Below are 57671 nucleotides of genomic sequence, written 5' to 3' on the forward strand. Positions count from 1 at the left end.
GCCGACGCTGGCTGCGCTCGCAGCCTCCCTGAGCAGTGCGCGAAGCAACCTGGTGGTGCCGGCGAACCGCATCGGCGTCGATTGCCAGCGCATTACCCCCGACCTGGTGCCGCTGGTGGCGCTCGACCAACCCACCCTTGACCGCATCGTCGAGCAGGTACCGGGTGGCGTGGCCAATGTGCAAGATATTTACCCGCTGGCCCCCTTGCAGGCGGGCATCCTGTTCCATCACTTGCAGTCTGCCGAGGGCGATCCGTACGTGCTGCAGGCCATGATTGGCCTGAGCAGCCGCGAACGCCTGGATGCCTTCAGCCAGGGCTTGCAACGGGTGATCGACCGCCACGATGCCTTGCGCACCGCCGTGCTTTGGGACGGTTTCGCCGAGCCGCTGCAAGTGGTACTGCGCGAAGCCCGATTGGTGGTGCAAACCTTGACGCTGGATCCGGCGCAGGGGGCCATCGAGGAGCAGTTGCGGGCGCGTTTCGACACCCGTCATCACCGCCTGGACCTCAGTGAAGCGCCGCTGATCCGCATCGCTTGCGCTGCCGACCCGCAGAATGATCGCTGGCTGGCGGTGCTGATGTTCCACCATATGATCATGGACCATACGGCACTGGAACTGCTGCGCCAGGAAGTGCAAGGGTACCTGCAAGGGCAGGCCGCGCCGCAGGCCGCTGCACAGCCTTATCGCAACTACGTGGCGCAGGCCCGCCTGGGTGTCAGCGAGGCGGAGCATGAGGCATTCTTCCGCGACTTGTTGGGCGATATCGTCGAGCCGACGCTGCCGTTCGGCGTTCGCGACGTGCAGGGTAATGGCAGCCAGCTGCGCGAGTCGGTCTTGGCGCTCGAGGCCGAACTGAGCCAGCGTCTGCGCAGCCAAGCCCGCCAACTGGGGGTGAGTGCGGCCAGCCTGTTCCACCTGGCGTGGGCACGGGTACTGGGCGCGGTGTGCAGCAGCGACACCGCCGTGTTCGGCACGGTACTGCTCGGTCGCCTGCAAGGTGGCGAGGGGGCTGAACAGGCCCTGGGCTTGTTCATCAATACCTTGCCTCTGCGCGTCGACGTCGGCGCCGAGGGCGTGCGCGCCGCGGCGCAGGCGACCCATGGCCGTCTCACCGCGCTGTTGAGCCATGAACATGCGCCACTGGCACTGGCCCAGCGGTGCAGCGGGGTGGCGGCGCCACAGCCGCTGTTCAACGCACTGCTCAACTACCGGCACAGCGCCGTTGCCGCGGTGCAACAGGATCAGCGGGCGTGGCAGGGCATCGAGTTCTTCGCCGCCCAGGAGCGTACCAACTACCCGCTGACCCTCAGCGTGGACGACCTGGGTGATGACTTCAGGCTGGTCGCCCTGGCCGTGGACGAGATCGGTGCCGAGCGTATTTGCGACTTTATGCACACGGCCCTGGCGAACCTGGTGACGGCGCTGGAACACACGCCCCAGCTCGCGGTGAATCAGCTGCCGATCCTCTCGGCCCGCGAGCGCCAGCGGGTGCTGCTGGAGCTGAACGCCAGCGCCAGGCAATACCCGGTTGGCCAGACCATTCACGCGCGGTTTGAAGCCTGCGCCGCGCAGCAGCCCGAGGCCATTGCCGTACGCCAGGGCGATGCCCAACTGACGTACCGCCAGCTCGACAGACGTGCCAACCAGTTGGCGCACAGCCTGCTCGAACACGGCGTGAGCCCGGACGACCGGGTCGCCATCTGCGCCCGTCGCAGCCTGGAAACCCTGGTGGGCCTGCTGGCGATCCTCAAGGCCGGCGCGGCTTACGTGCCTATCGACCCGGCCCACCCGCGGGAACGCATCGGTTACCTGTTGCAGGACAGTGCCCCGCAGGTGGTTCTGGCCCAGTCGGGCACCCGCGACTTGCTGGGCGACAGCGACAGGCCGGTGATCGCGCTGGACGGCGATCAGTGGCACCACCAGCCGAGCGGCAACCCGAGCGTGGCCGGTTTGACCCCGACCAACCTGGCTTATGTGATCTACACCTCCGGCTCCACCGGTTTGCCCAAGGGCGTGATGGTCGAACATCGCACCCTGGAAAACCTGGTGAACTGGCACTGCGATGCCTTCGACCTGCACGCCGGCAGCCATACCTCCAGTGTCGCCGGTTTCGGCTTTGACGCCATGGCCTGGGAAATCTGGCCGGCCCTGTGCGTGGGCGCCACCCTGCACTTGCCACCGGCACAGCAGGCCCACGAGGACATCGATGCATTGCTCTCATGGTGGGCCGCGCAGCCGCTGGACGTCAGCTTCCTGCCGACGCCGGTGGCTGAATACGCGTTCAGCCAGCACCTTGGACACCCGACCCTGAAAACCCTGCTGATCGGCGGTGATCGCCTGCGTCAGTTCAGCACGCCGCAGCGTTTTACCCTGGTCAACAACTATGGCCCGACCGAAGCCACGGTCGTGGCGACTTCCGGGCGGATAGACGCGGGCCGGACCCTGCATATCGGCCGGCCGATCGCCAACACTCAGGTGTATGTGCTGGATGAGCACCTGCAACCGGTTGCGCGGGGCCTCACGGGCGAGTTGTACGTCGGCGGTGCCGGCGTGGCGCGCGGTTACCTCAACCGACCCCAGATGACCGCCGAGCGCTTTATCCAGGACCCGTTCAGCGCCGACCCACAGGCGCGCCTGTACCGCACCGGTGACTTGGCCCGTTGGCTGGAAGACGGCACGCTCGACTACCTGGGCCGCAACGATGACCAGGTGAAAATCCGCGGCGTGCGCATCGAGCTGGGCGAGATCGAAACCTGCCTGGGCGAGCACCCGGACGTGCGCGAAGGCGTGGTGCTGGCCCGGGATGGCCGCCTCGTGGCGTACTTCACCGAGTACCAGGCGCTCGACCTCGACAGCCTGCGCGACTGGCTGCAAGCCCGGCTGCCGGACGCCATGGTCCCGGCCGCCTATGTGCGGCTCGACCACCTGCCTTTGACGGCCAACGGCAAGCTCGACCGCAAGGCCTTGCCGGAGCCGGATCAATCGGCCGTGCTCAGCCAGGCTTATCAGGCCCCCGAAGGCGAGGTGGAAGTCGCCCTGGCTGCGCTGTGGGCCGAGGTGCTCAAGGTCGAGCGCGTCGGTCGCCATGACAACTTCTTCGAGCTGGGCGGGCACTCCTTGCTGGCCGTCAACCTGATCGGGCGCATGCGCCAGGCCGGGTTGCAAGCCGACGTGCGCAGCCTGTTCAGCCAACCGACCCTGGCGGGCCTGGCGAGGGAGCTGGGCAACGCCGATGAAGTAGAGATACCGGCCAACCTGATCAGTGCCGACTGCACCCGGATCACCCCCGCCCACTTACCGTTGGCGAACCTTGACCAGGCGAGCATCGACCGGATTGTCGCCACCGTGCCGGGCGGCGTGGCCAATGTGCAGGATATCTACGCGCTGGCGCCGTTGCAGGAAGGCATCCTGTATCACCACCTGAGTGCCGGGCAAGGCGACCCTTACCTGTTGCAGGCGCGTTTCAGCTTTGCCGATAAAGGCCGTCTGGACGCGTTTGCCCAAGCGTTGCAGGCGGTGGTGGACCGTCACGACATCCTGCGTACCAGCATCGTCTGGGAGGGCCTGGACACGCCGATGCAAGTGGTCTGGCGCAGCGCCCGGCTGGCGGTGCGGGCCATTGCCCTGAATGGGGCCGACGGGGATGTGCTGAGCCAGTTGCACGAGCGCTTTGATGCCCGGCGCACGCGCCTGGATGTGAGCCAGGCGCCCCTGATGCAACTGGTTTACGCCCAAGACCCGGCGAACCAGCGGATCGCGGCGATCTTGCTGTTCCATCACCTGGCCCTGGACCACACGGCCATGGACGTGGTGCGCCACGAGGTGCAGGCCAGCCTGTCGGGCAGCCAGCAAACCCTCGGCGAGCCGGTGCCCTATCGCAACTATGTGGCGCAGGCGCGCCTGGGCGTCAGCGAGCAGGCCCATGAAGCGTTCTTCCGCGAACAACTGGCCGATATCGACGCACCGACCTTGCCCTTCGGCCTGCACGACGTACAGAGCGACGCCGGCGGCATCGAAGAACGCTCGCTGGCGGTAGACGCCGCATTGGCCCTGCGCCTGCGGGCGCAATCACGGCAACTGGGGGTCAGCGCCGCAAGCCTGTTCCATCTGGCGTGGGCGCACGTGCTGGCGACCGTCTCGGGCCAGGACACGGTGGTCTTCGGCACCGTGCTGATGGGCCGCATGCAAGGCGGCGCGGGCAGCGAGCGTGCCCTGGGCATGTTCATCAACACCTTGCCGCTGCGTATCGACCTGGCCGGGCAAGGTGCGCGCGCCAGTGTGCGAGCCACTCACTCACGCCTGAGCGCGTTGCTGGGGCATGAGCATGCCTCACTGGCGCTGGCCCAGCGTTGCAGCGGGGTGGCGGCGCCCGCGCCGTTGTTCAGTGCGCTGCTCAACTACCGGCACAGCCAGCCGGCCGATACACAAAACCTGGAAGGCTGGCACGGTATCGAGGTGCTCGGCGGCGAGGAGCGCACCAACTATCCGCTGGCCTTGAACGTCGATGAGTTGGGCGATGCGTTCAGCCTCAACGTGCTGACGCCGGCGTCCGTGGGCGCGCAGCGTGTTTGCCGGTTCATGCACAATGCGCTGGAGCAACTGGTGCTGACGCTGGAGCAGGCTCCGGATGCGCCGATCGACGGTTTGAGCATCCTGCCGACGGCAGAGCGTGATCAGGTGTTGCTGGCATTCAATGCCACCGCGACGGACTTCCCATCGACGCAGACCGTGCATGGCGTGTTTGAAGCTCAAGTGGTTGCGCGGGCGCACGCCGTGGCGGCGGTGCAGGGCGCGGTTTCACTGAGCTACACGCAACTTAACGCGCGGGCCAACCGCCTGGCCCACCACTTGCTGGGCCTCGGCGCCGCGCCGGGTGAGCGGGTGGCGATCCTGCTGGAGCGTTCCCTGGATTTGCTGGTGGCCCAGTTGGCGATCAGCAAGTGCGCGGCAGTGTATGTGCCGTTGGACGTGAATGCCCCGACGGATCGCCAAGCCTTCATGATCGAAGACAGCGGCGCCCGCTGGGTGCTGACCACCCGCGCGATCGAGATCACTGGCCACCGTCTGGACCTGGACAGCCTCGACCTGAGCGCGGAACCCGAGCACAACCCGAGCCTGGAACAGTCAGCGGAAACCGCGGCCTACATCATGTACACCTCCGGTTCCACCGGCACGCCGAAGGGCGTGCTGGTGCCGCACCGAGCGATCACACGGCTGGTGATCAACAACGGTTATGCCGAGTTCAATCCGCAGGACCGCGTGGCGTTCGCTTCCAACCCGGCGTTCGATGCCAGCACTCTGGACGTGTGGGCACCGTTGCTCAACGGCGGCGCAGTGGTGGTGGTCGATCAGGACACGCTGTTGTCCCGCGAGGCCTTTGCGACCTTGCTGCAAGAGCAGTCGATCAGCGTGTTGTGGATGACCGCCGGCCTGTTCCATCAGTACGCCGAAGGTTTGCTGCCAGTCTTCCCGCAACTGCGCTACCTGATTGTTGGCGGTGATGTGCTGGACCCAAGCGTGATCGCCCGCGTACTCAAGGACGGCGCACCGCAGCACCTGTTGAACGGCTACGGCCCCACCGAAGCCACCACCTTCTCCACCACCCATGAAATTCTACGTGCGGACGAGGGCAGCATCCCCATCGGCAAACCGGTCGGCAATAGCCGCGCCTACGTGCTCGATGCCCGTCAGCAACCGGTGCCGGTGGGGGTCGCCGGCGAGTTGTACATCGGCGGGCAGGGCGTGGCCCTGGGTTATCTGAACCGTGCCGACCTGACGGCCCACGCGTTCCTGGTCGACCCGTTCAACGACGGCGGTTTGATGTACCGCACCGGCGACCTGGTGGCCTGGCGTGGCGACGGTACCTTGCAGTACCTGGGGCGTAACGACCAGCAGGTGAAGATTCGCGGCTTCCGTATCGAACTGGGCGAGATCGAAACGCGCCTGGGCGAACACCCGCAGGTCAAGGACGTGGTGGTATTGGCGCGTCAGGATGAACCGGGGCACAAGCGTTTGGTGGCCTACTTCACTGAACGCAGCCGAGTGGACATCGAAGCGCTGCGCGACTATCTGCATGACCAGTTGCCGGACTACATGGTTCCGGCCGCCTACGTGCGCCTGGACAGCCTGCCGCTGACCAACAACGGCAAAGTCGACCGCAAGGCCTTGCCGGTGCCGGATCAGGACGCGCTGCTCAGCCGTGGCTACGAAGCGCCCCAGGGCCAGATCGAAACCCTGCTGGCACAGATCTGGGCCGACGTGCTCAAGGTCGAGCAAGTGGGGCGCCACGACAACTTCTTCGAACTGGGCGGCCACTCGTTGCTGGCGGTGAGCCTGATCGAACGCATGCGCCAGGTCGAGCTCAGCGCCGATGTACGGGTCTTGTTCAGCCAGCCGACACTCGCCGCGCTGGCGGCTGCGGTTGGCAGCGGACGCGAGGTGGCCGTGCCGGCCAACCTGATTACCCCGGATTGCACCCGCATCACCCCGCAGTTGTTGCCGTTGATCGACCTTGATCAGCCGAGCATCGACCGCATCGTCGCCACGGTGCCGGGCGGCGTGGCCAACGTGCAGGATATCTACGCGCTGGCGCCGTTGCAGGAGGGCATTCTCTACCACCACATCACCGCCGGGCAGGGCGACCCATACCTGCTGCAATCGCAAATGGCATTTGACAGCGTCGAACGTCTGCAGCGTTTTGCCCAGGCCTTGCAGGGCGTGATCGACCGGCACGACATTCTGCGCACCGCGATTGCCTGGGAAGACCTCGGCACTCCGGCGCAAGTGGTGTGGCGCCAGGCCCGGTTGCCGCTGCAAGAGGTGATCCTCGACCCGGCCGAGGGTGACGTGCTGAGCCAACTGCATGCGCGTTTCGATGCCCGCCATTACCGCGTTGATGTCAGCCAGGCGCCGTTGCTGCGCCTGGCCTACGCCCGGGATGAGCACAACGGGCGCACGGTGGCGGTGCTGTTGTTCCACCACATGGCGCTGGATCACACGGCGCTGGAGGTGGTCAGCCGCGAAATCGCCGCCAGCCTGGCCGGCTCGACCGCCGCACCAGCACCGGCCATGCCGTATCGCAACTATGTGGCCCAGGTGCGCCTGGGCATGGATGAGCAGGAGCATGAGGCGTTCTTCCGCGAGATGCTCGGCGATATCGATGAGCCGACCCTGCCGTTCGGCCTGCGGGACGTACAAGGCGACGGCCATGCCGTCAGGGAAACCGGGCAAGACCTGCCCGCCGCCCTGAACCTGCGCCTGCGCGCCGCCGCACGGACGCTGGGCGTCAGCGTCGCCAGCCTGTTCCACCTGGCTTATGCACGGGTCTTGAGTGCGGCATCGGGCAAACCGGATGTGGTATTCGGCACCGTGCTGATGGGGCGCATGCAGGGTGGCCACGGCGCCGACCGTGCGTTGGGCATGTTCATCAACACCTTGCCGTTGCGGGTGAGCCTCGATCACCAGGACGTGCGTGCCGGGGTGCGCTCCACTCACGCCCGCTTGTCGGCGCTGCTGGGGCACGAGCACGCCTCGCTGGCCCTGGCCCAGCGTTGCAGCGGCGTAGTGGCGCCTTCACCGTTGTTCAGTGCGATGCTCAACTACCGCCACAGCGCCAGCGATGGCGTCATGCACGAAACCCGTGACGCCTGGGTGGGGATCGAAACCCTGGCCGGGGAAGAGCGCACCAACTATCCGTTGGCCTTGAGCGTGGACGACAGGGGTGATGGCTTTCGGCTGACGGCGCAGGTGTGTGGCGCGGACCCGGAGCGGGTCGTGGCTTACATGCAGGCGGCGTTGTGCAGCCTGGTGGATGCGTTGGAAACGGCGCCGGGCACGACCTTGCCGCAACTGTCGGTATTGCCCGCCGCCGAACGCGAGACCCTGCTCGGGTTCAACGCCACCGACGCCGATTACCCACGCGCTACCACCGTGGTGCAGATGATCGAAGCCCAGGCCGCTCGGGACCCGGCGGCGATTGCGGTGGTGCTGGACGACCAACAGTTGAGCTACCGCGACCTGAACGAACGGGCCAACCGCGTCGCCCATTATTTGCGCAGCCTCGGCGCGGGCGCCGATCGCTGCGTGGCGATCTGCATGCCACGCAGCCTGGAGCTGATTGTTGGCTTGCTGGGCATCCTCAAGTCCGGCGCTGCCTATGTGCCGCTGGACCCCGAATACCCGGCGCAACGCCTGGCATTCGCCCTGCAAGACAGCCAGCCGCTGGCAGTGCTGGTGCAGGACGCCAGCCGTGGCGTGCTGGGCGATACGGCAATGCCGCTGGTTGACCTGGCGGAGGCCGCTTTGGCCGAGCAGCCGCTCGACAACCCGCCCGCCCTGGCCACAGCCCACGACCTGGCCTATGTGATCTTCACCTCAGGCTCCACCGGCCGCCCTAAAGGCGTGATGGTGGAACACGGCTCGCTGGTCAACCACATCGGCTGGCAAACCCAGGCCTTTGGTTTTAATACCACAGACCGCTTCCTGCAGCGGACCTCGGTGGCGTTCGACGCGTCGGTCTGGGAAATCTGGACGCCGTTGGCCATCGGTGCGCGCCTGGTGTTGCTGCCGGCCGAGGCTTCGCGGGATGTCGAGCACATGGCACGTACCCTGGTGGAGCAGGGCGTGACTATTGCCCAGTTCGTGCCGAGCCTGTTGCGCCTGCTGGTGCAATTGCCCGAGACGGGGGTGCGCTGCCGCTACCTGTTCAGCGGCGGTGAAGCCCTTGACCCGCAATTGGCCATGCAGGCCCGTGCGCTGACCAGCCACGGCATCGTCAATCTGTACGGGCCGACGGAAGCGACCATCGACAGCACCTCCTGGACCTTCAACGACCCAGGCCCACTCGATGTCGTGCCGATCGGCAAACCCATCGCCAACGCCCGCGCCTATGTGCTCGACGCGCACCTGCAGCTGCTGCCGCTGGGTGTCGCCGGTGAGCTGTACATCGGTGGTGCCGGGGTGGCTCGCGGCTACCTGGGGCGCGATGACCTGACCGCCGAACGCTTCCTGGCCGACCCGTTCAACCCGGGCGGACGCTTGTACAAAACCGGCGACCTGGTGCGTTACCTGGCGGACGGCAACATCGAATACCTGGGCCGTAACGACGACCAGGTCAAGCTGCGCGGCTTGCGCATCGAACTGGGTGAAATCGAATCCTGCCTGGTCGCCCATGCCGAGGTGCAGGAGGCCGTGGTGCTGGTGCGCAATGAGCGCCTGATCGCTTATTGCCGCGCGCCATCGAGCCTGGACATCCAGGCCTTGCGAGCGCAGGTGCAAGCGCAATTGCCGAGCTACATGGTGCCCCAGGCGTATGTGCTGCTGGACGCGCTCCCCCTGAGCCCCAACGGCAAGGTGGATCGCCAGGCGCTGCCGGACCCGGACAGCACGTTGGTACGGGTGCGCGAGTACGAGGCCCCGGTGGGCGAGACGGAAATCGCCCTGGCGCGGCTCTGGTGCGAATTGCTCGAGGTGGAGCAAGTCGGGCGTCACGACAACTTCTTTGAATTGGGCGGCCACTCACTGCTGGCTGTCAGCCTGATCGGGCGGTTACGCCAGGATGGCATCGATGCGAACGTCAAGGCGCTGTTCGAGCAACCCACGCTCTGGGAGTACGCCGAAATTACCGAAAGAATGGAGATGGTCCTGTGAGTGTTCTCGAACTGTTGGCGACATTAAAAGAAAAAGACGTTCAGCTCTCCGTCAAGGGTGACCAGCTCGTCGTACAGGGCAACAAGCAGGCATTGAAGGAGCCGAGTGTGCTCGCTTCACTGCGTGAGCATAAGGCGGCGCTGATCGCCTTGATCAATGCCGGGCAGTACAGGGCACAGCGCGCCGGGCAGGTGGACATTCCGGCCAACCGCATCGTCGCCGGTTGCTCGCGGATCACGCCGGACATGCTGACGCTGACCACACTCGACCAGGCGGCCATCGACCGTATCGTCGCGCACCTGCCCGGCGGCGCCGCCAATATCCAGGACATCTACCCGCTGGCGCCGCTGCAATCGGGGATCCTGTTCCACCACCTGTCGGCGCAGCAGGGCGATCCCTATATGCTGCAATGCGTCATCGGCATGGATAACCGCCAGTGCCTGGACGATTTCAACCAGGCCCTGCAAGGCGTGATTGACCGGCATGACAGCTTTCGCACCGCCGTCATCTGGGACGGGCTCGACGAGCCCCACCAAGTCGTGCTGCGCCAGGCACGTTTGCCGCTCGAAGAGCTCGTGCTGGACCCGGCTGATGGGGATATTCGCCAGCAACTGGAGCAGCGTTTCGACACCCGGCACTTTCGCCTCGACCTCAGCCAGGCGCCGCTGATCCGCATCGCCTATGCCCATGACCCACACAATGGGCGCTGGCTGGCCTTGCTGATGTTGCATCACATCATCTCCGACCATGCCGCGCTGGCCGTGGTGCAGCATGAAATCCAGCAATACCTGCTGGGCCACGCCGCGCAACTGGGCAAGCCGGTGCCGTACCGCAATTACGTGGCGCAGGCGCGCCTGGGCGTGACTGAACAACAGCACGAAGCGTTCTTTCGCGACATGCTCGGCGAGGTGGACGAGCCGACACTGCCGTTCGGCCTGGCGGATGTGCAGGGCGATGGCAATGCCCTGGAGGAGGCCGTGTTGGCCGTCGCGCCGACGTTGGGCCTGCGCTTGCGTGCCCAGGCCCGCCAGCAGGGCGTGAGTACCGCGAGCCTGTGCCACCTGGCCTGGGCGCAAGTGCTGGCGGCCGTCACCGGCAAGCAGCGCGTGGTGTTCGGCACGGTGTTCCTGGGGCGGATGGAGGCAGGCGAGGGCGCCGAGCACGCGCTGGGCATGCTCATCAATACCTTGCCACTGCGGGTGGATATCGCTGAACAAGGCGCCCAGGCGGCGCTCAAGGCCACCCATGCCCGGCTGAGCGCATTGCTCGGTCATGAGCATGCACCGTTGGTGCTGGCGCAACGCTGCAGTGGCGTCGCCGCACCGCAACCCTTGTTCAGTGCCTTGCTCAACTATCGTCACAGCACGCTGGCCCACGCCAGTGACGAGGCCGAAAAGGCCTGGCGCGGCATCGAATTCTTCCATACCGAAGAACGCACCAACTACCCGCTGACCCTGAGCGTCGATGAGTACAGCGACGGTTTTTCCTTTACCGTTCAGGCCTTGCCGGTGCTGGGCGCGCAACGCTTCTGCGACTACATGCATACCGCCCTGGACCATCTGATCCAGGCGCTGGAGCAAAACCCGCAGGCTCCCGTCAACCAGCTGCCGGTGTTGCCGGATGCCGAGCGCCACCAGGTGCTGGCAGGTTTCAACCAGACCCATGCCGACTACCCACGCGGGTTGACCATCCACCAGCGTATCGAACAGCAGGTAGAGCGCAGCCCCGAGGCGCTCGCAGTGGTGTACGAGGGCCAGACGCTGACCTATGCCGAACTGAACCGGCAAGCCAACCACCTGGCTTATCGCCTGATCGAACTGGGCGTGCAGCCGGACGATCGCGTGGCCATCTGTGCGCGGCGCAGCCTGGAAACCCTGGTGGGCCTGGTCGCCATCCTCAAGGCCGGCGCGGCCTACGTACCCGTCGACCCGGCCCATCCACCGGACCGCATCGGCTACTTGCTCGAAGACAGCGCTCCGGTGGTGGCGCTGGTGCAACCGGGGCTGACCGAGCGCTTGCCGGCGATGAGCGTACCGGTACTCGAACTTGACCGTCTGTTGCTGGCCGGCCCCGCGCGCGCCAATCCACGGATTGCCGGCCTGACCCCGGCACACCTGGCGTATGTGATCTACACCTCCGGTTCCACGGGTTTGCCCAAGGGCGTGATGGTCGAGCACCAGACCCTCGACAACCTGGTGAACTGGCATTGCGAGGCCTTCAACCTCAACGCCGGCAGCCACACCTCCAGCGTCGCCGGGTTCGGCTTTGACGCCATGGCCTGGGAAGTCTGGCCGGCGCTGTGCGTGGGCGCCACCTTGCACCTGCCACCGGCAGCGCAGGGCAACGAAGACATCGATGCGCTGCTCACCTGGTGGCAGGCCCAACCGCTGGACGTCAGTTTCCTGCCCACGCCGGTGGCTGAATACGCCTTCAGCCAGAACCTGCAACACCCGACCCTCAAGACCCTGCTGATCGGCGGCGACCGCCTGCGCCAGTTCACCCAGGCGCAGCGCTTCACCCTGGTCAACAACTACGGCCCGACCGAAGCGACGATTGTCGCGACCTCCGGCGTGATCGAAGCCGGGCAGCCCCTGCACATCGGCAAACCGGTGGCCAATGCCCAGGTGTACGTGCTCGACGCACAACTCAAGCCGGTGCCGCTGGGCGTCGCCGGTGAACTCTATGTGGGCGGTGCCGGGGTGGCCCGCGGTTACTTGAACCGTGCGCAAATGACCGCCGAACGCTTTCTGCAAGACCCCTTCAGCGCCGACCCGCAGGCACGCATGTACCGCACCGGCGACCTGGTGCGCTGGTTGGCTGACGGCCGCCTTGAGTACCTGGGCCGCAACGACGACCAGGTGAAAATCCGCGGTGTGCGCATCGAACTCGGCGAAATCGAGAGCTGCCTGGGCGCACATCCCGATGTGCGCGAAGCCGTGGTGATTGCCCGCGACGGACGCCTGATCGCCTACTTCACCGCGCGTGAGGCGCTGGATATCGAGCAGCTGCGCCGCTACCTGCAAGCCCAATTGCCGGACGCGCTGGTCCCGGCGGCCTACATGCACCTGGACAACCTGCCGCTGACGGCCAACGGCAAGCTGGACCGCAAGGCGCTGCCGGAACCGGATCAAAGCGCACAACCGAGCCGTGACTACGTGGCGCCGGTGGGTGAGGTGGAAGTCGCGCTCGCGCAGATTTGGGCCGAAGTGCTCAAGGTCGAGCGCGTGGGTCGCCATGACCATTTCTTCGAACTGGGCGGGCATTCGTTGCTCGCGGTCGGCCTGATCAGCCGCATGCGCCAGGCGGGCTTGCAGGCCGACGTGCGCGTGCTGTTCAACCAGCCGACCCTGGCGGCATTGGCCGCTGCCGTTGGCCACAGCCGTGAAGTGACGGTCGAGCCCAACCGCATTCAACCCGGGTGCACGCGCATTACCCCGGACCTGCTGACACTGGTCAGCCTCGACCAGGCCAGCCTTGACCGGATTGTCGACAGCGTGCCGGGTGGCGCCTCCAACGTGCAGGACATCTACCCGCTGGCGCCGCTGCAGGAAGGCATTCTGTACCATCACCTCAGCGCCGAGCAGGGTGATCCGTACCTGCTGCAGGCGCGCTTCAGCTTTGCCGACATGCAGCGTTTGCAGGCATTTACCCAGGCGCTGCAGCGCGTGATCGATCGACACGACATCCTGCGTACCGCGATTGTGCTCGAAGGCCTGCCGGCCCCGGTACAAGTGGTGTGGCGCAAGGCTGAGTTGGCTGTGCAAGAGGTGTCGCTGGAAGAGACCGGCGATGATGTGATGGCCCAGCTTGAGCAACGGTTCGGCGCCCGCCAACATCGCCTCGACCTGGCCCGCGCGCCGCTCATGCAACTGGTGTATGCCCAGGACCCGGCCCGGCAGCGTGTGGCGGCGATTCTGCTGTTCCACCACATCGCCCTGGACCATACCGCGCTGGAAGTGGTCAGCCAGGAAATGCAGGCCTACCTGGTGGACCCGGCTGTGCAACTGGCCGAACCGGTGCCTTATCGCCATTACGTGGCCCAGGCGCGCCTGGGGGTCAGCGAGCAGGAACATGAGGCGTTCTTTCGCGAGTGGCTCGGGGATATCGACACCCCGACCTTGCCTTTCGGCCTGCACGATGTACAAGGCGATGCCCAACAGATCGAAGAAGCCCACCTGGTGGTCGATGCCGAACTCGATCGGCGCCTGCGTGGCCAGTTGCGTCAGCTTGGCGTCAGTGCCGCCAGCCTGTTTCACCTGGCCTGGGCACAGGTGCTCGCGACCGCGACCGGCCAGCAGAGCGTGGTGTTCGGCACCGTGCTGATGGGCCGCATGCTCGGCGGTGAAGGCGCCGAACGGGCCTTGGGCATGTTTATCAATACCTTGCCGCTGCGCCTTGATATCGACCAGCGCGATGCCCGTGCCGGCGTGCGCCAGGCCCATGTGCGCCTCAGCGCGTTGCTGGGGCATGAACACGCGTCGCTGGCCCTGGCGCAACGCTGCAGCCAGGTGACCGCGCCCTTGCCGTTGTTCAGTGCATTGCTGAACTACCGGCACAGCACCGTGGCCGAAGCCTCCGAGCAAGTCCAGCAAGCCTGGCAGGGTATGGAAGGGCTCGGCGGTGAGGAGCGCACCAACTACCCGCTGACCTTGAACGTGGACGAGTGGGGTGACGGTTTCAGCTTGACCGTATTGACGCTGGCTCAGGTCGGCGCGCAACGGGTGTGCGGCTTTGTACACCAGGCGCTGGAGCAGTTGGTGCAGGCGCTGGAGCAGTCATCGACCACGGCGCTGCAGGCCCTGGCGATACTGCCGGCGGCCGAACGCCAACAGGTGCTGCAGACCTTTAACGCCACCACACGGGCGTACCCTTCAACGCTGACGGTGCACGGGGTTTTCGAAGCGCTCGTGGCTACGCAGCCCCAGGCACTGGCTGCCGTACAGGATGGGCAGCGACTGACCTATGGCGAACTGAACAGCCGCGCCAACCGCCTGGCCCACCACCTGCTGGGCCTCGGCGCCGCGCCGGGTGAGCGGGTGGCGATCCTGCTGGAGCGTTCCCTGGATTTGCTGGTGGCCCAGTTGGCGATCAGCAAGTGCGCGGCAGTGTATGTGCCGTTGGACGTGAATGCCCCGACGGATCGCCAAGCCTTCATGATCGAAGACAGCGGCGCCCGCTGGGTGCTGACCACCCGCGCGATCGAGATCACTGGCCACCGTCTGGACCTGGACAGCCTCGACCTGAGCGCGGAACCCGAGCACAACCCGAGCCTGGAACAGTCAGCGGAAACCGCGGCCTACATCATGTACACCTCCGGTTCCACCGGCACGCCGAAGGGCGTGCTGGTGCCGCACCGAGCGATCACACGGCTGGTGATCAACAACGGTTATGCCGAGTTCAATCCGCAGGACCGCGTGGCGTTCGCTTCCAACCCGGCGTTCGATGCCAGCACTCTGGACGTGTGGGCACCGTTGCTCAACGGCGGCGCAGTGGTGGTGGTCGATCAGGACACGCTGTTGTCCCGCGAGGCCTTTGCGACCTTGCTGCAAGAGCAGTCGATCAGCGTGTTGTGGATGACCGCCGGCCTGTTCCATCAGTACGCCGAAGGTTTGCTGCCAGTCTTCCCGCAACTGCGCTACCTGATTGTTGGCGGTGATGTGCTGGACCCAAGCGTGATCGCCCGCGTACTCAAGGACGGCGCGCCGCAGCACCTGTTGAACGGCTATGGCCCCACCGAAGCCACCACCTTCTCGACCACCTATGAGATTCAGCGGGCGGACGAGGGCAGCATTCCGATTGGCAAGCCGGTCGGCAATAGCCGCGCCTACGTGCTCGATGCCCGTCAGCAACCGGTGCCGGTGGGGGTCGCCGGCGAGTTGTACATCGGCGGGCAGGGCGTGGCCCTGGGTTATCTGAACCGTGCCGACCTGACGGCCCACGCGTTCCTGGTCGACCCGTTCAACGACGGCGGTTTGATGTACCGCACCGGCGACCTGGTGGCCTGGCGTGCTGACGGCACCTTGCAGTACCTGGGCCGTAACGACCAGCAGGTGAAGATCCGTGGTTTCCGTATCGAACTGGGCGAGATCGAAGCGCGCCTGGGTGAACACCCGCAGGTCAAGGACGTGGCGGTACTGGCGCGTGAGGATGAGCCGGGGCACAAGCGTCTGGTGGCTTATTTCACCGAACGCGAAAACATCAACATCGAAACCCTGCGCGACTATCTGCATGCCCAGCTGCCGGACTACATGGTTCCGGCCGCCTATGTGCGTCTGGACAGCCTGCCGCTGACCAACAACGGCAAAGTCGACCGCAAGGCCTTGCCGGTGCCGGATCAGGACGCGCTGCTCAGCCGTGGCTACGAAGCGCCCCAGGGCCAGATCGAAACCCTGCTGGCACAGATCTGGGCCGACGTGCTCAAGGTCGAGCAAGTGGGGCGCCACGACAACTTCTTCGAACTGGGCGGCCACTCGTTGCTGGCGGTGAGCCTGATCGAACGCATGCGCCAGGTCGAGCTCAGCGCCGATGTACGGGTCTTGTTCAGCCAGCCGACACTCGCCGCGCTGGCGGCTGCGGTTGGCAGCGGACGCGAGGTGGCCGTGCCGGCCAACCTGATTACCCCCGACTGCGAGCGCATCACCCCGGCACTGTTACCGCTGGCCCAACTGAGCCAGGCCGGCATCGACCGCATTGTCGCCTCGGTACCGGGCGGCGTGGCCAATGTGCAGGATATTTATCCCTTGGCGCCGTTGCAGGAAGGGGTGCTTTACCACCATATCCGTACCGACGAAGGTGACCCTTACCTGCTGCAATCCAGCTACGGCTTCGACAACCTTGAGCGTTTCCAGGTGTTCGCCGATGTGCTGCAAGCGGTCATCGACCGGCATGACATTCTGCGTACCGGCCTGGTCTGGGAAGGTCTGGAAAGCCCGATGCAAGTGGTCTGGCGCAAGGCCCGACTGGTGGTGCAGGAGGTCGTCTGCGACCCGGCGGCAGGTGACGTGCTGGCGCAACTGCGCGAGCGTTTCGACGCCCGTCACTATCGCCTCGACCTGACTCAGGCGCCCTTGATGCGCATGGTCTACGCCCAGGACCTGGGCAACCGGCGCATCGTCGCGGTGCTGATGTTCCATCACCTGGTCATGGACCACACCGCGCTCGATACCGTGCAGCAGGAAATGCGCAAGATCCTGCTGGGTAATGGCCAGGCGCTAGGGCATGCCGTGCCTTATCGCAATTATGTGGCGCAGGCCCGGCTGGGCAGCAGCGAAGCGGAGCACGAGGCGTTTTTCCGCGAGATGCTCGGCGATATCGACGAGCCGACCCTGCCGTTCGGCCTGCAGGATGTGCAGGGCGAAGGTCACGGTGTGGGCGAGGCCACGCACTTGCTGGACCTCGATCTCAGCCTGCGGCTGCGTGAGCAGGCGCGCCAGGCCGGGGTGAGTGCCGCCAGTTTGTTCCACCTGGCCTGGGCCCGTGTACTGGGCACCTTGTCGGGTCGTCAGAACGTGGTGTTCGGCACCGTGCTGCTGGGGCGCATGCAAGGCGGCGAGGGCGCGGACCGGGCGCTGGGGATGTTCATCAATACCTTGCCGCTGCGCGTGGATGTGGCGCAGGCCAGTGTGCGGGCGGCGGTCAAGTCCACCCATGCGCGGCTCACGGCATTGCTGGGGCATGAACATGCTTCACTGGCCCTGGCCCAGCGTTGCAGCGGAGTCGCGGCGACCACGCCGTTGTTCAGTGCCTTGCTCAACTATCGCCACAGTGCCGGGGTCGAAGACGCGGTGGAGATGGACCAGGCGTGGCACGGCATGTACCTGCTGCACGCCGAAGAACGCACCAACTACCCCATCACCCTGAGCGTCGATGACCTGGGCGAGCAGTTCAATCTCAGCGCGCTGGTGGTCTCGCCGATTGAGGCACGGCGCATTTGTGACTACCTGCTGACCGCCGTCACGCACTTGGTGCAGGCACTGGAGCAGACGCCGCAGCTGCCGTTGGAGCAGGTCACGGTGTTGCCGGTGGAAGAAGCGCGGCAAGTGCTGCAGGCGTTCAACGCCACGGCGCGTGCCTATCCCGACGGGCAGACTGTGCACGACGTGTTCCAGCAGCAGGCAGCGGCAACGCCGCACGCCGTGGCAGCGGTGCAGGGCGCGGTTTCACTGAGCTACACGCAACTTAACGCGCGGGCCAACCGCCTGGCCCACCACTTGCTGGGCCTCGGCGCCGCGCCGGGTGAGCGGGTGGCGATCCTGCTGGAGCGTTCCCTGGATTTGCTGGTGGCCCAGTTGGCGATCAGCAAGTGCGCGGCAGTGTATGTGCCGTTGGACGTGAATGCCCCGACGGATCGCCAAGCCTTCATGATCGAAGACAGCGGCGCCCGCTGGGTGCTGACCACCCGCGCGATCGAGATCACTGGCCACCGTCTGGACCTGGACAGCCTCGACCTGAGCGCGGAACCCGAGCACAACCCGAGCCTGGAACAGTCAGCGGAAACCGCGGCCTACATCATGTACACCTCCGGTTCCACCGGCACGCCGAAGGGCGTGCTGGTGCCGCACCGAGCGATCACACGGCTGGTGATCAACAACGGTTATGCCGAGTTCAATCCGCAGGACCGCGTGGCGTTCGCTTCCAACCCGGCGTTCGATGCCAGCACTCTGGACGTGTGGGCACCGTTGCTCAACGGCGGCGCAGTGGTGGTGGTCGATCAGGACACGCTGTTGTCCCGCGAGGCCTTTGCGACCTTGCTGCAAGAGCAGTCGATCAGCGTGTTGTGGATGACCGCCGGCCTGTTCCATCAGTACGCCGAAGGTTTGCTGCCAGTCTTCCCGCAACTGCGCTACCTGATTGTTGGCGGTGATGTGCTGGACCCAAGCGTGATCGCCCGCGTACTCAAGGACGGCGCACCGCAGCACCTGTTGAACGGCTACGGCCCCACCGAAGCCACCACCTTCTCCACCACCCATGAAATTCTACGTGCGGACGAGGGCAGCATCCCCATCGGCAAACCGGTCGGCAATAGCCGCGCCTACGTGCTCGATGCCCGTCAGCAACCGGTGCCGGTGGGGGTCGCCGGCGAGTTGTACATCGGCGGGCAGGGCGTGGCCCTGGGTTATCTGAACCGTGCCGACCTGACGGCCCACGCGTTCCTGGTCGACCCGTTCAACGACGGCGGTTTGATGTACCGCACCGGCGACCTGGTGGCCTGGCGTGGCGACGGTACCTTGCAGTACCTGGGGCGTAACGACCAGCAGGTGAAGATTCGCGGCTTCCGTATCGAACTGGGCGAGATCGAAACGCGCCTGGGCGAACACCCGCAGGTCAAGGACGTGGTGGTATTGGCGCGTCAGGATGAACCGGGGCACAAGCGTTTGGTGGCCTACTTCACTGAACGCAGCCGAGTGGACATCGAAGCGCTGCGCGACTATCTGCATGATCAGTTGCCGGACTACATGGTCCCGGCCGCCTACGTACGTTTGGATAGCCTGCCGCTGACCAACAACGGCAAGGTCGACCGCAAGGCCTTGCCGGCGCCGGATCAGGACGCGCTGCTCAGCCGCGGCTACGAGGCACCCCAGGGGGAAATCGAAACCCTGCTGGCACAGATTTGGGCTGATGTATTGAAGGTCGAGCAAGTGGGGCGCCACGACAACTTCTTCGAACTGGGCGGCCACTCGTTGCTGGCGGTGAGCCTGATCGAACGCATGCGTCAGGTCGAGCTCAGCGCCGATGTGCGGGTGTTGTTCAGCCAGCCGACCCTTGCCGCGTTGGCGGCGGCCGTCGATAACGGACGCATGAGCGCGGCCCCGGCCAATCGCATCAGCCTGGGCTGTGAGCACATTACCCCTGACATGCTGCCCTTGGCCGACCTGGACCAGCCTGGCATTGATCGGGTGGTCGCCGGTGTCCCGGGCGGCGTGGCCAACGTGCAGGATATCTACGCGCTGGCACCCTTGCAGGAAGGCCTGCTGTATCACCACGTCACCGCCAGCCACGGCGATCCGTATCAGCAGCACGCGCTGTTTGCGTTTGACAGCCGCGAGCGCCTGGATGGGTTTGCCCAAGCCCTGCAGGCGGTGATTGCCCGTCACGATATCCTGCGTACCGCGCTGGTCTGGGATGGCCTGGAAACGCCGGTGCAGGTGGTGTGGCGCGAGGCCCCGCTGGGGCTCACGTCATTGTCTGTGGATGAAGACGGCGACGTGGCGGCGCAAGTGCGTGAACAACTCGACCCGAGCCGTTTCCCGCTGGACCTGCGCCGCGCGCCGATGATGCACCTTGGGGTCGCCCATGACCCCCGCCAGCAACGCTGGATCGGCATGCTGGTGTTCCATCACCTGGTCAATGACGCCGCTTCGCTGGGTGTGCTGATGGCGGAAATCGAAGCGCATATGCTCGACCAGCAGCAGCGGTTGCCCGCCAGCGTGCCGTATCGCAACTACGTGGCGCAAACCCGCCAAGGCAAGGACCGCGCCGCCCATGAAGCGTTTTTCCGCGACATGCTCGGCGACTTTGACCAGCCGACCCTGGCGTTCGGCTGGCTCGACACCATGGACGCCGCGAGCAGCGAGCAAGTGCTCGGCAGCGTGCCGGCAGCGCTGGGGCTGCGGATCCGGGCCCAGGCACGTTTGGCCGGGGTGAGTGCGGCGAGCCTGTATCACCTGGCATGGGCACAAATCCTGGGCGCCATGTCGGGCCAGGATGACGTGGTGTTCGGTACCGTGCTGCTGGGCCGTCTGCAAGCCGGTGAGGGCGCCGACCGGGCCTTGGGCATGTTTATCAACACCTTGCCGCTGCGCGTGAAAATGGCCGGCCTGCAGGTCAAGGCAACACTCAAGCACACCCACGCCGGGTTGTCGGCATTGCTGGCCCACGAGCACGCACCGTTAAGCCTGGCGCAACGCTGCAGCGCGGTGGCCGCGCCAACGCCGCTGTTCAACAGCCTGCTCAATTACCGCCATATCACAGCCGCTGATGAACACAGCCAACAGGCCTGGGAAGGTATCGTCGGGCTGGAAAGCGACAGCATCGTCAGCTACCCGCTGGTGCTGGAAGTCGATGACCTGGGCAGTGAGTTCCGCCTGACCGCGCGCGCACCGCGGGTAATCGGTGCGCAGCGCCTGCTGGACTACCTGCTGATCAGCCTGGATAACCTGGCCAATGCACTGGAAATGGCCCCTCGCACGGCCCTGGCGCAACTGTCGGTATTGCCCACCGCCGAGCGCGAGACCCTGCTCGGGTTCAACGCCACCGACGCCGATTACCCACGCGCTACCACCGTGGTGCAGATGATCGAAGCCCAGGCCGCTCGGGACCCGGCGGCGATTGCGGTGGTGCTGGACGACCAACAGTTGAGCTACCGCGACCTGAACGAACGGGCCAACCGCGTCGCCCATTATTTGCGCAGCCTCGGCGCGGGCGCCGATCGCTGCGTGGCGATCTGCATGCCACGCAGCCTGGAGCTGATTGTTGGCTTGCTGGGCATCCTCAAGTCCGGCGCTGCCTATGTGCCGCTGGACCCCGAATACCCGGCGCAACGCCTGGCATTCGCCCTGCAAGACAGCCAGCCGCTGGCAGTGCTGGTGCAGGACGCCAGCCGTGGCGTGCTGGGCGATACGGCAATGCCGCTGGTTGACCTGGCGGAGGCCGCTTTGGCCGAGCAGCCGCTCGACAACCCGCCCGCCCTGGCCACAGCCCACGACCTGGCCTATGTGATCTTCACCTCAGGCTCCACCGGCCGCCCTAAAGGCGTGATGGTGGAACACGGCTCGCTGGTCAACCACATCGGCTGGCAAACCCAGGCCTTTGGTTTTAATACCACAGACCGCTTCCTGCAGCGGACCTCGGTGGCGTTCGACGCGTCGGTCTGGGAAATCTGGACGCCGTTGGCCATCGGTGCGCGCCTGGTGTTGCTGCCGGCCGAGGCTTCGCGGGATGTCGAGCACATGGCACGTACCCTGGTGGAGCAGGGCGTGACTATTGCCCAGTTCGTGCCGAGCCTGTTGCGCCTGCTGGTGCAATTGCCCGAGACGGGGGTGCGCTGCCGCTACCTGTTCAGCGGCGGTGAAGCCCTTGACCCGCAATTGGCCATGCAGGCCCGTGCGCTGACCAGCCACGGCATCGTCAATCTGTACGGGCCGACGGAAGCGACCATCGACAGCACCTCCTGGACCTTCAACGACCCAGGCCCACTCGATGTCGTGCCGATCGGCAAACCCATCGCCAACGCCCGCGCCTATGTGCTCGACGCGCACCTGCAGCTGCTGCCGCTGGGTGTCGCCGGTGAGCTGTACATCGGTGGTGCCGGGGTGGCTCGCGGCTACCTGGGGCGCGATGACCTGACCGCCGAACGCTTCCTGGCCGACCCGTTCAACCCGGGCGGACGCTTGTACAAAACCGGCGACCTGGTGCGTTACCTGGCGGACGGCAACATCGAATACCTGGGCCGTAACGACGACCAGGTCAAGCTGCGCGGCTTGCGCATCGAACTGGGTGAAATCGAATCCTGCCTGGTCGCCCATGCCGAGGTGCAGGAGGCCGTGGTGCTGGTGCGCAATGAGCGCCTGATCGCTTATTGCCGCGCGCCATCGAGCCTGGACATCCAGGCCTTGCGAGCGCAGGTGCAAGCGCAATTGCCGAGCTACATGGTGCCCCAGGCGTATGTGCTGCTGGACGCGCTCCCCCTGAGCCCCAACGGCAAGGTCGATCGCCAGGCGCTACCGGACCCGGACAGCACGTCGGTGCTGGTGCGCGAGTACGAGGCTCCGGTGGGCGAGACGGAAATCACCCTGGCGCGGCTCTGGTGCGAACTGCTCGAGGTGGAGCAAGTCGGGCGTCACGACCACTTCTTTGAACTGGGCGGCCATTCGCTGTTGATGGTCAACTTGATGGGCCGCATGCGTGAAGCCGGCTTGAAGGCGGACGTGCGCACCTTGTTCAATCAGCCGACCCTGGCGGCGCTGGCCGCATCGGTGGGGGCGAGCGAAGAGCAGGCGGTACCGGCCAACCTGATCCCGGCCGACTGCACCCGCATTACGCCGTCGATGTTGCCGCTGGCCACCCTTGACCAGGCGAGCATCGAGCGCATCGTCGCGACGGTCAGCGGTGGCGCGGCCAACGTGCAGGACATCTACCCGTTGGCACCGTTGCAGGAAGGCATCCTCTATCACCACCTCAGCGCGGTGCACGGCGACCCTTACGTCATGCAATTGCGCTACGCCTTCGAGCACGTCGAGCGCTTGCACGCGTTCAGCGCAGCGCTGCAACAGGTGATCGAACGCCATGACATCCTGCGCACCGCCGTGGTTTGGGAGGGCCTGCAACAACCGATGCAGGTGGTGTGGCGCACTGCGCGGCTGTCGGTGCAGCGTGCGTCGCCGGATATCCGCCAGCCACGCCTGGACCTGACCCAGGCGCCGATGATGCAGCTGCTGTATGCCGAAGAGGCCAGCGATGGCCGCGTGGTCGCCACGCTGTTGTTCCATCACATGATCCTCGATCACGTGGCCATGGAGGTGGTGCAGCAGGAAATGCAAGCCTTCCTCATGGGCGAGACGGCACAGCTGCAGGCCCCGGTACCGTACCGCAACTATGTGGCGCAAACCCGCCTGGGGCAGGGCGAGCAGGCGCACGAGCGGTTCTTCCGCGAACAGCTGGCGGACATCGAGGAGCCCACCCTGGCCTTTGGTCTGCAAGGGATGGCCGATGACGAGCCGGTGGAGGAAGCCTATGTGCCGCTGGACGCCGAGCTGAGTCGGCGCCTGCGGGTGCAGACGCGGCAACTGGGCGTCAGCCCCGCCAGCCTGTTCCACCTGGCGTGGGCTCAGGTGCTGGGTGTGGTGTCGAGTACCGAACGCGTGGTGTTCGGCACGGTGCTGATGGGCCGCATGCAAGGCGGCGACGGGGCGGAGCGGGCGCTGGGGATGTTTATCAATACCCTGCCGTTGCGTGTCGACCTGGGAGGTGTCGGCGTGCAAGCTGCGCTCAAGGCCACCCATGCGCGGCTCAACGGCCTGCTGGCCCACGAGCATGCCTCGCTGGCCCTGGCGCAACGTTGCAGCAGCGTCGCGCAATCCACGGCGCTGTTCAGTGCCTTGCTCAACTATCGGCACAGCCATGGCGCGCCGGTGTCCGCTGCCGAAGCCGAGGCCTGGCAAGGCATGCAGCTGTTGCAGGCGCAGGAACACAGCAACTACCCGCTGACCTTGAGCGTCAACGATCAGGGCCAGGAGTTCAGCCTCAGCGCGCTGGTGGTGGCCTCGGTGGGCGCGCAGCGCATCTGCGACTATGTCGTGGGGGTGGTCGAGGGCCTGGTACAGGCGCTCGAGCACGCAGCGGACACGCCGATGCATCACCTGTCGATCCTGCCGGCTCATGAACGCCAGCAATTGTTGAACGGATTCAACGCCACGCGGATCGACTTCCCCGTCGGGCACACCCTTCACCAGCGTTTTGAAACCCAGGTCGAGCTGTACCCCCACGCGCTGGCCGTGGTGTACCAGGGCCAAAGCCTGACGTACAGCGAGTTGAACCGGCAGGCCAATCAGCTGGCGCACCAGTTGCTCGAACTGGGCGTGCGGCCCGACGATCGCGTGGCCATCTGCGCGCGGCGCAGCCTGGAAATGCTGGTCGGGCTGGTGGCGATTCTCAAGGCGGGCGCGTGCTATGTACCGATCGACCCGGCGCACCCGGCCGAACGCTTGAGTTACCTGCTGGAGGACAGCACACCCGTGGCCGTGCTGATCCAGCCCGTCCTGGCGCCGCGCCTGCCGAACGTGACCGCGCCAGTGCTGGAGCTGGACAGTCGCCTGTGGCAAGGGCCGTCGAAGGGTAACCCGCAGATCAAAGGGCTCACCCCGGCGCACCTGGCGTACGTGATCTACACCTCCGGATCGACCGGGCTGCCCAAGGGCGTGATGGTTGAGCACCAGACCCTGGAAAACCTGGTGAACTGGCACTGCGACGCGTTTGAGCTGCGGCACGGGAGCCACACCTCCAGCGTTGCCGGGTTCGGTTTTGACGCCATGGCCTGGGAAGTCTGGCCAGCCCTGTGCGTGGGCGCCACCCTGCACCTGCCACCGGCCCGGGAGGGCGGCGAAGACATCGATGCGCTGCTCAAGTGGTGGCTGGCGCAGCCGCTGGATGTGAGCTTCCTGCCCACGCCGGTGGCGGAGTACGCCTTCAGCCAGAACCTGCAACACCCGACCCTCAAGACCCTGTTGGTCGGTGGCGACCGCCTGCGTCAGTTCCACACGCCACAGCGCTGCAAACTGGTCAACAACTATGGCCCGACCGAAGCCACGGTGGTTGCCACCTCCGGCGTGGTCGAGGCCGGCCAGGCGCTGCATATCGGCAGGCCGGTGGCCAACACCCAGGTGTATCTGCTGGACGCGCAGCAACAGCCGGTGCCCGTCGGTGTTGCCGGCGAGCTGTACGTGGCCGGGGCCGGGGTGGCGCGCGGTTACCTGAACCGTGCGCAAATGACCGCCGAACGCTTCCTCAAGGACCCGTTCAGCCACGACCCGCAGGCGCGCATGTACCGCACCGGCGACCTGGCGCGCTGGTTGCCGGACGGCACGCTGGATTACCTGGGGCGCAACGATGACCAGGTGAAGATCCGCGGTGTGCGCATCGAACTGGGGGAAATCGAAACCCGCCTGGGCGAGCATGCCCAGGTTCGCGAAGCCGTGGTGCTGGCGCGGGAGGCGCGCCTGGTCGCTTACTTCACCGAGACGCAAGCCGTGTCGATCGAGGACTTGCGCAGTTGGTTGCAGGCGCAATTGCCCGAGTACATGGTGCCGAGCGCCTATGTGCGGCTCGACCATATGCCGCTCACCGCCAACGGCAAGCTCGACCGCCGGGCGCTGCCGGAACCGGGGCTGGATGCGCTGACCAGCCGTGGCTATGAAGCACCTGAAGGGGCAGTGGAAACCACCCTGGCGCAGATCTGGGCCGAAGTGCTCAAGCTGGAGCAGGTGGGGCGTCACGACAACTTCTTCGAACTGGGCGGGCATTCATTGCTGGCGGTGGGCCTGGTGGAACGGATGCGCCAGGCCGGGTTGCAGGCCGATGTCCGCGTGTTGTTCAGCCAGCCAACCCTGGCGGCGCTCGCCGCTTCCGTGGGCGCCGGTCACGAAGTAGCGGTGCCGCGCAATCGCATCGAGCCGGGTTGCACGCACATCACCCCGGACCTGCTGCCCCTGGCCACACTGGATCAGGCGAGTATCGAGCGGATTGTCGCCAGTGTCCCGGGCGGCGTGGCCAACGTGCAGGACATCTATGCCCTGGCACCGCTGCAGGAGGGCTTGCTGTACCACCATATCAGCGCCGAACAGGGCGACCCGTACCAGCAACATGCGCTGTTCGCGTTCGACAGCCGCCAGCGCCTGGAAGGGTTCGCCCAGGCCCTGCAACGGGTGATCGCGCGCCATGACATCCTGCGTACCAGCCTGTTCTGGGAGCGACTGGAAGCACCGGTGCAAGTGGTCTGGCGCGAGGCGCCACTGACGGTTGAGGCGTTCATCCCGCAAGCGGGCGAGGTGCTGGCGCAACTGCGCGAACACTTCAGCCCGGGGCGTCACCGCATGGACATCCGCCAGGCACCGATGATGCATCTGGGCTTCGCCCATGATCCGCAGCATCAGCGCTGGATCGGCATGCTCAGCTTCCACCACCTGGTCAACGACGCCACGTCCATGGGCGTGCTGGTGGCGGAAATCGAAGCGCACATGAGTGGTTGTGAGGCGCAACTCGGGGCTTCGGTGCCGTACCGCAACTATGTCGCCCAGGCCATGCAGGGCAAGGATCGCGCGGCCCATGAGGCGTTCTTTGCCCAAATGCTCGGCGACGTCGACGAGCCGACGCTGCCGTTTGGCGTGCAACGCATCGACAGCGCGCGGGACCCCAGCGAAGAAGCCGAACACTGGCTGGGCGCGGCGTTCAGCCAGCGTCTGCGCCGGCAGGCGCGACAACTGGGCGTCAGTGCGGCCAGCCTGTATCACTGGGCATGGGCGCAGGTGGTCGGCGCGCTGTCGGCGCGCGACGACGTGGTGTTCGGCACGGTGTTGCTCGGTCGCTTGCAGGCCGGCGAGGGCGCCGACCGCTCCCTGGGCATGTTCATCAATACGTTGCCGCTGCGTGTGCGCCTGACCGATGACAGTGTGTCGGTGGCCGTCAAGCGTACCCATGCCGCCTTGAGCCAGTTGCTCGCCCATGAGCATGCGTCGTTGACCCTGGCTCAACGCTGCAGTGGGGTTGCCGCGCCGGCGCCGTTGTTCAGTGCCTTGCTCAATTACCGTCACGGTTCGGCCAGCGCCAGCGACGCCAGCCGGGCGGCCTGGGAAGGGATCGAAATGATCGGCGGTGAAGGGGTCGACAGCTATCCGTTGATTCTTTCGGTGGACGACGTGGGCGAGGACTTCAAGGTCAATGCCCTGGCGCCGCAGTCGGTCGGTGCCCAGCGCGTGCTGGGGTACATGACCACGGTGCTGGGCGATCTGCTCGATGCCCTGGAGCAGGCCCCCCATGCCGCTTTCCAGCACCCGTCGATCCTGCCCGCGGAGGAGCGCAGGCAAGTGCTGCACGGGTTCAATGCCACCGTACGTGACTATCCGGCGAGCCTGCCGGTGCACCAGGTGTTCGAGTCGTGGGCACAGGCGCAGCCGCAGGCCGTGGCGGCGGTGCATGGCGAGCAACAGGTGAGCTATGCCCAATTGAACGCCCGTGCCAACCGTCTGGCCCATCACCTGGCCAGCCTGGGGATGCCGGCGGGTTCAAGCGTGGCGGTGCTGCTGGAGCGTTCGATTGACCTGCTCGTGAGCCAACTGGCCCTGAGCAAATGCGCGCTGGTGTATGTGCCGCTGGACGTCAATGCCCCCGTCGAACGCCAGGCCTTCATGCTCAGCGACAGCCAGGCGACGTTACTGTTAAGCCACGCCGGGCTGGGCAAGGCGTTGCAGGTGCAGCGGCTCGATCTGGACCAGACGCACTTGGGCCACTGGTCTGATGACAATCCGGCGGCAGTGGTCAGCAGCGAGGCGGCAGCGTACATCATGTACACCTCCGGCTCTACCGGTACGCCCAAGGGTGTGCGGGTGCCGCATCGCGCCATCACACGACTGGTGATCAATAACGGTTATGCCGATTTCAATCAGCACGACCGCGTGGCGTTCGCGTCCAACCCGGCATTTGACGCCAGCACCCTGGAAGTCTGGGCGCCGTTGCTCAATGGCGGCGCGGTGGTGGTGATCGACCAGGACACGCTGTTGGCGCAACAGCCGTTTGCCGCTCTGTTGCAGCAGCAGGCCGTCAGCGTGCTGTGGATGACCGCCGGGTTGTTCCATCAGTACGCCGAGGGTTTGCTGCCGGCCTTTGCCCGCCTGCGCTACCTGATCGTCGGCGGCGATGTGCTGGACCCGAGCGTGATTGCCCGGGTACTCAAGGGCGGTGCCCCTAGGCATCTGCTGAACGGGTATGGCCCGACAGAGGCCACGACCTTCTCGACCACCCATGAGATCACCCGGGCGGACGAGGGCAGCATTCCGATTGGCAAACCGGTCGGCAACAGCCGCGCTTATGTGCTGGATGCGCATCGGCAACCGGTGCCGGTCGGGGTGACCGGCGAGCTGTATGTCGGTGGCCAGGGTGTGGCGCTGGGGTACCTCAACCGGGCTGAATTGACGGCGGAGAAATTCCTCGCCGACCCGTTCAGCGACGGCGGCCTGATGTACCGCACCGGCGACCTGGTGGCCTGGCGCGCCGACGGTACGTTGCAGTATCAGGGGCGCAACGACCAGCAGGTGAAGATCCGTGGCTTCCGTATCGAGCTGGGCGAGATCGAAACCCGCTTGGCCGGCTGCCCCGGCGTCAAGGAGGCCGTGGTGCTGGCCCGCCAGGACGAGCCAGGGCACAAGCGTCTGGTGGCCTATTTTACCGAACGCGAAAGCCTGGATATCGAGGCTCTGCGCGCCCGCCTGCAGGGGCAGTTGCCGGAGTACATGGTGCCGGCCGCCTATGTACGCCTGGACAGCCTGCCGCTGACCGGCAACGGCAAGGTCGACCGTAAGGCCTTGCCGGCGCCGGACCAGGACGCGGTGCTCAGCCGTGCCTACGAGGCGCCCGAGGGACCGGTGGAAGTGGCATTGGCGCAGCTGTGGCAAACGCTGCTCAAGGTTGAACGGGTGGGGCGTCATGACCACTTCTTCGAGCTGGGTGGGCATTCGTTGCTGGCGGTCAGCCTGGTTGAGCAGATGCGCAAGCAAGGGCTGGACGCTGACTTGCGTGTGCTGCTCGCCCAACCGACGCTGGCCGCCATGGCGGCAGCGGTGGGGCAGGTGGAGCACGTGGTGGTGCCGCAGTCCAGCGTGCCGACCCTTGAGCGCAAGCGGCGCATTTGACGCGATGCGCAACAGCTCCCCTGTGGGAGCTGTTGTGCTTTGGCCGGAAGGCTCCCGCATGGGCGCTTCGGTGTGGCCAATCTCGCTGGCATGAACCTTTAACCGTGGGAGCCGGGCAAACCGGCTGCCGCGTGTTTATCCGCTGGGCCCCCGCGCATTGTCCCGACTTCCCCTGACATACACCTCAGTGCGGATGTTTTAGTTTTCCTGCCCTGTGGGGAGGTCTGTGGCACGCATTCATCCCATCACTTTTTGCACCTGTCGGCAGCGGCGCCTCAGCCCATGGAAGGCATGCGCCGACGCTCGATGCCCGGTTTTTCGGTTACGCACGACGTCGGGCTTTTTTCGTCATTGTTTTCGAATCTTAAGCAGGTCACATCATGCATTTCAGCGAATTGATGGCAGTTCTTTCGACTCACGCGATCCATCTTCAACGTGAAGAGGAGGACCTGATCATCCTGGGCGACGACGAGGGACTCGATGACGGGGTGATCGACAGCCTGCGCAGGCACAAGGCGCAATTGCTTGAGTTGATCGCCCGCAACGGTGGCGACTGGCTGAGCCCGGCCTATCGCATTACCCCGCCGATGCTGCCATTGACGACGCTGGACCAGGCGACCATCGACCGGATTGTCGACGCCGTGCCCGGTGGCCTGGCCAACGTGCAAGACATCTACCCGCTGGCGCCGTTGCAGCAAGGCATGCTGTACCACCACTTGTCCGCCGAGCAGGGTGACCCGTATCTGCTGCAATCGCAGTACGCGTTCGACAGCCGCGAGCGCCTGGAGCAGTTCACCGAGGCCTTGCAGTACGTGATCAAGCGTCACGATATCCTGCGCACCACCGTGGTCTGGGAGAGCCTCGATGAACCGGTCCAGGTGGTGCTGCGCAAGGCCGCGCTGGTCAGTGAGGAAGTGCACCTGGACCCGCGCGACGGTGACGTGCTGACCCAACTGCAAGGTCGCTTCGATGCCCGCCATTATCGCCTGGACATTCGCCAGGCGCCGATGATGCGCATGGCTTTTGCGCTGGATTCAGCGAATCGGCGTTGGGTGGCGGTGTTGATGTTCCACCATATGGCGCTGGACCATACCGCGATGGAGGTGGTGCAGCACGAAATGCAGGCCTTCCTGCTGGGGCAGGTCGAGCACCTCGGCGAGCCGGTGCCGTACCGTAACTACGTGGCCCAGGCTCTGCTGGGTGTGACGCAACAGCAGCATGAAGCGTTCTTTCGCGAAATGCTCGGCGACATCGATGAGCCGACCCTGCCTTTCGGCGCGCAGGACGTCCAGGGGGATGGTCGCGGTATCGACGAAAGCCACCTGATGCTCGACAGCGGTTTGAGCAAGCGCCTGCGTGCCCAGGCGCGCCAGATGGGCGTGAGCGCCGCCAGCATGGTGCACCTGGCGCTGGCGCAAGTGCTGGGCAAAGTGTCCGGGCGCGAGGAAGTCGTCTTCGGTACGGTCCTGCTGGGTCGCATGCACGCCGGCGAGGGCTCCGACCGTGCCCTGGGCATGTTCATCAACACCTTGCCGCTGCGTGTCAGCGTCGGCGCGCAAAGCGTGAGCAGTGGCCTGAAGCTGACCCATCAGCGCCTGACCGCGCTGCTTGCACATGAGCACGCCTCGCTGGCCCTGGCCCAGCGCTGCAGCGCCGTGGCCACGCCCACGCCGCTGTTCAGCGCGATGCTCAATTACCGCCACAGTGCCACCGGCGCCAGCACCGAAGCCCAGGCCGCCTGGGCCGGCATGCAAGCGCTCGGGGCACAGGAACGCACCAACTACCCCTTGACCGTCAACTTCGATGACCTGGGTGAGGATTTCCATATCACCGTACTCGCGGGCCCCGACATCGGTGCCGAGCGCGTCGCGCGCTACCTCAATGCCGCCTTGCAGAGTCAGGTCGATGCGCTGGAACACACTCCGCAGGCGCCGCTGCAAACCCTGGGTATCCTGCCGGCCACCGAGCGCGAGCATCTGCTGCGCGCCTGGAACAGCAACGCAACGGTGTATGCCGATGGCGCACTGATCCACAGCCAGGTCGAAGCCCGTGCGGCGGCACGGCCTGACGCTGTCGCGGTGGTGTTCGATGAGCAGCGCCTGAGCTACGGCGCCCTCAACCAGCGCGCCAACCAGGTCGCGCATCGCCTGCTGGCATTGGGCGTGCGTCCGGATGATCGGGTGGCGATCTGCGTCGAGCGCGGTCTGGAAATGATCATTGGCCTGTTGGGTATTCTCAAGGCCGGTGCCGGTTATGTACCGATCGATCCGGCCTACCCCCAGGAACGCATCAGCTACACCTTGCAAGACAGCGCGCCGGTGGCCGTGCTGGTGCAACAGGCCACCCACACCCGGGTGGCCGAATTGTCGGTGCCGGTGATCACCCTGGATGCGGGCGACTGCCAGGACGAATCAACCGACAACCCCCAGGTCGCGGGCCTGACGCCGGCGAACCTGGCCTATGTGATCTATACCTCCGGTTCCACCGGGTTGCCCAAGGGCGTGATGATCGAACACCGCAACGTGGCGCGCCTGTTCACCGCCACCGAGGCCTGGTTCCACTTCGACGATCACGACGTATGGGCTTTGTTCCACTCGTTCGCCTTCGACTTCTCGGTCTGGGAAATCTGGGGCGCGCTGATCCACGGTGGGCAGTTGCTGGTAGTGCCGCAACTGACCAGCCGCTCGCCGGATGAATGCTATGCGCTGCTGTGCAGCGCCGGTGTGACCATCCTCAACCAGACCCCGAGTGCCTTCCGTTCATTGATCGCCGCCCAGGGCCAGAGTGCCTTGAAGCATTCCCTGCGCCAGGTGATTTTCGGTGGCGAAGCGCTGGAACCGGGGATACTCAAGCCTTGGTATGCGCGTACCGCCAACGCCGGTACGCAACTGGTGAACATGTACGGCATCACCGAAACCACGGTGCATGTGACTTACCGTGCCCTTGAAGCGGCGGATGCGCAGTTGGTGGGGAGCAGCCCGATTGGCGGGGGCATTCCGGACTTGCAGCTGTATGTGCTCGATGATCGACGCGAGCCCGTGCCGGTCGGGGTGGTGGGCGAGCTGTACGTCGGTGGCGCGGGCGTGGCCCGTGGTTACCTGAACCGCCCGGAACTGAATGCCGAGCGCTTTATCGCCGACCCGTTCAGCGGCCGCCCCGGCGCTCGCCTGTACAAGACTGGTGACCTCGGCCGGCGCCTGGCAGACGGCAGCATCGACTACCTGGGGCGTAACGACGACCAGGTGAAGATTCGCGGCTTCCGCATTGAATTGGGCGAAATCGAAGCGCGCCTGGCCGCCTGTGACGGCGTGCGCGAAGCCGTGGTGATTGCCCGTGAAGACACGCCGGGGGACAAACGCCTGGTGGCCTATGTGATTGGTGATGAGGGCATGGCGCCGAACGCCGCCGACCTGCGGACCCAGTTGCTGGTGCATCTGGCCGAGTACATGGTGCCCGCCGCGTTTGTCATGCTCGACAGCTTGCCGTTGACCACCAACGGCAAGCTCGACCGCAAGGCCTTGCCGGCCCCGGACGCCGACGCACTGGCGCGGCGTCAATACGAAGCGCCGCAAGGCGCGGTCGAAGCGGCGATCGCGACCATCTGGCAGGACTTGCTCAATGTCGAGCAGGTCGGGCGCCAGGATCACTTTTTCGAGTTGGGTGGCCACTCGTTGCTGGCGGTCAAGTTGATCGAGCGCATGCGTCAGGTCGGGCTCGGTGCCGATGTGCGTGTGCTGTTCGGCCAGCCGACCCTCGCGGCCCTGGCCTCGGCGGTCGCCGGTGCGCGCAAGGACGTGGAGGTGCCCGCCAATCGTGTGCCCGAGGGTTGCGATCACATCACCCCGGACATGCTGCCCCTGGCGGACCTCGATCAGGACGCCATCGAGCGCATCGTGGCGACGGTGCCGGGCGGGGCACGCAACGTCCAGGAAATCTACAGCCTGGCGCCCCTGCAGGAGGGGATCCTGTACCACCATCTGGCGGCCGCCCAGGGCGACCCCTATCTGCAATACGTGACCTTCAGCTTCACCAGCCGCGAGCGGCTGACACGTTTCGCCGATGCACTGCAAGGCGTGATTTCGCGACACGACATTCTGCGCACGGCGGTGGTCTGGGAACGCCTGGACGAGCCGGTACAAGTAGTCTGGCGCGAGGCCCAACTGGGCCTCGATGAAATCCCCCTGGACCCGGCCGCCGGTGATATCGCTGAACAACTGACCGCCTGCCTCAACCCGCGCCACCATCGCCTGGACATTCGCCAGGCCCCGTTGATGCGCATCGGCTACAGCGAGGACGCCCCCAACCAACGCTGGGTGGCCGTGTTGCTGTTGCACCACCTGGTGGACGATGCAACCTCCCTGCGCATGCTGATCGCCGAAGTCGAAGCGTACACCCGCGGTGAAGAAGCACAATTGCCGGCTTCGGTGCCGTATCGCAACTACGTGGCGCAGGCGCGCCTGGGCGTGAGCCGCGAAGAACACGAAGCGTTCTTCAGTGAAATGCTGGGGGATATCGACGAGCCAACCCTGCCGTTTGGCCTGCAGGATGTGCAAGGCGATGGCCACGGGGTGGAAGAGGTGCTGCTGCAACTCGATGACACCCTCAACACGCGCCTGCGCAAACAGGCCCGGCAATTGGGCGTGACCCCGGCGAGCCTGTATCACCTGGCCTGGGCCCGGGTGCTGGGCGGTGTTTCCGGCCGCGATGACGTGGTGTTCGGCACAGTCTTGCTGGGGCGCCTGCAAGGTGGCGAAGGCGCCGACCGCGCCCTGGGGATGTTCATCAACACGCTGCCGTTGCGCATCAGCCTCAGTGAGGCGGGCGTACGCAGCCTGGTCAAAACGACCCATGCGCGCCTGACCGGCTTGCTCGGCCATGAGCACGCGTCGCTGGTGCTGGCGCAGCGCTGCAGCAAGGTGGCGCCCTCTACGCCGCTGTTCAGCTCGCTGCTCAACTACCGTCAGCTTGGCGGTGGGGATGTGTCCCAGGCCGCGCAGGCCGCCTGGGAAGGTATCGGCATCCTCGACAGCAAGGAGCGCACCAACTACCCGCTGACCCTGTCGGTCAACGACATGGGCGATGCCTTCAGCCTGTCGGTCATGGCCGACGGCACCATTGGTGCCGCACGCATCTGCGGCTATATGCAATGTGTGCTGGAAAACCTCGTGCAGGCACTGGAACAGACGCCACAGGCCGCGCTGCCAAGCCTGGGCATGTTGCCGGCGCTTGAGCGTGAGCAACTGTTGCAACACTGGAACGCCACGGACAGCCTGTATGCCGATGCCGCGTTGATTCATCACCAGATCGAGCGTCAGGCCGCCGAGCGACCCGATGCCATCGCGGTGGTGTTTGAAGACAGTCACCTGAGCTACGCCGAGCTGAACACGCGCGCGAACAGGGTCGCGCACCGCCTGCTGAGCCTGGGCGTAAGCCCGGATGAGCGGGTGGCGATCTGCGTGGAGCGCGGGCTGGAAATGATCATCGGCTTGCTCGGCATCCTCAAGGCGGGCGCCGGTTACGTGCCGATCGATCCGGCCTACCCTCAGGACCGCATCAGTTACACCCTGCAGGACAGTGCGCCGGTGGCGGTGCTGGTGCAGACGGCGACACAGGCGCGGGTTGCCGAACTCGCGGTGCCGGTGATCGACCTGGACGCGACGGACCTGCAACTGCAGCCAATGCAGAACCCGCAAGTGCCTGGCCTGACCTCGGCCAACCTGGCTTACGTGATCTACACCTCGGGCTCCACCGGCCTGCCCAAAGGCGTGATGATCGAGCATCGCAACGTAGCGCGGCTGTTCTCCGCCACCGAAGGGTGGTTCAACTTCAATGACAAGGACGTGTGGGCGCTGTTCCACTCGTTCGCCTTCGACTTCTCGGTCTGGGAAATCTGGGGCGCGCTGATCCACGGTGGGCAGTTGCTGGTAGTGCCGCAACTGACCAGCCGCTCGCCGGATGAATGCTATGCGCTGCTGTGCAGCGCCGGTGTGACCATCCTCAACCAGACCCCGAGTGCCTTCCGTTCATTGATCGCCGCCCAGGGCCAGAGTGCCTTGAAGCATTCCCTGCGCCAGGTGATTTTCGGTGGCGAAGCGCTGGAACCGGGGATACTCAAGCCTTGGTATGCGCGTACCGCCAACGCCGGTACGCAACTGGTGAACATGTACGGCATCACCGAAACCACGGTGCATGTGACTTACCGTGCCCTTGAAGCGGCGGATGCGCAGTTGGTGGGGAGCAGCCCGATTGGCGGGCGTATTCCGGACTTGCAACTCTACGTGCTCGACAGCGCGCGTGAACCGGTGCCGGTGGGCGTCGTGGGTGAGCTGTACGTGGGCGGTGCCGGGGTGGCGCGTGGTTACTTGAACCGCCCGGAACTCAATGCCGAGCGCTTTATCGCCGACCCGTTCAGCGGCCGCCCCGGCGCTCGCCTGTACAAGACCGGCGACCTGGGCCGCTGGTTGCCCGATGGCAGCATCGACTACCTGGGCCGCAATGACGACCAGGTGAAAATCCGTGGTTTCCGTATCGAGCTGGGGGAAATCGAGGCGCATCTCGCGGCCTGTGACGGCGTGCGTGACGCGGTGGTGATTGCGCGCGAGGACCAGCCCGGCAACAAGCGCCTGGTGGCCTACGTCATCGCCGCCGATGGCGCCGAACTTGTGGCGGCCGACCTGCGCCGGCAGTTGCTGGTGTCCCTGGCCGATTACATGGTGCCCAGCGCATTCGTGATGCTTGAGCGCTTGCCGTTGACCACCAACGGCAAGCTGGATCGCAAAGCCTTGCCGGCGCCGGATGGCGAGGCCCTGGCGCGGCGCGAATACGAGCGTCCGGAAGGGGAGGTGGAGCACACCCTCGCCGCGCTGTGGCAAGAGTTGCTGGGCGTGGAACGGGTGGGGCGGCACGACAACTTCTTCGAACTGGGCGGCCATTCGCTGTTGGCGGTGAAGTTGATCGAACGCATGCGCCAGCTCGAACTGAGCGCCGACGTGCGTGTCCTTTTTGGCCAGCCGACGTTGGCGGCCCTGGCGGCCGCCGTGGGCGGCCACAAGCAACTGTTGGTGCCGGCCAACCTGATCGAGCCTGGCTGTGAGCAGATCACTCCGGACTTGCTGCCCCTGGCCGAACTGGACCAAAGCAGCATCGACCGCATCGTCGCCAGCGTGCCCGGAGGCGTGCGCAATGTGCAGGACATCTACAGCCTCGCACCGCTGCAGGACGGTATGTTCTACCACCACCTGGCAGCGGATCAGGGCGATGCCTACCTGCTGCACATGCTGTTTTCGTTTACCGGCCCCGAACCGCTCAACCTGTTCGCCAAGGCTCTGCAAAGCGTGATCGACCGTCACGACATCCTGCGCAGCAGTATCGCCTGGGAAGGGCTCGTGGAGCCTGTGCAAGTGGTATGGCGCCAGGCTTCGCTGGGCCTGGAGCAAGTGGCCATCGACCCGGCCGAGGGTGACGTGCTGGCGCAACTGCACAGTCGGTTCGACCCGCGCCACTATCGCCTGGACATGACCCGTGCTCCGCTGATGCACTTGGCCTACACCGAGGACCGTGCCAACCAGCGCTGGGTCGGCATCCTGTTGTTCCACCACATGGTGCTCGACCATACCGCGCTGGAGGTGCTGATCGAGGAAGTCCAGGCCAGCCTCAAAGGCCAGAGCGCACAGTTGCCGCCGTCGATTCCGTATCGCGAGCATGTGGCGCAGTCGCGCCTGGGCGCCGATCGCCAGGCTCACGAAGCGTTCTTCGGCGCGATGCTGGGTGATATCGATGAACCGACCCTGGCGTTCGGCCTGCAGAATGTGCAGGGCGACGGCAGGGGGGTGGAGGAATCGCACCTGATGCTCGACAGCGTGCTGGGCGGGCGACTGCGCGAGCAGGCGCGGGTGCTTGGGGTCAGCGCCGCGAGCCTGATGCACCTGGCGTGGGGCCAGGTGCTGGCGCAGGTCAGTGGCCGTGATGACGTGGTGTTCGGCACGGTGCTGCTGGGCCGCTTGCAAGGCGCTGAGGGGGCAGGGCGTGCGCTGGGCTTGTTCATCAACACCTTGCCATTGCGTGTCAGCATTGGCGCCCACGGGGCCCGCGAGGCAGTGCGCGCCACTCACACGCAACTGGCGCAACTGCTGGCCCACGAACATGCGTCCTTGTCGCTGGCCCAGCATTGCAGCGGCATGCCGGCGGCGCAGGCGTTGTTCAACACCTTGCTCAACTACCGCCACAGTGCGGCCGCGCCAGTCTCCACCGCCGACATTGCCGCCTGGGACGGCATTCAGGCGCTGAGCATGGAAGAGCGCACCAACTACCCGCTGGTGCTGAACGTCGATGACTTCGGCAGCGGCTTCCAACTCAATGCCCAGGCGCTGGTGGGGATGGGTGCGCGGCGTGTCTGCATCTATATGCAAGCGGCACTGGCGCAATTGGTCGATGCCCTGGAACAGGCGCCCGGTACGCCGTTGCAGGACCTGTCGGTCTTGCCCGAGGCTGAGCGCCAGGAACTGCTGGAAGCCTTCAACGACAGCGAGCGCCCGTTCCCAGAGACCTCGACCGTACACGCGTTGTTCGAGGCTCAGGTCCGCATCCGGCCGGACGCTGTAGCGGTGGTTCATGCTGAACAGTCGCTGAGCTATGCGCAATTGAACCGGCGCGCCAACCGCCTGGCCCACCACCTGATCGGCCTGGGCGTGCAGGCGGGTGACAGCGTCGCCATCCTGCTGGAGCGTTCCGTGGACTTGCTGGCCAGCCAACTGGCAATCAGCAAGGCCGCCGCGGTGTATGTGCCGCTGGATGTCAACGCCCCCGCCGACCGTCAAGCCTTCATGCGCCAGGACAGCGGCGCGCAATGGCTGCTCACCACCAGCGCCCATCAAGCCCCCGAAGGCGGCGGGCGCCTGGACCTGGACAGCCTCGACCTGAGCGACGCACCGGCCCACGACCCGGCCCTTGAACAGTCTGCCGAGTCGGTCGCCTACATCATGTACACCTCCGGCTCCACCGGCGTGCCCAAGGGCGTGCTGGTGCCGCATCGGGGCATCACCCGGCTGGTGATCAACGGCGGTTATGCCGATTTCAATACCCATGACCGTATTGCCTTTGCCTCCAACCCGGCGTTCGACGCCAGCACCATGGACGTCTGGGGCGCCTTGCTCAATGGCGGCCAAGTGGTGGTGATCGACCACGACACGCTGCTTGACCCGCTGCGTTTTGGCGCCGTGTTGAGCGAATCGGCGGTCACGATCCTGTTCACCACCACGGCGTTGTTCAACCAGTACGTACAGCTGATTCCCGACGCCCTCAAGGGCTTGCGCATGCTGCTGTGTGGCGGCGAACGCGCGGACCCGGCGGCGTTCCGCAGCCTGCTCGAGCATGCGCCCAAGCTGCGCCTGGTGCATTGCTACGGCCCGACCGAAACCACCACCTACGCCACCACCTTTGAAGTGCGTGCGCTGGCCGACGATGCCGAGAGCGTGCCGATCGGCGGGCCGATTTCCAATACGCGCATTTACCTGCTCGATCAACGCCAGCAGCCGGTCCCGCTGGGCGTTGTCGGGGAGATCTACATTGGCGGCAAAGGCGTCGCCAAGGGTTACCTGAACCGGCCCGAGCTGACCGCCGAGAAATTCATTCTGGACCCGTTCAGCCACGAGCCGGGCGCGTTGATGTACCGCACGGGCGACCTTGGCCGCTGGTTGGCCAAGGGCGAACTGGATTGCCTGGGCCGTAATGACGACCAAGTGAAGATCCGTGGTTTCCGCATCGAACTCGGGGAGATCGAAAACCGCCTCGGCGAACACCCGCAGATCAACGAGGTCGTGGTGCTGGCCCGTGAGGACGAGCCGGGCAGCAAGCGCCTGGTGGCCTACTTCACCGAGCACCAGGCGTTGGACATCCAGGCCCTGCGCACCTGGCTGCAAGAGCAACTGCCGGAGTACATGGTGCCACGTGCCTATGTGCGCCTCGACAGCCTGCCGTTGACCAATAACGGCAAGGTGGACCGCAAAGCGCTGCCGATTCCGGATCAGGAGGCCTTGCTCAGCCGTGGCTATGAAGCGCCACGGGGCGAGGTGGAAGTGGCGCTGGCGCAGATCTGGAGCCAACTGCTCAAGGTCGAGCAGGTCGGGCGTGAAGATCACTTCTTCGAGCTGGGCGGGCATTCGTTGTTGGCCATGCGTTTGATTTCCCAGGTGCGCGTGCACCTGGGGGTGGAACTGGAGCTCGCAGCGCTGTTTGCCCACCCGCAACTCTCGGCCCTCGCCCAGGCGGTGGCCAAGGCGGGGCGCAGCAGTCTGCCGCCGATTGTGCCGGTGTCCCGTGACGAGGCGCTGCCACTGTCGTTTGCCCAGCAGCGCCTGTGGTTCCTGGCGCAGATGGACAATGTCGGCGCCGCCTACAACATGCCGGTTGGCCTGGGCCTGCGTGGCGCCCTTGATGCGCTGGCGCTGGAGCGTGCCCTGGCGCAGATCGTCAGCCGGCATGAAGTGCTGCGCAGTGTGTTTGTGGTCGATAACGATGCGCCGCGGTTGGTCATCACCCCGGTCGAAGGCGCCTTCGTGCTTGAGCACAATGACCTGCGCGAGCTGGCCGATGCAGCGCAGCAGTTGCAGGCTTTGACCGAGCACGAAGCGCTGGCCCCGTTTGACCTGGTCAACGGGCCGTTGCTGCGTGCGCGCCTGGTGCGCATGGCTGACGAACACCACGTACTGTTGCTGACCCTGCACCATATCGCTTCTGACGGCTGGTCGATGGGCGTGCTGACCCGCGAGCTGATGGCGCTGTATGGCGCCTTCAGCCAGGGCCTGGCCGACCCGCTGCCACCGCTGGCCCTGCAATACGCCGACTTCGCCGTGTGGCAGCGCCGCTGGTTGAGTGGCGAGGTGTTGCACCAGCAAAACCTGTATTGGCAACAGGCGCTGGCCGGTGCGCCGGCCCTGTTGACCTTGCCCACCGACCGCCCGCGTCCCGCGCAGCAGGACTTCCGCGGAGCGGTGCTGAACCTGCAACTGGATGCCGAGTTGACCCAGGGCCTCAAGACCCTCAGCCAACGCCATGGCACCACGCTGTACATGACGCTGCTGGCGGCCTGGGGCGCGTTGCTCGCCCGTCTGGCCGGGCAGGATGAAGTGGTGATCGGTTCACCGGTGGCCAACCGCAACCGTGTCGAGGTCGAAGGTCTGATCGGCCTGTTCGTCAACACCCTGGCCGTGCGTATCGATACCTCGGGTGAGCCGACCGTGCACACCTTGCTGGCGCGGGTCAAGGCCCAGACGCTGGGCGCGCAGGCCCATCAGGACCTGCCGTTCGAACAGGTGGTGGATATCGTCAAACCTGTGCGCAGCATGGCCTACAGCCCGATCTTCCAGGCCATGCTGACATGGCAGAACAACGAAAGCGTGGCACCGGTACTCGGTGACCTGGTGCTGGAAGGCAGCGGCCAGATCAACAGCACGGCGAAGTTCGACCTGTCGCTGGAGCTGTGTGAGGCCCAGGGCCATATCATCGGCTCCCTGAGCTACGCCACGGCGTTGTTCGATGCGCCGACCCTGACCCGTCACCTCGGCTACCTTGAGCGCCTGTTGCGCGCCATGGTCGCCGACGATCAGGCGCTGCTTGCCCGTGTGCCGCTGCTCGATGATGACGAGCGCCGACAGCAGCTGGCCGGTCTTGGCGGCCTGCGCACTGCGTTGCCGGGCGCCACGGTGCACAGCCTGTTCGAGGCTCAGGCGCTGCGCACGCCGGATGCCCGTGCCGTGCAGGCCGGCAACGGTTCACTGACCTACCGCGAGCTCAACGAGCGTGCCAACCGACTGGCCCACCACTTGCGCGAGCTTGGCGTACAGCCCGATGCCCGCGTGGCCATCTGCGTGGAGCGCAGCGCCGAGCTGATTGTCGGCCTGCTGGCGATTCTCAAGGCCGGCGGCGCCTATGTGCCGATCGACCCGAACTATCCGCTGGAGCGCATTCACTACATGTTGCAGGACAGCGCCCCGGCGGCACTGCTGGTGCACAGTGCGACCGCGCACCTGGCCGGCGAGCCGGGCCTGCCGGTGGTCGACCTCGACCGTGATGACGCGTACACCTCGAACCTGCATAACCCGCAGGTGGCCGAACTGACGGCCACGCACTTGACCTATGTGATCTACACCTCAGGCTCCACCGGCCAGCCCAAGGGCGTCATGGTCGAGCATCAGGGCGTGGTCAACATGCTTGGCTGGTACCTTGACGACGTGGGTCTTAATGCCAGCGATGCGGTGTTGCTGCTGACGTCCCACAGCTTCGACCTGACCCAGAAAAACATCTTCGCCAGCCTGGCCGTGGGTGCCACCTTGCACCTGGCGGACAGCCCGTTTGATCCTTCGAGCATCGTGCGCCAGATCAGCGACCAGGCGATCACCCACATCAACCTGGCTCCCAGCGCGTTTTATGCGCTGATCGACGCCGACCCGCAGTCGGCCCTGAGCCGGCTGCGCCGCGTGGTGCTGGGCGGCGAACCGATCAAGCTGGCGCAATTGGAAAAACTGCAGGTGCCGCGCCCGCAGTTCATCAACAGTTATGGCCCGACCGAGTGCAGCGACGTGGTTGCCTGGCATGCGGTCGACGCCGACCTGGGCCGCTACGGTGCCGCCGATATTCCGCTGGGCCGGCCATTGCGCAACCTCACGCTCTACGTGCTGGACGCCTACGGGCAACTGGTGCCGACCGGCAGCGTCGGTGAGCTCTACATCGGCGGCGCCGGTGTGGCCCGTGGTTACCTCAACCGTGAAGCGCTGACCGCCGAACGCTTCCTCGACGATCCGTTCACGCCGGGCGGGCGCATGTACCGAACCGGTGACCTGGCGCGTTACCGCACCGACGGCACGCTCGACTATTTGGGCCGCAACGACGACCAGGTCAAGATCCGCGGCCTGCGCATCGAGCTGGGCGAAATCGAAGCGCTGCTCGCGGCCCACCCGGAAGTAACCGAGGCAGCGGTACTGGTACGTGATGAGCGGCTGGTGGCCTACTTCACCGGCCTCGCGCCGCAGATCGAAGAGCTGCGCGCCTACCTGCAAAGCGCACTGCCGGAGTACATGGTGCCGTCGGCCTATGTGCAACTTGACGCATTGCCCCTGAACCCCAACGGCAAGCTGGATCGCAAGGCCTTGCCGGCGCCAGGTCTTAACGCCGTGGTCAGCGGCGTGTATGAAGCGCCCGAGGGCGAGATTGAAGCCACCCTGGCGCATATCTGGCAGGACCTGCTGGGGTTGGAGCAGATTGGCCGGCAAGGGCATTTCTTTGATTTGGGCGGTCATTCGCTGTTGGCGATGCGCCTGATTTCCCAGGTGCGCCAGCGTCTGGGTGTGGAGCTGGCCCTGGCCGATCTGTTCGCCCACCCGCAACTGGCCGCATTGGCCCAGGTGCTGGCACAGGCATCGCGCAGCACCTTGCCGGCGATTTTGCCGGTGCCGCGCGACCAGGATTTGCCGCTGTCGTTTGCCCAGCAGCGCTTGTGGTTCCTGGCGCAGATGGAAGGTGCCAGCACCGCCTACAACATGCCGATCGCCCTCAGGCTGCGCGGTCACCTGGATGCCGACGCGCTGGAACGCGCGCTCACGGCCATCGTGGCGCGCCACGAAGCCCTGCGCAGTCGTTTCGTGCAGCACAACAGCGAGGCGCTGGTGCGTATCGACCCGGCCGAGCGTGCCTTTGCGCTGCGGCGCCTGGACGTCGACAGCGAGGCCGCTGTGCAAGCGCACATCAGCGCCGACGCGCTGCAACCGTTCGACCTGGAACAGGGGCCGCTGATTCGTGCCCAACTGTTGCAGCGTGCCGACGACCATCACGTGCTGTTGTTGACCATGCACCACATCGTCTCCGATGGCTGGTCGATGGGCGTGCTGACCCGTGAACTGATGGCGCTGTACGAAGCCTTCCGCCACGGCCAGCCGGACCCGCTGCCGCCGCTGGCCCTGCAATACGGCGATTTTGCCGTGTGGCAGCGCCGCTGGTTGAGTGGCGAGGTGTTGCAGCAACAGAGCCAGTACTGGCAGCAAGCGCTGGCGGATGCGCCGGCCTTGCTGATGCTGCCCACCGACCGTCCACGCCCGGCGCGCCAGGACTACAGCGGCGCGACCTTGACCCTGTTGCTCGACGTCGAGCTTACCGCCGGGCTCAAGGCCTTGAGTCAACGCCACGGCACCACGCTGTACATGACCATGATGGCCGCGTGGGGCGCGTTGCTCTGCCGCCTGTCCGGCCAGGATGAGGTGGTGATCGGTTCGCCGGCCGCCAACCGCATGCGTGCCGAAGTCGAAGGCCTGATCGGCCTGTTCGTCAACACCCTCGCCGTGCGTATTGGTGCGGGCGAGGACCTGACCGTCGCCGCTTTGCTGGCGCATGCCAGGGAGCGCACGCTGGCAGCGCAAGCCCATCAGGACTTGCCGTTCGAGCAAGTGGTGGAAGTGGTCAAGCCGGCGCGCAGCCTGGCCCATAGCCCGGTGTTCCAGACCCTGCTGACCTGGCAGAACAGCGACGGCCCAAGCCTGGTGATGGGTGACCTGCAGTTCGAAGCGGTCGGCGAGACCAGCAGCTTCGCCAAATTCGACCTGTCCCTGGACCTGGGGGAAGTGCAAGGCCACATCGCCGGTAACCTGGAGTACGCCACGGCGCTGTTTGACGAAACCACCCTGCAACGGTACCTGGGGTATTTCAAGCGACTGCTGCACGCGATGGTCGCCGATGACCAGGCGCAGTTGGCGCATATCGCGCTGGTGGATGAGGACGAGCGCGATTACCTGCTGCACGCACTCAACAAAACCGAAGTCGCCTACTCGCACGAGGCCACTATCCACCAGTTGTTTGAAGCCCAGGTCGAGGCCACGCCGCAGGCCATTGCGGTGGCGTTCGGACCTCAGCGCATCAGTTATGCCGAGCTCAACCGCCGGGCCAACCGCCTGGCGCATCACCTGATCGGCCTGGGCATTGGCCCGGACGAGCGCGTGGCGATCTGCGCCGAGCGCGGCGACGAGGTGCTAGTGGGCCTGCTCGGGGTGCTCAAGGCCGGCGCCGCATATGTGCCGCTGGACCCCAATTACCCGCCGGAGCGCCTGGCTTACATGATCGCCGACAGTACGCCGTCGGCGGTGCTGACCCAGCGTCCGTTGCAGGACCGCCTGCCGGCCCTGGCGATCCCGAGTGTGTTGCTGGATGAACCGGTCGAGGGTGCCGACCACAACCCGGTGGTGCCAGGCCTCAATGCCCGTCACCTGGCGTATGTGATCTACACCTCCGGCTCCACCGGCAATCCCAAGGGGGTGATGATCGAACACCGCGGGCTGGTCAACTACAGCCTCGACGCCGCGCGCCTGTTCGGCTTGACGCCGCAGGACACCGTGTTGCAACAGAACACGCTGAACTTCGACCTGTCGGTGGAGGAGATCTTCCCGGCCCTGTTGGCGGGCGCGACCCTGGCACCCAGCCGCCATGTGTTCGGCACCGAAGCCGCGCGGGACCCGGCCATTACGCCGACCTTCCTGCACCTGACGGCCGCTCACTGGCACACCCTGGCCGCTGAATGGCATCACGACCCGCAGCAGGCCCAGGCCCATCTGCGCGATGTGCGCTTGATCAACGTGACGGGGGATGCGTTGTCGGCGCAAAAACTCAAGCTCTGGGACGAGGCGCGCCCGGCCCATGTACGGCTGATCAACACCTACGGCCCGACCGAAGCGACGGTGTCCTGCACAACGGCCTACGTGAGTTACACCGGCGACATCAATGGCAACACCACCATCGGCAAGCCGATGGCCAACACCCGCATCTACCTGCTCGACAGCCGGCAGCAGCCGGTGCCATTCGGTGTGGCGGGGGAGATTTTCATTGGTGGCGACGGCGTGGCACGCGGTTATCTGAACCTTGAAGAGCTCAGCGCCGAGCGCTTCATTGCCGACCCGTTCAGCCCGGTACCGGGTGCGCGGATGTACAAGACCGGTGACTTGGCACGTTACCTGGCGGATGGCTCGATCGAGTACCTGGGCCGTAACGACTTCCAGGTCAAGGTGCGTGGTTTCCGCATCGAGCTGGGGGAAATCGAATCGCGCCTGGGCAACTGCGCCGGCGTCAAGGAAGTTGCAGTGATTGCACGCGAAGACCGCCCCGGCGAGAAACGCCTGGTGGCCTACGTGGTGCCGCATGCCGGGGTCGAGCTGAGCGCCGCCGGTTTGCGCAGCTACCTGGCGCCGTTGCTGGCGGAATACATGATTCCGTCAGCCTTCGTCACCCTGCAAGCGCTGCCGCTCACGCCGAACCGCAAGCTGGACCGCAAAGCCTTGCCGGCCCCGGATCAGTCGGCGGTGGCGAGCCGTGATTACCAGGCGCCGCAAGGGCGTATCGAACGCCGCCTGGCGCTGGTCTGGGAGCAAGTGCTGCAGCTGGAACAAGTGGGGCGGCATGACAACTTCTTCGAGCTCGGCGGCCATTCGTTGCTGGCGGTCAAGCTGGTGGAGCGCATGCGCCAGGAAGACCTGCGGGTCGACGTCGGTGCCTTGTTCACCCATCCGACCCTGGCCGGATTGGCCAACGTCGTCGGCAGCCACCGCGCGCTGGTGATTCTGGCCAATGCCATCGAGGCTGATTGCCGGCGCATCACGCCTGAGATGCTGCCGCTGGCCAGCCTCAGCCAGGACGAGATCGACAGCATCGTTGCCAGCGTGCCGGGCCAACTGGCCAACGTACAGGACATCTACGGCATGACGCCGCTGCAGGAAGGCATCCTGTATCACCACCTGTTGGCGGATGAGGGCGACTTGTACCTGGAGCAGGCGTCGTTCAGTTTCGATAGCCGCGAGCGCCTCGATGCCTTTGCCCAAGCCCTGCAAGGCGTGGTCGAGCGTAACGACATCCTGCGCACCACCATGCGCTGGGAAGGCTTGAGCGAGCCGGTGCAGGTGGTGTTGCGCCACGTGCCGTTCGCCCTGGAAGAGTTGCACCTGGACGGCGAAGGCGATGCCGGTACGCAACTGCGTGAGCGTTTCAACCCGCGGCATTTCCGCATGGACCTGCGCGCCGCGCCGCTGATGCGCCTGGTGGGTGCCTATGACGTTGCGCAACAGCAGTGGTGTGCGCTGCTGATGTTCCACCACATGTTGTTCGATCACCTCGCCATGGATCTCTTGCAGTACGAGTTGCAGGCTTTCCTCACCGGCCAGCAAGACCGCTTGAGCGCGCCCGTGCCGTACCGCAACTATGTGGCCCAGGCGCGCCTGGGCCTGACGGAACAGGAGCATGAAGCGTTTTTCAGCGCGATGCTGGCAGACATCGACGAGCCGACCTTGCCGTTCGGCCTGCACGATGTGCAAGCCGGCGGCACGCTGGAAGCGGCGCAACTGCTTGTGGACGAGGACCTTGGCCAGCGTCTGCGCAGCGCCGCACGGCAACTGGGCGTCAGCGCCGCAAGCCTGATGCATGTGGCTTGGGCACAGGTACTGGCGCATGTCTGCGGCCAGGATGAGGTGGTGTTCGGCACGGTGCTGATGGGCGGGCTGCAGGGCGGTGAACGCGCCTTGGGGCTGTTTCTCAACACCTTGCCGTTGCGCGTCAGCGTGGGCGCCGAGGGTGCGCAGGCCGGGGTCAAGGCCACCCATGCACGCTTGAGCACGCTGCTCGGTCATGAGCACGCGTCCCTGGCCCTGGCCCAGCGTTGCAGCGGTGTGGCCGCCCCGGCACCTTTGTTCAGTGCCTTGCTCAACTACCGTCACAGTGCCGGTGCCGCCTCCAGTGAAGAGATCGCGGCATGGACCGGCATCCACGCGTTGGGCGGTGAAGAACGCAGCAACTACCCACTGTCGCTGGACGTCGACGACTTTGGCCAGGCCTTCGCCCTGACCGTTCAGGTCAGCCCGCAAGTCGGCGCACAACGGGTCTGCGGCTATATGCACGGCGCGCTCGACAGCCTGGTGGATGCCCTGGAACGTACGCCGGACGCATCGCTGAGCAGCCTGGAGATTCTGCCGCTGGCCGAACGTCAGCAGGTGCTGCTGGACTTTAACCAGACGCATACCGACGAGGCTCAGGATCAATTGATCCATGGCCTGTTCGAGGCCCAGGTACTGCGTAGCCCCGGCGCGATTGCGCTGGAGTTCGACGGCCAGGCGCTGAGTTACGCCGAACTGAATGCCCAGGCCAACCAGTTGGCCCATCATTTGATTGCCCTTGGCGTGCAGCCTGACGACCGTGTCGCTATCGCGCTGGAGCGCGGGATGCAGATGGTGGTGGCCTTGCTCGCCACCCTCAAATCCGGTGCTGCGTACGTACCGCTCGACCCGGCTTACCCGCCGCAACGCCTGGCCTTCATGCTCGGTGACAGTGCGCCACGGGTGTTGCTCAGCGAATACGCGGTGCTGCCGCTGCTCGGCACGCTGCCGCCGGCCATGCAGGTGGTGACCTTGGACAGCGCGCTGCAACCCTGGCGTGAGCTGGGCGCGCACAACCCGCAGCCTGCACAGTTGGGGCTGGCCAGCGAACACCTGGCCTATGTGCTCTATACCTCCGGTTCGACCGGCACGCCGAAGGGCGTGATGATCGAGCACGCCGGCCTGTGCAATGAGATCCAGGCGATTCGTGGCTTGACCGGCTTGGGGGAGGGGGATCGTGCACTGCAATTCGCGACCATCAACTTCGACGCGTCCATCGAAGAGATTTTTGGCGCGCTGACTTGCGGCGCCACCCTGGTGCTGCGCAGTGCCGACTGGTTGACCGATGCCGCGCAGTTCTGGGGCCTGGCGGCGCAGGCACGGCTGTCGGTGATCAGCTTGCCGACGCGCTTCTGGCAAGGCCTGGCGGACGATCACAGCACTGTCATTCCGGCTTCCGTGCGGGTCATTGTGGTGGGTGGCGAAGAACTGAGCGCGGAGGCGGTGCAGCATTGGTTCCTGCGCAGCGGCCACACGCCGCGCTTGCTCAATACCTATGGCCCGACTGAAGCGACGATCATTGCCACCGCCAATGAAGTGTTCGCCGCCAACCCGCATCCACGTGCCATTGGGCGTCCGATCGCCAACACCCGAGTGTATGTGTTGGACGCCCATGGGCATCCAACGGGCCTGGGGGTGGCTGGTGAGATTCATCTGGCCGGTGTCGGGATCGCCCGCGGTTACCTCAACCAGCCGCAACTGAGCAGTGAACGCTTCCTGGTCGACCCGTTCAGCGATAGCCCGGGTCGCCTGTACAAGACCGGCGACCTCGGCCGCTGGTTGCCGGACGGCACCCTGGAATACCTGGGGCGTAACGATGATCAGGTGAAGATCCGTGGTTTCCGTATCGAGCTGGGCGAAGTCGAAAGCGCGCTGCTGGCCTGCGAAGGCGTACGAGAGGCCGTGGTCATGGCGCGCGACGACAGTGAAGGGCAGGTCGCCGGCAAGCAATTGGTGGCTTACCTGTGCGGTTCGCCGGGCTCGATCGAGCAATTGCGTGAAGAACTGCTGAGCCACCTGCCGCAGTACATGCTGCCGAGCGCGTATGTCCAACTGGACAGCTTGCCGGTGACACCGAACGGCAAACTCGACCGCAAGGCGTTGCCGGCGCCTGAGCAGGCGGTGCTCAGCCGCGACTATGCGGCACCGGTCGGGGCGCTGGAAGAACGCCTGGCGGGCCACTGGGCCCACGTGCTGAAGCTGGCAAGGGTAGGGCGCCACGACAGTTTCTTTGAAATGGGCGGGCATTCGCTGCTGGCGATTCGCCTGGTCAGCCTGCTGACCCAGGACGGCCTGCCGGTCACCCTGGCGCAGTTGTTCCAACATGCCAGCGTCGCGTCGATGGCCGCGCTGCTGCGCTTGCACAGCGAGGCGCCGGCACTTGAGCAAGGCCTGGTCACGGTACGTGCCGGCGGCACCCAGGCGCCGTTGTTCCTGGTGCATGAGTTCAGCGGGCTGAATGTGTATTTCCCGGCGCTGGCCCGGCATGTGGATGCGGACATTCCGGTCTATGGCCTGGAAGGCGTGGCCTGGGGCGAGCCGCAGTTGCGGACCCTGCAATGCCTGGCCGCACGGCACATCGACATGATGCGTGGCGTGCAGCCGCACGGTCCGTACCGCTTGGCCGGCTGGTCGTTCGGCGGCTTGCTGGCCTATGAAATCGCCGCGCAGCTGATCGGCATGGACGAGGAGGTGAGCTTCCTCGGGCTGCTCGACACCCACGTGCCGCGTCTGGTCGATCAAGGCAAGGCACGCTGGTCGGTGGCCCATGCCCACAGCCTGCACCTGCTCGAACAGTGCCGCGCCTTCTGCGAGGTTCAACGGCCGGCGGATGGACAGGCGCTGGCCACCCTCGGGCAGTTGGAGGGTGACGCGGCACAGATGGACTTCGACACCCTGTGGCGACGCTGCTGCGACGCCGGCTTGCTGCAACCGCAGTTGGCGGCGCTGTCCCGTGACGCCTTGTGGGCCTACCTGGACCGTGAAGTCGCCCACGGCCATGCGCAAGCCCATTACAGCGTGTTGCCGCTGACCATGCCGGTGCATTTGTTCACGGCCGAAGAACGCATGGATGAGGCCTCGCGCAGCAGTGACACGCTGGGTTGGGACCAGGTTCTGCCGACGGACCTGCTGCGGCACATCAGGGTGCCAGGCAACCACCAGAGCATGATGCAGGCGCCGCACATCGCGGCGTTGGGTCAGGCCATCGGCGATGCCTTGAAGGCCTTGCCGGCGACACCGGCCAACACGCCCTACCAGCCGGTGCTGACGATTCAGAGCGGGCAGCCCGGGCAGGCACCGATCTTCTGCATTCCGGGGGCCGGCGATAGCGTCACGGGGTTTATCGGCCTGAGTGATGCGTTCGGGCCGGCCTGGCCGATCCATGGCCTGCAACCCCGCGGGCTGGACGCCAAGGCGTTGCCCCACAGCCGCGTGGAAACGGCGGCGCAGGCCTATCTGCAGGCATTGGAACAGCAATGCCCGCATGGGCCGGTGCATCTGCTCGGGCATTCTTTTGGCGGCTGGGTGGCCTTCGAGATGGCTCTGCGTCTGCAGGCCCAGGGGCGCGAAGTGTTGTCGCTGACCCTGGTCGACAGTGAATCACCGGGCAGTTCGGGCGCGGCCGGCAAGCCGTACACCGCAACCGACGTGCTACTGCGCCTGATCGAAACCCTGCAACTGGCGGCTGGAAAACCGTTCGGGATTGATCGGCAGGCCTTCGTTGATCTGGATGAATCGGCACAACTGGCAACCTTGCACGCCGCCATGGTGCGCGTCGGCATGCTCTCGGCGCGCTCCACGCCTGAGGTGATGCAAGGGCCGGCGCGTGCCTTTGGCGCTGCGCTGCGCACGGTTTACCAGCCGCGCCAGCGCTACAACGGCCCGGTGCGCCTGGTGTTGGCCGATGATCCGACGCTGGATGCACAGGGCAATCAGCGCGAGCAGGCCGGCATGATCGAGGGCTGGAGCCGACACACGGATCACCTGCAGACCTGGTACGGGCCGGGTAACCATTTCACCCTGCTCAAGGCGCCGCACGTCTACAGCCTGGCGTCCTGGTGGCACGACGGCCTCCTCGTACCGGCCGGCAAGGTGACCTCATGACGTGTGATACAGGGGGAGCCGGCACGGGCGCTTGCGCCCTTACCTGAAGCGAACATTCGAGCAACTTAGCGCAAGCCCGGCCAGCGGCCGGGTCTACCTTTCAACGTATTAGTGGTCATCTATGGAAAAGTCGAAGTTTCGCAAGGTTGTCTGGGGCGTAGGCCTGGCCGTTGTTGCCGGCCTGATTGTCTATTCGGTGCAGTCACCGGCTGAGCCGCCCCAGTACTTGACCGCCAGGGTCGAGCGGGGCGAAATCGAGAACTCGGTGCTTGCCACCGGGATCTTGCAGGGGGTCAAACAGGTCGACGTCGGCGCCCAGGTCTCCGGTCAGTTGAAATCGCTGAAGGTCAAGCTCGGCGACAAGGTCAAGAAGGGCCAGTGGCTGGCGGAAATCGATCCACTGGTGCTGCAGAACGCCCTGCGCCAGGCGCAGGTCAACGAGGAAAACCTCGAAGCGCAACGCAAAGCCACGGCGGCACAAGTGGTCCAGACCAGATCGGTGTGGGAGCGCTACACCCGCCTGCAATCGGACGCGGCCATCTCTCGCCAGGATTTCGAGACCGCCGAATCCAATTACCTGGTACAGAGCGCCAACCTGGTGGCCCTGGATGCGCAACTGAAAAACGCGCGAATCCAGATCGACACCGCCAAAGTCAACCTCGGCTATACGCGTATCGTCGCCCCGATGGACGGTGACGTGGTGGGCATCGTCACCCAGGAAGGCCAGACCGTGATCGCCGAGCAACTGGCGCCGGTGCTGCTGAAATTGGCGGACCTGGACACCATGACCATCAAGGCCCAGGTGTCGGAAGCCGATGTGATTCACATCCACCCAGGCCAGGAGGTGTACTTCACCATCCTTGGCGAGTCCGATAAACGCTACTACGGCAAGCTGCGCGGCACTGAACCTGCACCGCAGAACTACCTGGACACCCAGGCCGCCGGCACCGCCAAACAGAACACCGCGGTGTTCTACAACGCGCTGTTCGATGTGCCGAACCCTGATCATCGCCTGCGCATCTCGATGACCGCCCAGGTGCGCATCGTGCGCGACACCGCCAAGGATGTACTGATGGTGCCGGTTGCGGCGCTGGGCAAGCGTAATGACGACGGTTCGTACGTAGTGCGGGTGGTGGATGAGACCGGCCACGCTCAGGAGCGCAACGTGCAGGTGGGGATCAACAACAAGGTCAAGGCCCAGATCAAGGATGGCCTGGTGGAGGGCGACCAGGTCGTCATCGGTGAGCCGACGCCGGCCGTGGCGGGGAGCTGACAATGACCCAGGCATTGTTGGAACTCAAAGGCATCAGCCGCAGCTTTATGGCCGGTGAAAAAGCGTTCATGGCGCTCAAGAATGTCAGCCTCACCATCAACACCGGGGAAATGGTGGCGATCACCGGGGCGTCGGGCTCAGGCAAGTCGACCCTGATGAACATTCTCGGTTGCCTGGACTACGCCACTGACGGCAGCTACACCATCAGCGGTCGCGAAACCCGCGACCTGGCGGACCAGGAGCTGGCGGAACTGCGCCGCGACCATTTTGGTTTCATCTTCCAGCGTTATCATTTGCTGCCGCACTTGAGCGCCATGCATAACGTCGAGATGCCGGCGATTTATGCCGGAGTATCGGAAGGCCAGCGCCATAGCCGCGCCAAGGAACTGCTGGCCCGGCTGGGCCTGGCCAATCACTTGGTCAACCGGCCGAGCCAGTTGTCCGGTGGGCAGCAGCAGCGGGTGAGTATCGCCCGGGCCTTGATGAACGGCGGCGAAGTGATCCTCGCGGATGAGCCGACCGGCGCCCTCGATACCGCCAGCGGCAAGGAAGTGATGAACATCCTGCTGGAGCTGCATGCGGCGGGGCATACCGTGATTATCGTGACCCACGACGCCAAGGTTGCGGCCCATGCCGAGCGCATCATCGAGATGCGCGACGGCGAAGTGCTCAGTGACCGCCTCAACGAACGCGCCGCACCGGAGGTCGAGGCCCCGGTTCCCGCCCAGGGCCAGGCCACGCCGGGGCGGCGTCTGGTGGCGAGCCTGGGGTTGTTCAAGGAAGCCTTCGTGATGGCCTGGGTGGCGTTGATTTCCCACCGCATGCGCACCTTGTTAACCATGCTCGGCATCGTGATCGGCATCACGTCGGTGGTGTCGATCGTGGCCATCGGGGAGGGCGCCAAGCGCTATGTCTTGAATGATATTCAGGCGATCGGCAGCAACACCATCGACATCTACCCGGGCACCGACTTTGGCGACAGCCATGCGTCGGCGATCGAAACCCTGGTGTTGTCCGACGTGACCGCCCTGAGCGAGTTGCATTACATCGACAGCGCCACGCCCAACGCCGGGCGCAACCTGCTGTTGCGCTTTGGCAATATCGACGTGAACGCCACGGTGAATGGCGTGAGTGCCAGCTCGTTCCAGGTCCGCGGGATCAAGATCGCCGAAGGCATCACCTTCAGCCAGGACGACGACACCCGCCAGGCCCAGGTGGTGGTGATTGACCACAACACCCGTAATCGCCTGTTCGGCCCGGACGTCGAGGCGCTGGGCCAGATCATTTTGGTGGGCAACCTGCCGTGCACGGTGATTGGGGTGACGGCGGACAATAAGAATATCTTCAACACCAGCAAGGCGCTCAACGTCTGGGTGCCTTACGAAACCGCCGCCGGGCGCCTGTTGGGTCAACGCTACCTGGACAGCATCACGGTGCGGATCAAGGATGGCCAGCCGAGCAAGGTGGTGGAGGATAACGTGGTCAAGCTGTTGCAACAGCGCCACGGGACCAAGGACTTTTTCACCTACAACCTCGATAGCATCATGCAAACCGTGCAGAAAACCAGCCAGTCGCTGGCATTGCTGTTGTCGTTGATTGCGCTGATCTCACTGGTGGTGGGTGGCATCGGGGTGATGAACATCATGCTGGTGTCGGTGACCGAGCGCACACGCGAAATCGGTATTCGCATGGCGGTCGGGGCGCGGCAGTCGGACATTCGTCAACAGTTTCTGGTGGAGGCGGTGATGGTGTGCCTGATTGGCGGGGTGATCGGGATTGCGTTGTCGTTTGGCATCGGGTTCGTGTTCTCCCTGGTGATCACGGAATGGCAGATGGTGTTTTCGCTGGAATCGATTGTCACCGCCTTTGTGTGCTCCAGCCTGATCGGCATCATCTTCGGGTTTGTACCTGCGCGTAATGCCGCGCGGCTGGATCCGATCGAGTCGCTTGCCCGGGACTGAAGCGCACACCAAAAAGCCCGCCAACCGGTGTCGGTTGGCGGGCTTTTCATTGCAGCAGGTTGGGTATGGCACAACAGCAGCTCTGCGCTGCTGCTGTTTTTCTGCGCTTTAGCCGACCACCTGCAAACGGTGCGCGGTGGCGCTGGCGATGGCGTCTTCGAAACGATCAAGGACGCTGCCAACCTGGGCTTCGGTGATGGTCAGGGCAGGCAGGAAGCGCAATACCGAACCGTGGCGCCCACCGGTTTCGATGACGAGGCCGTTGTCGAAGCAGTTGAGCTTGATTGCCTTGGCCAGGGTGCCATCGCCCAGGCCGGCACGGTTCTCTGTACGCGGTTTGGTGACCTCGACGCCGATCATCAGGCCACGGCCACGCACGTCGGCAATCGCATCATGGCGCAGGGCAATGTCTTGCAGGCCGGCGAGCAGTTGCGCTCCGCGGGCGGCGGCGTGTTCCACCAGGCCCGCCTGGCGAATGTGGCGCATGGTTGCGCGCCCGGCGACCATGGCGATCTGATTGCCACGGAAGGTACCGGCGTGCATGCCCGGGCCCCAGGTGTCGAGGTGTTCGGCGTAGACAATGACCGACAGCGGATAGCCGCCACCGATGGCCTTGGACAACACCAGAATATCGGGGACGATCCCCGCGTGCTCGATGGCAAAGGTGCTGCCGGTGCGGCCCAGGCCGGTCTGGACTTCGTCGATGATCAGCACGATACCCAGCTCGCGGGTGATTTCGCGCAGCCCGCGCAGCCAGGCGTTCGAGGCGGGAATGCAGCCGCCTTCGCCCTGTACCACTTCGACGAGCACGGCGGCCGGGCGGGTGACGCCACCTTCAGGGTCCGAGAGCACGGTGCGGATGTACTCGAGCGACAGTTGATCGGTTTGCTCGCCGTCGGTACCGAACGGGCAGCGGAAGCGGTACGGAAAGGGCAGGAAATGGGTGTTTTGTGCAGTAACGCTGGGGATGCCCTTGGGGTTGAGATTGCCCATGGCCGAGAGCGCGCCAGCCGTCATGCCGTGATAGCCACCATGAAACGCCATCAATGCCGCGCGTTTGGTGTAGTGGCGCGCCAGCTTGATCGCAGCTTCCACGGCATCCGAGCCGCTGGGGCCGCAGAACAGGATCTTGCTGGTGTCGCGCATGCCTGCCGGCAGTTGTGAAAACAGCTCCTGTACAAAGGCATGCTTGGCCGGGGTGGCGAGGTCCAGTGCTTGCTGCAACTGGTCGGAGCCCAGGAACTCCAGCACCGCGTCCTTGACTTCCGGCGGGTTATGACCCAGTGCCAGGGTACCGGCGTTGGCCAGGCAGTCGAGGTATTCCTTGCCTTGCGCATCCCTGAGCCACACCCCATTGCCGCTGACGAACAGGCGCTGGAAGTTGGCGGCATAGGTGCGTGCATTGGCTTCGACTTTCTTCAGATAACTTAGCTCTTCCATGGTCATGCACTCATCGGCTGCGGCAAGCGCAGCGCTGGAAAGTTGAGGGAACAAGAGACGGTGTTTAATCCATGACAGCGACTATTTTCAGACAGTAATAAACAGTCAGCCGCAGAGAGGGCTGAATTACAGTCGAAAGTGAAAAATAAGTGACGCCGGACAGCCGCTGAGACACGCGCTGCCCGAGTAACTTGAGAGCACGCTTAGCTTGAAGGAAGGTGACCGTTATCGCTATTGAAGCAGACACCCGACGTCCCCGGTATCTCTGTCATTTTACAGAGCCTTTAGAGCCGGAAGTTAATGGCAGTAGTGAGGCGCCGGAAAGAACAGCAGGGCGGCTCACTTGAAGACACTTCAGAGTGCCGCCGCCCGTGGGATAAAAAAGTAATGTCGTGGTTTTGCCGAAGGCAAACATGACATGAGTGTGGCAAGTCCAAAGTGATCGATGCCAGGAGGTGGCGTCGCCGTTTACCGGGACAAAATCGGTGACGCCTGAGCGGCTTTTGCAGGGTGTCCGGTTTTGCGTCCTCATTTTTCCGCATTTCGCAGGTTTAGTTTTGAGCGCTGTAGTCATCGAGGAGAACCCAGCGGTCAGGGCCTTACTTACGAAACACTCATAATTTAACATAATATACATTATGCGCATTTATATATTGGATGTCAGGGGCCAGTGCAGGCCAGATTTGCCGAGCCTGCTTGCCTTCCAGATTCCATGCCCCTAGGTGAAACGCCTGGCGATGCCAGGCGTTTGATCAAGCAAACAGATCACGTGCTGCATCGTCCCGCTGGTGACCGCCTTCGGACCTGCCGTTGCCAGCCTGCGGTGGAAACCCCGATCTGCAATATCCTTGCTTGGCCTCGAAAGCGAACACCGCATGAGGAAAATCGTTGATCAGCAAGACCGCCTTGCAGTGAGCGACGGTCCAGTCGATTTTCGCCATCGATGGCTTGTGGCTCTCACTGACATCGGCGGCATTAAACAAAGGAACCTTCCTCGCCAGGAACGTCCGGCACCAAGGCGTGGCTTACCTTCAATTCGCTTTCAGCTGCCAGATAAAGTGAAACTCTGGCCAGGCGTGAAGTAGCCGCCAGGATGGTCACGTCGTTTTCCCGCAGATTTTGTGGAACTGGTTCACATTGGAAACTGCAGTGCTTAATGCTGTTATTTTATATTTGTAGTAATTGATTGCATTTGCCTGGGCTTGCCCAACTTGGCCAAAATACTCTTCCCAAGCATTACTATGAGTCAGCAAATCAGCGAGCATGGTGCTCAGTCCGCTTGCCGTCCAGTACTCCTTATAGCCCTTATCCGCACCCGGGGCCGGACTGACATGTTTGACATAACTCTCCACTGAATATTTATTCTCGTAGGCCATGAACAGTGTATACACTGTTCCGACTGACGATTTGTACCAAGGAATAACGACAAAGTGATGAATCGCTGAACCCGCAACAAGAAAGTGCCAAACAGCTGTTTGTGAGTTATCACCTCGAAATAACAGCGCCTGTTCAATTTGGTATTTCATTTTCGAATCATTCTTGATGACATCATCTCCAACGTCATCTTGCACCTTCCCGTAGACGGCGCAACTCATTTGAGCGGGTACTGCAGGACAATCCTTCAAACCCATGAGTATTGGATTACCCGTTATTGCATCAACCAGATCTTTCCCTGTCATGTTTCTTGGCTCCTGCCCAAGTAGTTAACACCTATTGTGAAATTGCTTGGAGAGGATAGCGTTGATCCGATCTTTATCAAGTTCATCCACAGAAAGACTGAACTGGATTGTCCCAGCTTGAATAACTCTCCCCATGGGGAATCCAGGCTTTTGCCTGCTTGTCAATAGCTCCCTTGAGCGACTGTGCGGCGGGCACCGCGATGGTAGCCTTTCATGGCGCCACCCTGCGCGCCTGCCTGATCTGTTCAGATTATTGTCAAGGCAGGTCAGGCTAATGCCTAAGCCTCATGTCAGATAACTGAAAGGAATCGAACATGAAAAACTTCATAACTGTTATCGCCATATCTGCGACCCTTGCCTTCACCGCAAGTGTCGCGAACGCTTCCGTGCATCCGACTACTATCAAGCCTCCCCAGACCGTCAACCAAGTGACAGCTTCTGCCAAAACCCCTTTCGGAAGCCAACAAGCAACCGGCGAAATCAAGCTGGCTAGTTTGGCCAGGAGTTGTTCCGATGAACGATATTCCTGGTGGGAATACAGCGGCTGGGAAATTGTCGGCTGCCTTGTAAGCGGTCAATGGTAATTATCAGAGTGCTCTGGTGCGTGACCTGTAGGGTGAGCACGCACCAGAGTTTGTTATAGGCTCCGAGGAATCAGCGCACTCAATACCTCTTCATTACACGTCATGCACTAATAGAAAATTCTATATTCGCT

Annotated in this window: 9 protein-coding genes (1 of these 9 only partly in view); 6 read left to right on the forward strand and 3 right to left on the reverse strand. The window is 64.7% G+C overall.

Annotation, left to right across the window (positions count from 1 at the left end):
* The 5 genes from H7A76_RS18775 to H7A76_RS18795 form a co-directional block, all read left to right on the forward strand.
* Nucleotides 1-9652: the 3' portion of a non-ribosomal peptide synthetase gene (locus tag H7A76_RS18775; protein ID WP_185699867.1), read on the forward strand. The gene continues 9590 nt to the left of window position 1, outside the view; only the last 9652 of its 19242 coding nucleotides appear in the window; its start codon lies off the left edge, out of view; it ends in the stop codon at nt 9650-9652.
* On the forward strand, nt 9649-29049 hold the full coding sequence (locus H7A76_RS18780) for a non-ribosomal peptide synthetase (protein WP_185699868.1): 19401 nt from the start codon (nt 9649-9651) through the stop codon (nt 29047-29049). The genes H7A76_RS18775 and H7A76_RS18780 overlap by 4 nt, the downstream gene beginning before the upstream one ends.
* Before the next feature lie 380 nt (nt 29050-29429).
* Nucleotides 29430-50603, forward strand: a complete 21174-nt coding sequence (locus H7A76_RS18785) for a non-ribosomal peptide synthase/polyketide synthase (RefSeq protein ID WP_185699869.1) — start codon at nt 29430-29432, stop codon at nt 50601-50603.
* A gap of 121 nt (nt 50604-50724) precedes the next feature.
* Entirely contained in the window at nt 50725-51876 is a 1152-nt protein-coding gene (gene macA, locus H7A76_RS18790) for a macrolide transporter subunit MacA (RefSeq protein WP_185699870.1), read from the forward strand.
* Nucleotides 51877-51878: 2 nt separating this feature from the next.
* Complete coding sequence (locus H7A76_RS18795) at nt 51879-53837, forward strand: MacB family efflux pump subunit (RefSeq protein WP_185699871.1); 1959 nt, start codon at nt 51879-51881, stop codon at nt 53835-53837.
* Nucleotides 53838-53945: 108 nt separating this feature from the next.
* Here H7A76_RS18795 and H7A76_RS18800 read toward each other — a convergent pair whose 3' ends face one another.
* The 3 genes from H7A76_RS18800 to H7A76_RS18810 all read right to left on the reverse strand — a co-directional run bounded on the left by H7A76_RS18800 (nt 53946) and on the right by H7A76_RS18810 (nt 56956).
* Nucleotides 53946-55277 (reverse strand): diaminobutyrate--2-oxoglutarate transaminase family protein, encoded by a 1332-nt coding sequence (locus H7A76_RS18800; protein ID WP_185699872.1) that lies wholly within the window; start codon nt 55275-55277, stop codon nt 53946-53948.
* 752 nt (nt 55278-56029) lie between these two features.
* Entirely contained in the window at nt 56030-56260 is a 231-nt protein-coding gene (locus tag H7A76_RS18805; RefSeq protein ID WP_185699873.1) for a DUF2251 domain-containing protein, read from the reverse strand.
* Nucleotides 56261-56374: 114 nt separating this feature from the next.
* A complete protein-coding gene (locus H7A76_RS18810) occupies nt 56375-56956 on the reverse strand; it encodes a hypothetical protein (RefSeq protein ID WP_185699874.1) in 582 nt (193 codons plus the stop codon).
* Nucleotides 56957-57270: 314 nt separating this feature from the next.
* On the opposite strand from H7A76_RS18810, the gene H7A76_RS18815 reads away from it, so the two are divergent.
* Nucleotides 57271-57540, forward strand: coding sequence for a hypothetical protein (locus H7A76_RS18815; RefSeq protein ID WP_185699875.1), 270 nt, complete (start codon nt 57271-57273; stop codon nt 57538-57540).
* Nucleotides 57541-57671: the final 131 nt, after the last annotated feature.

The sequence above is a fragment of the Pseudomonas sp. MSSRFD41 genome (assembly GCF_014230245.1).
Classification (GTDB): Bacteria; Pseudomonadota; Gammaproteobacteria; order Pseudomonadales; family Pseudomonadaceae; genus Aquipseudomonas; species Aquipseudomonas piscis.

Bases quoted from the DNA above. Each gene is read 5' to 3' on its own strand.
- H7A76_RS18785 (WP_185699869.1), top strand. From the start codon at position 29,430: ATGCATTTCAGCGAATTGATGGCAGTTCTTTCGACTCACGCGATCCAT.
- macA (WP_185699870.1), top strand. From the start codon at position 50,725: ATGGAAAAGTCGAAGTTTCGCAAGGTTGTCTGGGGCGTAGGCCTGGCC.
- H7A76_RS18795 (WP_185699871.1), top strand. From the start codon at position 51,879: ATGACCCAGGCATTGTTGGAACTCAAAGGCATCAGCCGCAGCTTTATG.
- H7A76_RS18800 (WP_185699872.1), bottom strand. From the start codon at position 55,277: ATGGAAGAGCTAAGTTATCTGAAGAAAGTCGAAGCCAATGCACGCACC.
- H7A76_RS18810 (WP_185699874.1), bottom strand. From the start codon at position 56,956: ATGACAGGGAAAGATCTGGTTGATGCAATAACGGGTAATCCAATACTC.
- H7A76_RS18815 (WP_185699875.1), top strand. From the start codon at position 57,271: ATGAAAAACTTCATAACTGTTATCGCCATATCTGCGACCCTTGCCTTC.